This is a genomic window from Desulfovulcanus ferrireducens, from assembly GCF_018704065.1.
In the GTDB taxonomy this organism is placed as follows: Bacteria; Desulfobacterota; Desulfovibrionia; order Desulfovibrionales; family Desulfonatronovibrionaceae; genus Desulfovulcanus; species Desulfovulcanus ferrireducens.
On record NZ_JAGUQP010000004.1, the window covers coordinates 1 to 57671 of the forward strand.

The following is a 57671-nucleotide window of genomic DNA, read 5'->3' on the forward strand; positions in this document are numbered from 1 at the left end:
GACCAAAAGCTGAGTTACGGTGTCTTGATGCACCAGAAAGTTGAACGGTCTGTCACGCCTAAATTCTTATTTCTTTATCTCTTAAATTTGAAAACAGGTGATGTAAACATACGAGAAAGTTGAGAATTATTAAAAAAAAATATTTTAAACTACTATATCTTATCAAGTTGTTTTTACCGGCACAACTTTTTCTAAATTATGAACATAAACTCATGGACAAGCTCAGAAATATTAAAAGAAGGTCTAGTTGGTAATTAATCTCTGGCCGAGCAACAGACTCAAACTCTCCAATTCTGAGACATATTCCAGAATAACTGAGCCTGCCACAGTTATACCAGTCTTTTTAAAGCACTTGCCGGGTATAAAAAACTCAACTGCAATCACCCCTGCCTCGGCCAATTCTTGGAACACTTCAGACAACGGCAAAAAATATGCTTTTTCATGATGGAACCTTATCTAATATTCAGTCTGTTGCTTTAACTTCTTCCGCCAAATTGATTCAAACCACTCATATGACCACGGTGATTTCCAATACACCAAAATCTAGATCTCTAGATATCTGCAAGACTTTAAAATCTTGCCACACTATACAGCACAAACAATACTTACACAAGCCTATGCTCCATTTCTATCCAACCAGGCCTAACCGCGACCCGAGTTATCAGTCCTAAGCCTGAGCGCATGTAGGGCAAAAATTTTGACAACCACCCAGTTGACTGCCGGTCAAATTGTAACTCAGGAGCAACATCACACAGGTGTCACTAAGGTCTGGTAAATTCCCGCTTCTTTTTTAGGAAAACTATACAAACCAACGCTAAACTTTAATTAGACAACCAGCCAAAACAAACGCTGATTTTTTTAAGTCTGTAACCACCACCCATTTAGCTACTAGGTTAGAAATCCTGAGTCTAGAAAGGTTTGCAAACCTTGAGTAAACCAATTTAGAGTTATTTAACTATTACCTAGCATAACTATCGCATTATTTTCCATCCATCGATAATTAATCACAGGAACTTGCTCCATTGAATCTTTCCGCCCACACCATAACAAGAGTCAGCTATCAATTAAATTACATTAAAGTTTCCTTATCCATCTATTATCAACCGGTTCAAGTTTTAAATTTGCCATAGCAACCATCTCACAGGCCGTTTAAGCCATTTAACCGACAGAACAATACCGTTTGCCGAAAAAATACTGAACCTCCTCTCTTTCAACGTAATAATATTTTATTTAATCTTTTAATGTTGATTTTTGAACTCTAAAGATAAGTTAAGTAACCTTCTCTCAAATAATCAAAAAAACTAAATCATCAATATAATATATGAGGAGATTATGCTCGAAACAGATATTCTGATTGTAGGAGCAGGGATCGTTGGATTAAGTCTTGCGCGTGAACTGACTCGAAAATTTTCCAACCTAAAAATAACTATACTCGAAAAAGAGAGTGAAGTAGCTTTTCATGCCAGTGGACGCAACAGCGGAGTTTTGCATGCGGGCTTTTACTATGACGCTAATACCTTAAAAGCAAAGTTTACTGTTAAAGGAAACAAGGCATTAACTGAGTACTGTCTAGAAAATAGTATTCCTATCAATCAATGTGGAAAAGTCGTTGTTGCTGTCGATGAAAAAGAATTAGATGGTATATATGAGTTAAAACGTCGCGGGGATACAAATGGAGTATCGCTTGAAATTATCGATGAAAAAGAGCTAAACGAAATCGAGCCGAACGCCAAGACATTTCAAAAGGCATTGTTTTCTCCCACAACATCGACAGTTAATCCAAAGTTAGTCTGCAATCATATTGCCTCTAACTTTTCTAATAATGTCCGAATTCTATTTAATAGAATTTTTCTAAAAGTAAAGAACAAACAAGTTACTACCAATAAAGAAAAGATTAAATTTAAGTATCTATATAATGCAGCAGGACTCTATGCAGACAAAATTGCCCATTCATTTGGGATTGGCCAGCAATATACTGTTTTACCATTCAAGGGAATCTATTTAGCCTACAATGATGACGACCTCATTAAGAGACATATCTACCCTGTACCTAATTTAAAAAACCCATTTCTCGGAGTTCACTTTACTAAAACAGTGAACAATCATGTCAAGATAGGCCCCACAGCCATCCCAGCATTTTGGCGAGAAAATTACACCATAAAAGAAAGATTCAATCTTAGCGAGTTTCTTGAAATTATTGCCTGTCAATCCAAGCTGTTCATAACTAACAGCTTCAATTTTAGGTCTCTGGCCCTTAGTGAAATTAAGAAATATGATCGCAACTTTTTTATAAATGAAGCCAAAAAACTTGTTAAGCAGCTAGATGTGGATAATTTCGGTGATTATCTACAGCCCGGAATCAGGGCTCAACTCTTAAATAAACAAACTAATCAACTTGTCATGGATTTTGTAGTGGAACACGCAGAAAATTCAACCCATGTTCTAAACTCCGTATCGCCAGCTTTTACAACAGCCTTTGCCTTTGCTGAATTTGTTATTAAAGAATCCGAACATAATTTTAATTAGTTTTCAGATATTTAATTCAAAAACAAGTTTAAAAGATGTTACTGCAAAAACCAAAAAACTGATTTTTTTACAAAATTCTTAGCGCATAACTGTTGGAAAACATTGAACATTGAACAAAGTCTGCAAAAATTTAGTTTTTGCAGGCGCATCTTAAAAGTCGGTTGGGGGTTAGTCGAAATAAAATTTAGAACAAACATCAACTAAAAGGAGGCAGAAGTGGTGAAAAAAATTCTGTTTGCATTTATTGCACTAACTCTGGTGCTAGGTATTAATGTAAAATCTTCACAAGCTGGTCGACAAAGTCTGATCATTGCTACAGCTAGTACAGGCGGTACTTACTATCCGGTTGGAGTAGCTATCGGAACACTCGTTAGCATCAAGCTAGCTAAAAAATATAAAATTACTGCTACTGCCATCAACTCGGCTGGTTCAGGTGAAAACGTCCAGATGCTAAAAAATAACGAGGCCCAGCTTGCAATTCTGCAGGCCCTTTTTGGTTCCATGGCCTATAACGGCGAAGGCTTATATAAAGGAAATCCTATTAAAGACTTTCGCTCAATTACTATGTTGTGGGAAAATGTAGAGCACTTTGTTCTTTTAAAAAAATACGTCAAATCTGGTAATTTATATGACCTAAAAGGCCTTGGTCAAAAATTCTCCATCGGCAAAAGAGGTAGCGGTACAGAGGGCTCAGGAAGAACTATATTCAAAGCATTGGGAATCGAAATAGGAAAAGATCTTATCCCTGAATATTTAGGCTACAATCCTTCTGCACAAGCCATGATGGATGGAAGAATCGCAGGCGCCAATATTCCTGCTGGACCTCCTGTCTCAGCCGTTACTCAACTATACGCACAATTAGGCGAAAAAAAGATAAAAGTTCTTGAGTTTACTGACGAACAATTGGAAAAAGTGCGCAAAGTTTATCCAATCTGGAACAGATATGTAATCAAAAAAGGAACCTACCCAAGTCAATCAGAAGACATTCATACTATAGCTCAACCTAACTTTTTGGCAGTTAGACCTGACGTTCCTGAAGAGACAGTCTATTTAATCACCAAAACTATATATGAAAACCTTCCCTTTCTCCACAACATTCACAAAGCCACAAAGGCTATGAGTCTTGAAAAGGCCATAAGAGGTCTGCCAGTGCCATTACATCCTGGAGCCGCAAGATATTATAAAGAAAAAGGGATAAAAATTCCTGATTACTTATTAAAAGCCGAATAATAGTGGTGAGGGCGGGCAATCCCCGCCCTTAATATCTTAAATTAGTTTTAATATTTAAGCTTTTAGCTCTTATCTGTCGTAATGATTTCTTTTGTCTACCATCACAAGCATGTAGGGTCAGTATATGATTAAGAAAAAAAACAAAACAAGTACAGCTCAAGATATAAGTGGAGAAGTAATCACTACCAAAAGGACTCTGGGCTCAACCACTTCAGCTCTTGTTTACTGGTTTTCCGTGCTCACCTCTCTATTTCATCTCTGGATAAATACCATTGGCATCATGCCGGAAATTCAGAGAAATGCTGTGCATTACGGTCTCATCCTTTTCCTGGGATTCATCATTTATCCCATGTTCCCTAAAAAAGCTCACAAGACATTTAAGTTTGATTTTCTGCTTGCTATTATGTCTCTTGCCGTTGCCATATATCTTGTCCTCTTTGAAGACGCCCTGCACGCAAGAAATGAAGTACCAACAATAATTGATCTTATCTCTGCCGGAATAGCAATTATTTTGATGCTGGAAATAACAAGGAGAACTTCAGGTTGGTTAATACCTTCACTCTCTATCTTTTTTCTAATGTATGCCCTTTTCCTTGGTAAATATTTTGAAGGACTGTGGAATTTCCCCGGTATTACCTGGGAAAGATTCTTATATAGAATGTATTTTGCCCCTGATGGTATTTTTGGCACTATCGCTACTATCTCTTCAACATTTGTATTTCTCTTTGTTTTATTTGGAGCCTTTCTCATTAAATCAGGTGCGGGAGATTTTATCATCAAGCTTGCTGTCTCATTGATGGGACGAACCATTGGCGGACCTGCCAAAATGGCAGTTTTTGCAAGTGGACTAATGGGAAGTGTTTCAGGAAGTGCAGTGGCCAATACAGTTGGAACCGGCTCCATTACTATACCCATGATGAAAAAAGTAGGATTCCCTGCTAAATTTGCAGCAGCTGTTGAAGCCGCAGCCTCCACTGGCGGCCAACTTATGCCTCCCATTATGGGCGCTGGGGCTTTTATCATGAGCCAATGGACACAAATCTCTTACCTAAAAATCGTATCCGTCGCTTTTATTCCAGCAATCATGTACTTTCTAACCATCGCCTTTTTTATCCATTTAAGGGCCAAAAAAATTGGCCTAAAACCTTTAACCAAAGAGGAAATTCCCAAAGTCACTGAAGTACTTAGACAAGGATGGAACTTCTTTATTCCGATCTTGGTCTTGATGGGATTCTTAATGTATGGGTTTACCCCAACCTTTGCTGCCTGTGCTGGTATAGCAGCGATAGTTGTTTCTAGCTGGCTGAACAAATATACTAGGATGGGCTTAAAAGATATAGTCGACGCCCTTGCCTTGGGCGCTCAAAATATGGTTACTACCGGGGTCATTCTGTTATGCTCTGGAATCGTCATCGGTATAGTTCTTCTCGTAGGCATGGGAATCAAATTCTCTATGCTTATATCTTCACTTGCCGGCGGAAGCCTTTTCTTAACCATTATCTTAATTGCGCTGGCCTCGTTAGTCTTGGGGATGGGTCTGCCGGTAACAGCATCATATATCGTACTCGCCGTATTAGCTGCGCCAGCAATGACCATGCTGGGCTCAAGTTTATTAGCAGCCCACATGTTAATCTTTTGGTATTCTCAGGACGCCAATGTAACTCCTCCGGTCTGTTTGGCGGCCTATTCAGCAGCGGGAATATCAGGCAGCAAGCCCCTGGAAACTGGTTTTGAAGCATGGAAGCTAGCTAAGGGGCTCTATATAATTCCATTACTCTTTGTTTATACTCCCATACTCTTTGAAGGATCTATCGTAATGGTTATTGAAACCGTAATTACATCCCTTTTAGGTTTATTTTGCTTTGCGTTATTTTTTGAAGGATATTTCGCTAAAAAACTAAACATTCTTGAAAGAATTCTGAGTATAATAGCATCTTTCTTGTTGCTTTATCCAAATATTAAATTCCATGCGGGAGGATTAATATTATTTGCCTTAATTTTTGCCTTTCAAAAATTGGCTCAACAAAAAGTCCCTGAGCTTGATTCGCTTCAATAGCGACCACTGGTTTATTAAAGAGGTAATTCGCAACTAAAAATAGGATAGACATACTACGTCCATGATTAACAATAAAAAAGCCGTGGACTTAACCACGGCTTTTTTATTGTTAATCTACTGCCCACCTGTCGCAGACATATGGCAGAATAAAATGTATTTTATTTATAAATTGTAAGAGAAATTACTTCAAGACGTTTTTAAAATTTCGTGAGCCCACAGAGAGGCTTTGGTAAAACAAATGGCTGTCTCAGAAGGGTCAAGCCCCAAGACCTCGATTAGTTCAGCCACTTTTGGCCAATCACCTTTCTCCTGAGCCCGAGCCAAGTCCAACCATCTGTGACATGGATGTTCTTCATCAATCAGGCCTTTCTTAATATCTTCATCTAAAGGCAACTCCTGCACTAGCTCAGTCATCGGCTGTTTCAAAAGTACATCTAAAAGAGATAAAAAACCCAACAAAAACATGGCCTCCGGCTCCAATTTACTCTGCCCTTTCAAGGCCAAAAGTTGCAAAAAACGCCCCCTTTGAGCAGAAAGAAGGACCACCTCTCTACCGCTTGGGCCGATACTCATCTCAGACAAAATGACTACTCTCAACCACTTTAGTAATCTTTTTTTTCCCAGCAAAGTCATGGCCCTGGTTATGGATTTGATTTTATTGCTCAAGCCAAAGGCAGCAGAGTTTATGTACTTTAGAAGACGATAGGTCAGAGAAACATCTCTTTGCACAATCTCAGCCATTTTGGAAAATTCAAAGTCATCCCTGCTCAACTCCTTCAATAATCGTAGCTTGGTCAGTTCCTCAACTGACAATTTCTTCCCGGCAAGAACCTCTGGTCGGCTGAAAAAGAAACCTTGAAAGAGATCAAAGTTCAAACGCTTTGCCAGCTTGAACATACGTCCATCTTCCACTTTTTCTGCTAACATCTGACAGGAATACTTCTTTAAGCGAGCAGCCAGCTCCTCAAACTGAGCTCTGGTTAACTGCATCACATCCACCTTGACCACATCAGCTAACGTTAGCAAAGGTTCATAGCCTGGCTGGCCAACAAAATCATCCAGAGCCAGTAAATACCCAGCTTGTTTTAACCTTTTACATGCTGCGATTATTTCTGGTTCAGGCTTAACAGTCTCCAAGATTTCAATGACACTTGTCTCAGGGGGAAGGGCAAAAGCGAAGTCTTCGATAAGAAGGTTCTTGGGAAAATTGATCAGGCATTTTACATTTTCCGGCAGTCCAAATTTTGCCAAAGCAAACCCATCAGCAATAACCTTTTGTGTAGCTAACTCGCCGTCGACAACATTGGCCGTGTTCATTTCCTGACTGTGTCTAAAGAGCAGTTCATAACCCCAAATATCTTGCTCTCGGTCAAATATGGGCTGCCTAGCCACAAAAATAGGTTCCCAAAAATCTTCTTTATTCATTTATGGTACCAACGCGGACTGATTTAAACCAGTTTGCGCATCAAATCCATACATTAAGTTGGCATTGGCAATGGCTTGGCCTGATGCTCCTCGACACAAATTATCTATGGCTGATACAATAATAAGTCTCTCTGTACGCTCATCTTTCACTAGCCCTAGGTCACAAAACATGGTTCCTCTGACATGGCGAGTCTCGGGCAAAATATTACGGGGAAGGATGCGTATCCAATTTTTATCTTTATAAAATCGCTTATAAATATTAATTATCTCATCAATGGAACTTTTTTTCTTTAAAGGAGCATAAACCGTTGTTAAAATCCCTCTATTTATCGGCAGTAAATGCGTACTAAAAGAAACCAAAATTTCTTTTCCGCAGGCAAAAGTTAGCTCCTGTTCAATCTCAGGTGTATGTCTATGTTTACCCAAATTATAGGCTCGGAAATTATCATATACTTCACAAAAAATAGTCCCTATTTTTGCCGACCGTCCTGCCCCAGAAGCACCGGACTTACTATCAATAATAATTTGCTCACTATCAATAAGTTCAAATTTAAGGGCAGGATATAAGGCTAAAATTGCCGATGTAGGGTAACATCCGGGGTTGGCTATAAGTCTGGCCTGCGCAATATCTGCCTCATATATTTCTGGAAGACCATAAACAGCCTCTTGCAAAAACTCTTCTTGGGTATGTTCCACATTATACCATGTAGCATAGACCTCTTTATCTTTTAGCCGGAAATCCGCACTTAAATCAACAACTTTAACCCCAAGCTTTAAAAATTCAGCTGCTATATTCATAGCCGTTCCATGCGGCACAGCCAGAAAAACCAAGTCGCAATCTCTGGCCATAAGTTCCGGATCCGGTATAGTAATAGGCAAAAGGCCCAAGCTTGTGCCCTCCAGGAAAGGATAAATCTCCTGCAGGGCCCTGCCCGCCTCCTGCCGCGAAGTAACCTGAACCAGTTCAAAATAAGGATGATACTGTAACAGGCGAACCAGTTCCATGCCTGTATAACCAGTTACCCCAACTATCCCTACAGCTATTTTTCCCATCTTTTCTATCCCGGTTAAAGTTTAAAAAAATAAAAAAACTAAAGGCATAAGACGCAAAAAAATCTCTCCAGCAATTTAGCTTATGTCCTGCGCCTTACGCCTTTGCTGAAACAGCTAATTTACTTTGCCTTTTGCACAAACTTCATTCGTACTTCAAAGAGAACATCCTTAAGCAGTCGATCTTCTTGAGGTGTTAAATTGCCCCTAGTCTTTTCCTCAAGCATGGCCAAAACATCAATAGTATGCTTGGCCATGGCCATGTTGACATTTACCTGTCCGGATTCCGGCTCAGGTACCTCTCCTAAATGCATAAGGGCTGACGAACTTAAAGAAAGAACAAAAGTGGTAAAATTAACCTTAGGCAAGTTCGTAGTCTCTTGCTTTGCTGCCTGTTCATAATCTTTGGCCATTTTCTTTCGCTCTATTTTTTTAGCTTCACTTTCAGGAGGTACCTCCTGACTCTCATCATCAAACCTGATTCTGCGATCATTGACCTTTATCTTTTCACTTTCCTGACTCATCTAACGGCCCTCCTTGGATTGTAATTGTAATTCGACGTGCATATTTTTAGTTGTTTTCAGGTTCGCTTATTACCTTTTCATAAACACTCATGGCCTGCTCCAGATAGTCTCTGGAGCCTGAATGTCCCCCGCAAGCCACAAAAGCCTGACGTAAGGCATAAAGCCCTGCCAGAATATCCGACCAATCCACATAGCCCATATGCCCAATACGCACGATTTTACCCTTTAACTGGTCCTGCCCACCAGCCATGACCACTCCATACTCCTGCGCAGCCACTTTTAAAACCTTCACACCATCAATACCGGGAGGAAGGAGAACAGATGTTAGTCCTAATGTATAATCATCCTTGACCAGCGGTTCAAGACCTATGGCTGTAACACCTGCTCGTGTCATCTCTGTCAAGGCCTTTTGTTTTTTATAGATATTCTTGAGCCCCTTGAGCTTAAAATATTCCAGACATTCTTTTAGACCCACGATTAGATTGATAGCCGGGGTAAAATTGGTCTGGTTCTGCAAACTTCTTGCTTTTTCTTTAAGCAGATTAAAATAAAAACTTTTCGGACCAATAGCCTTAACGCGCTCCCAAGCCTTTGGGCTTAAGGCAATAAAAGCAAGACCAGGGGGAAGCATAAGGCCCTTTTGCGAACCGGTTAAAAGACAGTCTATGCCCCACTTATCCATTGGACAAGGAGAAATTCCCACGGCTGAAATACCGTCCACTACCAAAAGCTTATCCTTTGCCTGGCAAAGCTCTGCCAGGTCTTTGATGGGATGGAGCACTCCAGTTGAAGTCTCCGAGGCCTGGACCAGAACACCCTGAATATCCGGCCAGCGGGAGAGGGCATTTTCTACTTCTTCCTTCGTTATTGCCTGGCCCCATTCTACAGGCAGAGCTACCACCTCCAAGCCATGTGACTGGGCAATATCTGACCAGCGCTGACCAAACTTACCCCCCTCTACCACGAGCACCTTCTCGCCCGGGGCAAACAAGTTAGTCACAGCCGCAACCATGGCTCCGGTGCCAGAAGAGCTCAAGGTCAATACAGGCTCACGTGTCCCAAAAAGATAACGCAGGCCTGCCTGGTTCTCTGCCATTATTTTTTTAAATTCATCCTTGCGATGATGAAGCATGTCTCTGGATAGGGCCAGACGAACATTTTCAGGTAGTGGCGTTGGCCCTGGAGTTAACATTCTTAATTTATTCACAACTCACTCCTGTTTGAATTTTAAGTTTCAAGGGGCTACTAATCTTTCTAAGCAACCTCTTAACTTCACTTCATTAACTTCTACTAATGTGCCTCTCCCCAATTTTTACCAACTCCCCAATCCACTACCAGAGGAACCTTCAGTGTATAGACCCCGCTCATTATTTCAGAAAGCCTCTGGCCGGCATCCCGTGCATAATCCTTTTCAACTTCCAGGATAAGCTCATCATGGACCTGTAAAATAAGGTAGGCCTTAAACTTTTGTAAAACTTCATCCTTATCTACCAATATCATGGCTTTTTTGATTATATCTGCTGCAGATCCCTGGACCACGGTGTTAATGGCCATACGACGAGCCTGCCCGGCGACATTGGCATTTCTGGAATTTATTTCCGGAAGCAGCCTTCTTCGACCGGCAATGGTTGTTACATAACCTCTTTTTTCGGCCTCTTTCTGGATATGATCGTAAAATTCCTGGACCTTTTTTAATTTACTAAAATAAATTTGAATAAATTCCTTGGCCTCGTTTAAGGATATACCCAGTTCGCGGCTCAATTTTTGTGGCCCCATGCCATAGAGAAGACCAAAATTAATGGTCTTTGCCTTTCTACGTTCTCCAGGGGTTACTTCCTCGACAGGTTTATCAAAAAGCAGGGCAGCAGTCCGGGAATGGATGTCCTGGCCCAGCTCAAAGGCTTCCAAGAGGGTCTCATCTTCTGACATATGGGCCAGAATGCGCAATTCAATTTGAGAATAGTCAGCAGCTACCAGAAGTTTACCCGGAGCAGCCACAAAACATGACCTCATTCTGGGTCCAAACTCACCGCGAATAGGAATATTTTGTAGATTGGGTTCGCTACTGGACAATCTGCCAGTAGCCGTAGCAAGCTGGTTAAAATGGGTGTGCAGTCTCTGCCTCTCATCTACCTTTTGGGGCAAGGGTTCCAAATAGGTAGAGCGAAGCTTTTCCAGAGTTCGATATTTCAGAATCAACTCTATGATCGGATGTTCCCCGACTAAAGACTGTAAAGCAGCAATAGAAGTTGAGGGGGCCCCTTTAGGCGTCTTCCGCCTGGACTTAAGACCTAAATCATGAAACAAAACTTCAGCCAATTGCTGGCTGGAGCGAATATTAAATTTCTTTCCGGCCTGGGCATAAATTTGCTCGGTTAACTTGGCTAACTCTTCCTTAACCTCGGCTAAAAACTCTTTAAAAGCATGGAGGTCTATACGAATTCCCTTTTGCTCCATTTTCACCAAAACAGGAACCAGCGGAGTCTCCAATTCCTGCATGAGTTGATCTAGACTTGCCTGTGCTATTCTCGTCCTCAAAACCTGTCCCATCTTTAGCGTAGCCAGCCCCTTGCTCTCCTCACTCACCTCGATTTCTCCGGCAAAAGCCTGGTAAAGCCTTTTCCAGCTATAATTCCTCTCTTCGGGGTTTAAAAGATAAGCACTTAAAGATAGATCAAAAAAAGAACTGGTCGGCAAATCAAACCAAATTTTATCCTTTAGCAAAAGATCTTTTAAACTAGGGACAAAAATCTGGGCCCCTTGCAGGCTCGCCACTAATTGGCTTAGTGAACCAGCGCTTTCGCTAAATTCCAACTCCTTGGAATCCACGCCCAAAAACCATCTGTTTTGCTCAAAAAAAAGCCCTACCTCCTGATTACGAAAAGTAGTTGAGGGGTTAAGTTGTTGAGGAGTTGAGGAGTTAATAGGAAGCTTTATTGTATTCTCTCGAACCCGGACTCTCGAATCCAGAAACTCGGACCTCGCCGCCCCTGGTACTTCCTTAAGCAGGGACTTAAACTCGTATTCTTTTAGATAAGAAATCAAGGCATCGGTATCTATTTGCCCACACTTGAGGTCCTCAAGTTCTATCTCCTGACAGCAATCGGTTTTCAGACGTGTCAATTGACGATAACTTAGAAGATCATCTAAATGAGGCCTTAATTTCTCGGCCATCTTTGGCTTTAACCGATCATGACCTGCCCGCAACTCTTCCAAAGAAGGGAAGTCTTTAAGCAAGGCTAAAGCTGTCTTGGGCCCAACACCGGGTACGCCAGGAATGTTGTCCACTTTATCCCCGACCAAGGCCTGGAAATCCGGCCATTGCTCGGGCTTAAGTCCCTGCTGAGCGACAAATGTTTCCAGAGTGATCAACTTTTCTTTTTTCTGCCCGGGGTCCCAAACGAATACATTTTTATCCAGAAGCTGCCATAAATCTTTGTCCGAGCCGACTATAACTATTGGATAATCTTGCTTAAATCTATGTGTCAGACTAGCAATACAATCATCTGCCTCTACCCCTTCCAAGACTTTGGTCATCAGCCCCAGGCTTCTTACTCCCTGCAAAAGAGGCTCGATCTGCAGAGCCAGGTTCTCTGGCATCTTCAACCGATTGGCCTTATAGGGCTCAAAAAGTTCATGCCGGAAAGTAGGACCCTTGCCATCCAGAAAGAAACCCAAAAACTTTGGGCTTTCCTCTTTAATAATCTTAAAAAGCATGCGTAAGACAATATAGATGGCATTGGTGGGGAAACCATCAGCGCGCTTTAAATCCGGATAAGCATAAAAGGCTCGATATAAAAAAGAACTCCCATCGACCAGAAATATAGGCTCTCTCGTCAACTTTAACCTGGTTCTGATGCTTTCTACAGTTTTTGGCTTTTGCCTTCTTTTCATTTTTGCTTATTGAATGGTTTATTATTAGTCTATTGGTGGTAGGAAGAAAGGTTAAGGCGGTTTGTAACCTTTGTAGGTTGGTAATTTATCTAATCCCCTCTCAACCTCTCATCATCTCAGCTTCTCACCCTCTTGCCTTTTTTGTCCTTTTGCCTTTTTGTTTTCTATAGTCTCCCAATCTTTGCCAGATAAATTGCTGGGGGTGGGTTCGCTCCAATTTACTCAAAGGGATCTCTGCCCTAGCCATGGACCTATGGCCACCGGCCGGCCCGCAATCACCAAACATCTGTTCGGCCATTTTACCCATATCTCGGCGCAAGCCATCCCCTCGAAAAATTACTACGAGTTTGTCCTCGTGTAATCCACTGACCAAGTCCCAGGAAACATTGTGAATCCTTAAGAAAAAATCAGCCAAAATAACTAGAATATCAGCAGAGTCCACTGTGCCCATGAACACACTTAAACCCTGGCCCAAAATCTTTACCTTTTTAAAAGCCTGGGAAAAGTACTTGAGCCATTCCTTGCGAAACTCCGAACGGACAATCTTCTGCAGGAGAAGGGGATTGTAGAATTTAGTCAAATACCTAAAAGCACGAATATCCACATCACTAAACGGACGCTCAAAACTCTGGGTATCAGTCTTGATGCCATAAACCAAGGCCGTGGCCAAAAGCTTACCTGGCCTGATTTTTAAATTATACAAATATTCGGTCATTAAAGAGCTATTCGCTCCATACTCCGGCCTGATCTCGTGAAATTCAGCCTGAAGCGACTCATCTTTTAACGGATGATGATCTAAAACAATTGAAAAATCTATATTCGCAAAATCCGGATGATGATGGGGCTGAGAATCCACCATGGCAAATTTATCATATTGGGCCTTAAGAAGGGGGGTCAACTTCTGTGTGGGAATGCGTAGTAGTTTGATCATGGTTAAGTTGTCCGGCCTGGACACTTCATTGACATGTGCAATACCCACTCCCCGTACTCGTCTGGCCATAATGCGTTTCAAAGCCATAGCTGAAGCCAATGCATCGGGGTCAGCATTGATAACAATAAGCCAACGCTGATCTTTTTCAAATAACCCCAATAATTCTTTGATTTTTTGATCTAAGTTGCGAAAGTATGCCATTATTTAAGTAGAGGTATAAGGTTTAAGGATAACTCAACAAACGCTATTTTATCCGCACAGGAATCCCAGCCAGGACCAAATAGACCTGCGCGCACAACCTAGCCAGATTTTGATTAACATCTCCCAAAGCGCGCACAAATCGACGCATCTCTCCGGAAACTGGTATAGGACCAAGACCTATTTCCGAACTAACGAAGATTATCTCCTGTCCCTGCCAGTTTTTTAAAAGAGAGAAGAAATCTTTAATCCCTTCTTCCAATTTTCCCTGTTCAAAAAGGGAAAAAAGCCAAAAATCCAGACTATCCACCAAAATGGTGGCCCAATCCTTCTCCCTGGCCTTTAAACAAACACTTAAATCAGTTCCAATCTCGTGGACAAAAAGCCTAGGATCTCTTTTTAATCTATGATCTTTTATCTGTTTTTTGAACTCAAAATCAAAGCCTTTGCCGGTTACTATAAGTAAATGAGGGCTTTTCCCCTTAAGCAGTAACTCCAGGCCAAAATCGCTTTTCCCGGACTTATTTCCGCCAAGGACCAAGCTAAACAAGCTCTATCCCCCAGGAATGCAGCCAGTCAGTTAACATCTGCTTAGAGTGGACAAACTCGGCAAGGCTGAAAACTTCCAGAAGCAGAGTTGTCCCTGCCCTAACCTGCTCTAGAATGCAGCGCAACAATTCTTTTCCTTCCTCATTTAATTTCTCTAATCCATAGTGTTTTTTATCTATCTCCAGCCCATAAACATGTAACAGCCTAACCCTCTCCCATAACGTGGGCAAGTCTAAAAGAGACCACTGATCATATGCCAGAATATGCCCTAAATCCAGACATACTCCAAGATTTTTAGCACACACCACATCCCAACACCCAGTCAAGCTATTCTCGGCTATATTTTCCACCAACAAATCCTGCCATCTTAATTCCCATTTGCTCCCTGTCCCCGCTTCCCCTTTTCCCCGCTTCTCAAGTCTACCCCCCCACAAAGAGGCAAATGCATCCAAGTCTCTTTCATTTTCCGGGGGATGAAGAACAAATTTATCCGGACCTAAAAAGTGCACCTTTTGTAGTAACTTTGTGGTCAAATTAAAAACTTCTTCTGCCCCGAGAGTCCAATCATAGTTCAGGGGCAAATGGACATGAAACTTAAGATTTAAAGCTGCAACTTCGGACGGTATGTCCTGACTTGTGTAGTTTAAACAAGCCTCTGTCTCAAATAAAGTCAGGCCTACTTCCCGAACCTTATCTTTTAAAACCAGACAATTTTCACCGACCGTCCCGGGAATGACATATGACGGTGCTGCCAATTGAAAAAATTTCCTGCTCATTTCAGAGAAAATCTCACATCACTAGCTTGATTTCTCTCTTAGAGAGATATAAGTGCCCTTTCTAATTTATATTGTTTATAGGGTATATATTTTGCAAAAAATCATCTAGCTTTCCGGCTCCAAGTACCAAACTCTATCCCGCAACGATACGGTGCCTGCTAAAACCAGGCAAACAAACATTATGAACAAAATTAGAAAATTCTTTCAACATAATTTTAACCCGCTGCATATTTATTGCCGCTTACGCGATGTAGGTCTTGAGCCGGCACTGGCCCTACGGGTGAGTCTGGCTTATGAACGTTATATATATAAATTTATCTTAAAATAAACTCCGTCTTTTTTCTCTTTTCTGCTTATGGGCCTTAGCTACGGTTCTGGTCACCATTTCTTTTGGCAATTCGTTTAAAAAACGCGAGGCCTTGAGTCGCAAGCCTTTGCCGAAGACTTGTCTGGACCTAGCCAAACTTAGAAACAAAAAACTCCGGGCCCGGGTACAGGCGACATAAAGGAGCCTGCGCTCTTCCTGCTCCTCAGTCTTCTCCTCATAACCGCTGTGATCACCAAGCAATAAATCCAAACCAATAAAGGGCATAATCCCATCTTCTAGGCAAGGCAAAAAAACAGCCTCAAACTCTAGGCCCTTGGCTGCATGCATGGTCATCACTCTTACTTTTTGTGCCCTTGTGCGTACTGCATCCAATTCACTTTCCAAGCGAATATAATTTAACAGCCCTGCCCAGCCATTATGCTCTGCATAGGCCTTTTCCAACTCTTTGAATGCCCGACTCTGCCAGAATATGCGGTCAAAAGGTGGAATATCCTTGAGATAAGCGGCCATTCCTTTAGGCCCCTGGGCCAAAACCTTTTCCGGGCAATCAAAGACATCTTTATCATCAATAACCCCTAAGACCCGACTCACAGCCCTTAGGATCAACTCCACTCGAGGCTCCTTGTAAAATATTTCCTGTTCGGGCACACAATAGGGTATACCCAGTCTCTTCAAGCTAGCCGTAAGGGACGGGATCAAAGCCTTGAAGCGGACCAAAATGGCTATATCCCCTGGAGAAAGTGCCTGCTGTGTCTGCCTCATATCCTGTTCCCAGTGTGCAGTCCCACCAATGAGACACTTAATCCTGTCACCTATCCAATTTGCTTCCTGAGTGGCTGTAGGGGCCTGAAAAACAAAGAGCTGGCCGGTACCTTTCTGATGCGCCTTCAAGGCTGGAGTATCAGGGAATAAAGCCGTGGAAAAATCTAATATTTCTTGGGTTGATCTGTAATTTTGAGATAAATTAATGACCTTAAGCTCGGGCCAGATGTTCTTTAGGTTCTCCTGGATATCGGTCACTGCACCGCGGAAACCATAAATGGATTGTTTTGGATCGCCAATACCAAAAAAACCTTCCCCTGCCGGACCAGCCAGCCTTGTAATTATTGACAATTGCAGAGAAGACAAATCCTGGATTTCATCTACCAATACCTGAGTAAAGGGACGGGCATAATTACCTCCCTCTATTTCTTCCAGCCAAAACTCCAGCAAGTCCGCATAATCTACCAGGTTTAGATCCTGTTTCAAACGCATATAGGCCTGACCATAAGCACTATTATATGACTCCCTCTTTTCCCGAGCCAGGTTATATTCCTGCCAGGCTTTTTTTAATTCTACCCCCTTAAGTTCCGGGTTGGCCTGAGAAAATACTTTTTTGGCCTCTTTTTCCTCCAGGATCAGGGGCTCGGTCTGGTGAATCTGCTGCCAATATTCAAAGGCCATGGCATGGAGAGTCTCAGCCCTTGGCAGGGTTTCTTTTTCTCCGCGAAGTTTAGCCAGCCTCTCCTGAAGTTCTCTGGCTGCTTTACGAGTAAAGGTTAAAATCAATATATGTCTTGGGTTTACTCCCTCGCCCAGCAACCTGTTCACTCTACCCATCAAAGTCTGGGTTTTTCCTGTTCCAGGTCCAGCTAGGACAAGAACCGGACCTGGCCCCGCAACTATAGCCTGTTTTTGTTCCGCATTATAGGCCAATTCCAGAACTGTTTCATCGTGTTTGTCATCTTGTAGAGAATAAATTATTTGCTTTTGCTGTTTGTTCTCTCTTTCTGGTCGAGGGAGATCAACAAAAAAACGTCCGCTTTTAAATTCCTGTTTCTCCTTGGCCGAAAAGACAGAAATCTTCCCATACTGACCATCAAAGCCAGGTTCACGAAAAACCTCATTATTGCGCATCCTGGAGATGCCCAAGGCCAGTGGGGGAGAGAAACGCTTTAACTCGTCCACGGGAACTTTTTGCAAGATAGCCAGCTCTGAGCCAAACTTGTGAATCAACTTATAATAAAAGGAACGCACTTTTTTGGTCTTTGGGCCTACGCCCATAAACTCAGCAATAATTTCTGGCAAGGGGATAATAGAGCTAAACCCCGGCTGTCCAGGTGGCTGCACGGGATTTTCCCTGTCGGCAAGACTTAAGACCCGGTTCAAGACCCCCACAGTCAAAGGCTGTCCACACTTAGGACAAATGCCCCCTTTGGCTCTGGTCTGTCTTGGCTCCATAACCACCCCGCACTTCCTGTGTCCATCCAGGTGGTATTTACCTTCTTCAGGAAAAAACTCCAATGTGCCCAAAAAACGATGGCTTAAGCCCTCCCGACGTAAGGCGTGATAAATCCCAGCATAACTAATCTCTCCCTGAAAAATATTTGCCTCCCTGGCTAGGTTCTCCCCGGAATGGGCATCAGAATTGGATATCAAAGTGAAGGAATCCAGCTTACTCCACAGCCAATTCATTTCAGGATCAGATGACAAACCTGTCTCCAGGGCAAAAATATAACTGGACAAATCGCCGAAACACTCTTCTATACTGTCAAAACCAGACTTGGAACCAAAAATGGAAAACCAGGGAGTCCAGATATGGGCAGGGACAACAAAGGCCATGGAATCAATTTCCAGGACTATTTCCAGCAGATCACGAGAATCAAGTCCTAAAATAGGCCGACCATCGGATTTTAAATTACCTACCTGAGAAAGCCTTTTATTTAATTCTTCTGCTTTATCAAAACTTGGCACAAAGACCAGGTTATGAACTTTGCGAACCTTGCCTCCACGCTTATAGATAGAGCTAATCTCTGCAGTAAGAATAAACCTGGTCGTGGATTTAAGCTGATTATCAAAACCGGGTATTTCACCTCCCAAATCAGGGTCTTCTTTCAAGTAGAGCAGACCATCCTCACCTTGCTCTAAATGCTCTTTGAGCATGGCCATCCACCCCGGATGAGTAAAGTCTCCGGTACCAATAACATCTATCCCTTTGACTTTCGCCCATGCTGCCAGATTCAAAGGAGTCAACTTCTTGCTCGTAGCTCTGGAAAAACAAGAATGAACGTGAAAATCGACTAGAAATACTTTCATAGATATAAAAAAACTAAAGTTATAAAGTTAAAAATCCTCCCACCAAAAGTGGAATTCTCCTTAAATTAACGACATTGACTAAGTGCTTAGTGATTTATCAAAGATGACCTAAAATTTCTGACTAAACAGGCCTTAGTCCCTCCGGATTCGCCTGCCTCCAGCTCAATAAACGATCCGTTAAGACCAGCCAACCGTTGAGCAATAGCCAACCCCAATCCCGTACCCTCTTTTTTTGTGGTAAAAAAAGGATCAAAAACCTTTTGTTTAAGTTCATGGTTAATTCCAGGCCCATTATCCTTTATTACTAAACGCTCTTCATTACCTTTCCGTTCCCAAAAAATCATCACCTTTGGCGCATCCTTATCTTGTACAGCTTGCAAGGCATTTAAAAGTAGATTTAAAATCACCTGATGTAATTGATTTCTATCCCACTCCCACGTGGCTTGGTCAAGATTTTCGTTTACTTCAATACTCACATGCGGATATTGATTCTGGAGCACCTGGATGCATTCTTCTACCACATCTCCCAGCTTTACTTTTTCTTGATGTCCTTGCCTTGGCCTGGCAAAGACAAGAAAATCCTTGAGTAGATTGTCCAATCGGTCAATATCTCGCAAAATCACTTGTGTCAGGCGATCTGCATATTCTTTCTCCAGATTTTTTTGTACCAAAAGCTGCAAGCTGGTCTTTATCCCAGCCAAAGGATTTTTCATCTCATGGACCAGGCCCGCGGCTAACTCGCCCACACTGGCCAATTTTTCCATTTGCTGTACCCGTCTTTCCAACTGGCGATACTCAGTAATATCTCTAAAAATAACCAGATAAAGGTTCTCATCTGGCACAGATGTTACGCGAATGCCCAAAATCCGACCGTCTTTTAACTGGATCTCTCTCAACTTAGGTCTTCTGTCTCGGTTTTCATGCCAGTAAAGAAAAAGCTCCGGGCTTAACTCTTTCAGAGGCCTTTTCAATGCCAACTTTACATCTTTGACGCCTAAAAATTCCTGTGCTTTTTTGTTAAGGGCAGAAATGTGCCCCCTTTCATTCAAGACCAATAACCCTGAAAGCATCCAGTCAAAGACCTGCTTCTTCAGACTCTCAGCGTGACCAAGAGCGACCTCTTGCTGTAAAAGCTTGAGGATCAGGTCTTCTTCCTGGTCTTTACCCAGCCTGACAAGAACATTAACCAGAATAATAGCCAGGAAGTGCAGGAAAAGATTGTAGGTCAACTCACTTGGCTCATAGATATCCTGCCCCCAAAACTTGGGATAAATATATTGGGTTAATGTCATACAAGTAAAAAAAAGACCGATTAACAGGCTGGCATATAAAGCTACTTTTTGGCCTAATGTCCGGCCATATAAAAAAATGATCACCAAAAACAAAAAACCAAAACCGCTCTTTATTCCACCTGTAAGCAGAAGCAAAAATGAAGCCAAGAAAATATCAGAAGCAAGTTGAAGCAAAAAGAAAAAACGTAAGGAAGTGAAATATTTCCAGGTCACCAGGAACAGAACATTCAGTCCAAAACCAAAAACCAGAAAGGTGGTCAGCAATTCCTGCCTGGAGTGGACAAAATAATTCACCGGTTGAATGAGCTCGAGCCAGGCCAGTGAAACTGGGACCAAAATAAGCACCAATAAGGCCAACCTGAGCACACAGACTTTAACTACTATCCTTTCCAGGATGGGGCTCACGGAAAAATTTTTAGTTTCGTCCACAGTCGGTTTTATCACCTTGTAATTTTCTTAAAGTATGCTCCAGGGCCGGCAATATAGTGCCCAAGTTTTCTTGAACAGCCTTGGGACTGCCAGGCAAGTTGACAATCAGACTTTCATGAAGCGTACCCACCACCGCCCTGGAAATCATCCCATGCACTGTTTTGGTCAGGGCCGTACTGATCATGGCCTGTTCAAAACCCGTCAGCCTCTTCTCAATTACTGCAAGAGTCGCCTCAGGAGTGATATCCCTGGGACCGACTCCCGTACCTCCTGTTGTCATAATAAGATCAATACCCCAAAAAAGGGCCAAATGCGTAAGCAGGGCCTTTAACTCGTAGCTCTCATCCGGCAGGACAAACCCATGGACCATGGAAATGTTAATTTTCTGGGCAACAAGCTTAGCAATAAGGGGACCGCTTTTATCCTCGCGCAAGCCCTGGCTCCCCTTATCACTTAAAGTAATCCAAGCCAGAGAATAACCATGCTTATATACGCAGAGCTCCATTGAACCGTTAATAGATATGTCTTTGATCACTCTGGCGGCAAAAAGGAGATAATTTTTACCGTCAGGACCTGGGACCCATCTTTTGTCTATAATCTGAAAGAAGTTCTCTGCCTCTCCCAAATAGAGACCAACCTTTAACTCCTTAGCCTCACCGAAACAAGTTAGAAGCGGGGTAGAGTGTAAGAGTAGGGGAAAACTTATGGGTTCCTGTGGGTAAACCGCAGTCCCTAAACCTTGAGACTCAAGCTTTGGGCCAACCACCTGGAAATAAACAGTTTCCCCATGTCTTAGGTGAATCTCCTTATCCACACACAAAGTAAGTCTTGCTATCATCGCTCAGTCTCCATCACGCTAGTAACACGGCAATAATTCCGGACAGAAAAATACCATCAAAAGTCCCGGCCCCGCCAATTGACAAAAGAGGGGCCTGGATTGTGTCCATCGTTTTTCTATCTAACAAGTGCATAATATCAGCGCCAATAAGAGTCCCTAAACTCCCTGCGATGTATGCCACTTGAGGCTCAAGCCCTTTAGGGGCAAAAATCCATACGCAGAGGACAGTTATCAGAGGAGGAAGCAAAAAAGGAATGCCAATACCCAGTCCAGGGATTGGCTTAGCTAATTTATAAGTAGATAAACAGACTATAATCAAGCTTATGCCTAAGCCTAATGATACTCCTGTTTGGGTTATAAAATAAATGGACAACAAACAGGGGATCAAGCATCCACCTACATTAACGGCAATAATCTGCTTGATCGTGGTCAATTCAAAACCATACACCGGGATACGGTAATGACGCCACATTCCTTTCAAATCAATTGGCTCAGAAGGTTTACGAACAATGGTCCTGGAATAAATAGGAATGTTAATGAGACTCCCTACAAGGGTAGCTAGTAGGATAAAAAAAACCTGGCCTCCCGAAAGACCCAACTTTGAAAAGGCCACAGTTATAGCTCCGATCTGTATAAGAACAAAAAGAAAAATTATAACCAGAAAAAAGATTATAAAGACAACTAGTAAGAAAGGAAGAAAGAAAAGTGGATTGCGAAACATAACATAAACCTACGTTTATAAAAGTTTGGAGTTTAAAAAAATAAATTCTAAACCTATTTCAACATGTTATAAATAACAAAACTTACTTTTTTAAAAAATCCCTCTCTATTAGGACCAATCTAGCTCTACAACTCTAAATATCAGTCTAAATAAATCTACCAAGAAACCTCTGGCAGGTCAAAAATACTTTTAAGAGTCTGTGGGCAAACCCTTACTTAAGAGGACAATTTTTCATATTTTTTTCAATACTGATTTCTTTCAAGCTGGTGCAAATGCCTGGAGCCATCTATAGCTTGCTTGCGGGCAGAGCATAATGGGATATTTTGGGTAAACAAAATAGTCTTTTAATTATACCTACGTTTTGCGATTTTCACCCGATGGGTGAGATTGCCACGGACAGCTTCGCTGCCCTCGCAATGACGAACTCGCTCCTGTCATTGCGAGGAGCGAGCGTGAGCGAGGCGACGAAGCAATCTCAAAGTTTGAACTGCAAAAAAATCGTTCAATTTAAACTATAGATAGTTATTATGGCAAATAGCCCCGGAATATTTAGCCTTGTCACCCCGATGCTCTGCTTATCCGCAAGCTTCGCCAAGATGGGTTTCCCAGCCCTTTACAAAGCTTTCAAGAAACCAGTATTTTTAACCTGGTAGTCAAAATGGGTTTGGCCACAGACTCTTAAAACAAAAAAGCACCCGAAGAAAATTCTTCAGGTGCTTTTTTGTCTCTTTGATGTTCTATTTTTAACCGCCTAAATAGGCCTTTCTAACCTCTGGATTTTCTAGTAGATTCTTAGCGCTGTCCTCCAGAACAATCTTACCTACTTCCATAACATAACCACGGTGTGCAAGTTTTAGTGCCGCCCTGGCATTTTGCTCTACCAAAAGAACTGTCACTCCACTCTCATTGATCTCTTTAATGGTTTCAAAAATTGATTTCACCAAAATAGGCGCCAAGCCCAGACTCGGCTCATCTAGCAGAAGAATTTTTGGATCGGCCATCAAGCCCCTGGCTATGGCCAACATTTGCTGTTCTCCGCCACTCAAGGTCCCGGCCAATTGTTCTTTTCTTTCTTTAAGACGTGGAAAAAGGTCAAATATCCAATCTAAAGTTCTCTGTATCTTTTTTTCATCAGTAACTGTGAAAGCGCCCAGATTTAAATTCTCCTGTACGGTAAGCGTGCTGAATACCCGCCTCCCCTCTGGTACCTGAGCAATACCCAGCCTCACGATTTCGTGAGCACGTAGTTTATGTAATTCCTGTCCTTCAAAAATTATCCTGCCCTGACTTGGTTTTAGTAGTCCACTAATGCTCATCAATGTAGTTGACTTTCCTGCTCCATTGGCTCCAAGAATGGCCACGATCTCGCCTTGACGCACTCTCAAATTTATACCGTGCAAGGCCTCAACATTTCCGTAATGCACTCTCAAATTTTCCACATTAAGCAGCATAGACTAATCCTCATCCGCCCCCAGGTATGCCTCGATAACCCTGGGATTTTTCTTAATTTCTTCAGGAGTTCCTTCGGCAATCATTGCACCGTGCTCCAAAACAACAATATGTTCACAAATACGCATAACCAAATTCATATCATGCTCAATTAAAAGCACAGTGATACCACGCTGCTGAATCTGACGAATCAGTTCAACCAACTCCTGTGTTTCCTGATCATTCATTCCACCAGCTGGTTCGTCTAGAATGAGTAGTCTAGGCGTAGTTGCCAGGGCCCTGGCAATTTCCAAAAGCCTTTGGTTCCCATAAGATAAATTTTTGGCCTTTTCCTCCATCTTTTCCTTTAAACCAACAAATTCCAGCTCTTTTAATGCCGCAATCAAGGCTCTTTGCTCCTCCTCTCGCTGGCTCGGAGGTCTGAACATTCCTGCCAATATTCCTGACTTCATGCGACAATGTCGACCTGCCAACACATTTTCCAGTGCTGTAAGGTTTTGAAAGAGTCTAATGGTCTGAAAAGTCCTGGCAATTCCAAGCGAAACTATCTTATGCGTCGGCATTTTTACCAGATTCTGGCCATCGAAAATAATCTCGCCCTGGTCTGGTACATAATTGCCAGTGATCAAGTTAAATACAGTTGTTTTACCAGCTCCATTAGGCCCAATCAATCCCACTATCGCTCCCTCTTTAACGTCAAAGCTGACATCATTAACCGCCAACAAGCCACCAAAAGTTTTTGTCAGGTTTCTTAAACTCAAAAGGCTCATAGGGTTTTATCTCCGTAGTTTATTTTATCCAGAGCGTATTTTCTGGGCAAAGGAGGTAGTATCCCCTGAGGTCTAAAAATCATCATCACGACCATTGCCGCACCAAAAACAAGCATACGTGCACTGGCAAACTGTCTAAACAACTCTGGCAGGCCTATAATTAGGAATGCTCCTAAAATCACTCCTCGAATACTTCCAGCTCCTCCCAAAATTACAATAGTAAACAAAATAACGGACTCCCAAAAGGAAAACGATTCCGGAGATATAATTGTCATTTTAGCCGCATAGATATTGCCAACCATTCCGGCCCAAAATGCACCAAGTACAAAGGCTATCAATTTGTAATATGCTGTATCAATACCACTACCTTCGGCAGCAACTTCATCTTCCTTGATAAAGTTCAGTGCGCGTCCAAACCTGGAGTTTTCAAGACGATGAAACAGAAATACACTTATACCTAGAAAAATCCATATATAGTAATAAAACTCTTGTGGTCTGCGAATAATAAAGCCAAAAAGATTAGGCCTGGAAATACCAAAAATACCGTTAGAGCCACCTGTAATACCAAAAATATTATTTATTAAGGCAATACGTACAATCTCTACAATTCCAATTGTCACTATAAGAAGATAGTCTCCGCGCAAATGAATAATTGGTTTAGCCACCACGAGAGCAAACAGAGCAGCCAAAATCCCACTTAGAGGCATAAGAAAAATAATGGGAACATGGTACATTGTGTTTAATATAGCGGTGGTATAGGCTCCTATAGCATAAAAAGCTGCATGTCCCATATGAAATAAGCCTGTATGTCCCAAGATAAAATTGAGGCTCAATGCCAGAATGGCATAAAGGCCTATGTTATTAATTACATCAACCCAGTATGTGTTTAAAAATAGGGGACACAATGCCAGAAGAACAATAACAATTGAGTTTATTATTATTTGTTTATTCATCATACTTTATCTGCCACCCTTTCTCCCAATATTCCGGTTGGTCTGACAATTAAAATTACAATTAAAACAAAAAAAGCAATTGCGTCTTTCCAAGCTATGGATATATAGGCTGCACCTAAAGCTTCGATGACTCCAAGAAGAAGTCCTCCAAGCATCGCTCCGGGAATATTACCTATTCCCCCGAGAACAGCGGCAATAAAGGCCTTTAAGCCGTATACCCAGCCCATAGTAAAATTTATTTGTCCATAATACATACCAACCATTACACCAGCTGCTCCACCAAGAGCCGGTCCGATAAAAAAAACAATGGAAATAATCTTGTTGACATCGATACCCATGAGTTTGGCAGCTCCCTGATCAATGGCTGCAGCGCGGATAGCTGTCCCGGTTTTGGTCTTTTGAACAAAAAAGTAAAGGGCTGCCATTAAAACCAACGAGGCTACCAGCATCAAGATCCTGATCAGGGGTATATCCAAGCCCATAATATTTACCGAGACCTTAGGTAGTATATTGTGTGGATAGACCCTGAACCTCGCTCCATAGATAAGCATAAGGGCATTGGCAAAAAATATAGATGCGCCAAGAGCGGAAACAACAGCAGACAGTCGATCAGCTTGCCTAAGCGGTCTATAAGCAACCCTTTCTAATAATACGCCAACTATTCCCACAAGGACCATAATCATCACAACCAACACCAGAACCCCTGTGACTGGTCCCAAGTAATTACTTAGGCCAAGTGAAGTAAGCAGAGTCAAGCCCAGATAAGCCCCAATAGTAAACAGATCTCCATGAGCAAAGTTGATCAGCTTCATTACTCCATAAACCATGGTATAACCTAAGGCGATCAAAGCATATATCCCGCCAATGGCCAGTCCATTTGTCAGCTGCTGAAAAAATAGCTCCATTTTCTCACCTATTTTAAATTTACGGAATAAATTAAACACAAAAAAAGGGCGCTAACCCAACCTTATTTAGCGCCCTTTTACAGTTGATTACGGTTGAAGTACAAACTTCCCATCTGCATCTACACGGTAGAGACGATACAAATCTCCTACCCGGTCTCCCTTGGAATTAAAAGAAATTTTTCCGGTCAAACCGGGCATATCCTTGAGTTCATTGTGCAAATAATCAGCCAGTCGATCAGGATCGGTTGATTTAGTACCTTTAATAGCCTCGGCAATGGCCAGGAATGCGTCGCCAGACAGTACTGCCCAGACTGAGCCTGGTGCACTTCCATACTTCTTGACGTAAGCAGCTAAGAACTCTTTGGCTTCTTTGGAATCCAAGTCTTGTGGAACTGGAGGGCTTAAGAAATAAAAACCCTCGGCCGCATCTTTCCCGGCAATCTTGACCAGATCGGGATTATTAGTTGCATCACCACCAATAAAAGGTACATTCCAGTTCATTTCTTTTTTCTGCCTCAGAAGCAATCCGGCCTCAGGATAATAGCCTGTGAAAAAAACTACTTCCGGATTTGCAGCTTTTAGCTTGGTTAAAATAGCGGTATAGTCTCTTTCTCCTGGGGTAAGGGCATCATAAAAAACTACTTCTAATCCTTTTTCCTCAAGCAGACTTTTCGCTTCATCAGCTAGTCCCTTGGAATATGTTGTATTGTCATGCAAGATAGCAATACGTTTATAGCCCATCTTCTCAAGATTTTTTACTGCCACACGGCCCTGTTCATCATCCCTGGGACATGTACGAAAGAAATATTTCAGTCCCTTTTCGGTTAACCGGATTGCAGTTGATCCATTGGCAATCTGGATAATCTTAAATTCATCAAAAATATTTTGAGATGCCTCTGTAACCGATGAGCCATATGTCCCAATGACACCCACGATATCCTGAGTTGCTAGCCTTTGTGCCGCCAAGGCAGCAGTTCTAGGATCACCGCCATCATCCTCTACCACAATTTCCACGTCAGCCCCCAAAAGGCCTCCTTGTGCATTAATATCTTCCGCGAGTAGTTCGACAATTTTTTTCATATCCTGGCCTTCACTAGCCCATGACCCTGTTAAAGGACACATAAGACCAATCTTTATACTTTTCGCCCATGCACCATTAAGACCAAGGATTAACGTGAAAACTACACTCAGTCCTATCCAAAACAAACGCCTCTTCATCCAAACCTCCTTAGATTTGTTGATGGTTACACTTCTGATTGACCAAAAACTAAATTATATTAAAATGTTACTGTTATCTTCCTAAAAAAATTGGCCTGAAAAAATCGATTATTTTTTACATATATAAAAAAATAACTTTTTTCAATATTAAATTGCTTATCTTGTACTATTTTTTGAATTTTGTTTTCTTTATTTTCTTTTTATTGATGAAAATTCATTAAAGACCCTTTTAAACATTATTTTTTTATTTAAAACTTCAACTTTCTGACACGATTAACATCCTCAAATTACTACACAATTGAAGAGTGCATTTTCTGAAATGCATTACAAACGGGTTGGGTAAAACATCTTGGCGAAGATTGCGGAAGTGCTGTGCATAGGGAGGTTATTCCATCGAACTTTCGAAACCCATCATAACAACAGAAAAGGCATTAAGTAACATTCTATTGACTAACCCCATTATGCACAGCCCGCAAGCAAGCCTTAGATGTGTCCAAGTCTTTGTCAGCATTGAAGAAAATGCGCTCGCAAATTAACTCAGAAAGTTGAGTTAAAACAAAAAAAGCCCCGCATAAGCGGGGCTTTTTTTTACCAAATAGCTCAATTCTTTTTTATTCGCCCAAACCTTTTCTACCAACCTGACGGGCATACGCAAGAGCGACTGTCCTATAGACCAAGTGAGCAAGTTTAGACCATGGCAAATATGCAATCATCATAAATACAGAGATAAGGTGGAGGTAATAGACAGGGTAAGCCAAACCAGGCACATTAGCCAAACGTAATATCTCACTTAAAATACCTGTAATTGCAATAGCCCAGATAACACCAATCAAATACCAATCATAATAAGACGTCACAGATTTTGAAGGATCAGCATTGAGACGCATACGTGTAATTGAAATAAGTCCAACGATCAAAGCTATGGCACCAATGTTGGCTAAAATCTTAACAGGATTCAACAATGAAAGCGGCGTGTGCAATTGGTGTCCAATAAGCAGCCCTCCCCAGTGTCCTACAGCCACAACAGAGGTAACAATAAACAAAGCCACAAAACCGTAGAATATGTATAGGTGTCCTTTGTACCGCTCTTTATTTGAAGCGCATTCCTGAAACTTTTTATGGGTAACAATTTCTTCTTTAACAACATCAATCAAGGCCTTCCAAAAACTGGGAGCATCTTCCCCTGGAGTTAAACCCGACTCTTTAAAAGACTTAAACAAATTGCCAACGGCCGAAGCAAAAGTAAAAAAGACAAAAAGAGCTGCCAGACCAAAAATAGGATCAATAGTATAGTCTCCGGGGAAGACCTTAGCATATTCAATAGTACCTTCGGGAATACTAAGACCAGTTGTGAAGCCCCAGATTATAAAGTAAATTAAAGCTGGGATGGCAAAAAGTATGGGCAAATACTTGGAGGAACTCATCCATTTTCCTATTATAGCTGGTTTGGCCAGAGATCTGTATGCCATATTTCTCAAGGCCGCCAGTACATCTCCCGGGCTGGCCCCTCTGGGGCAAAGGTCAGAGCATTCCCCACAATTATGACACAGCCAAATATCAATATCGTTAACCAGCTTATCCTTAAGTCCCCATTGGGCCCAAATCATTTCCTTACGCGGGAAAGGGCCTTCTTCTGGTGACAAAGGGCAGACCACGCTACATGTTGCACATTGATAGCATTTTTTGAGGGATTCTCCCCCTGCGGCCTGCAAATCCTTAATAAATTGAACGTCCGGGTCAATTTGTAATCTTGCCATTTATATCCTCCTAGAAGCCCTTGAATGGGTTTGGTCCATAACTTTCGACTTCTTCCACAAACTCATCTATAATTTGAGGTATCTTGTCATACTCATCTATGGCCACCTGTACCTGTTTCACACGCTCTGGCTCTACCTGCAATTTCTCAAGTGTTTCTGCTATGTTCTCCATTCTTCTGTTACATAGCTCACTACCTTTAACAAAGTGACACTGATAATCATCTCCAAACTTACAACCCATAAGCAGAACACCATCTAGACCCTTGGACATTGCCTCAGCAACCCACTGAGTGTTTACGGAACCAAGACAGCGCACAGGAATAAAACGCACGTAAGCAGACCATTTCTTCCCGCGCATGGCAGCCATATCAAGGGCAGGATAGGCATCGTTTTCGCATACAAGTACCAAAATCCTGTAGCCGCCTTCTTCCTCGTCATCAGGGACTTCAATTGATTGAATCATATCGTTGACAATAGTTACGCTGTAATTATCGAAGGATATAACTCTTTCCGGACAGGCGCCCATACAGGTTCCGCAGCGGCGACAACGAGTAGGATTTGGCTTGGGAGTTCCTTTTTCATCATCATCCAATGCGCCAAAAGGACATTCTTCAGTACATCTCTTACACTGAGTACAACGAACAAAGTTAAACTTGGGATAAGACATATCCCCTGAGCGAGGATGGACAGCGACTCCTCTGTTGGCAGACTCAATACACTGGATAGCTTTTAAGGCTGCTCCCGTAGCATCCTCTTTGGCAGCATTTAAATTCATCGGCTGCCTTACACATCCAGCTGCATAAATGCCCGTTCTCCTCGTTTCATAAGGAAAGCAAATATAGTTGGAATCAGCAAAGCCGTCAAAAAGCATTAATTCAGGAAATGTTGGGCCCTGCCTGTACTGAAGTTTCAGACAAGAGGTCTCTACCAGTTTGCCAAAGAGAGGATCGTCTCCTTCTTCCTGACCTTCTTCTTTCTTTTCATCTTCGGATCCACTCTGGCTCTTCTTTTCCAGGTACTCAAGCTCTAATTTTGCCTCCTCAGCAGTAGTTGGAACCATACCTGTAGCCAAAACAAGCAAATCCACTTTTACTTCCAGGCTTTCACCAAGAAGAGTATCTTTAACTCTTATCACGATCTTGCCATCACTGTCTTCAACAATCTCTTCAATCTCAGATTTGGTCAAGAATATACCTGGATCATCCTGCGCTGCTTTGTAATAGTTCTCGTATACGCCAGGAGTACGCATATCTTTATAAAAAATAAAGGCCTTGGCATTGTCATCCTTTTCGCGCACATACTTGGCCTGTTTCAGAGATACCATACAGCAAACAGATGAGCAGTAGGGCAGATGTTCTGGATCTCTCTGACCGGCGCATTGAATAAAGGCCACACTCTCCACTTTCTGACCATCAGAAGGCTTGGTCAGTTTGCCCTCTTTGGCCATCTTTTCAAATTCAACATTAGTAACTACATTTTTAAATTTTCCATAGCCCAGGGGCTCAAGTTTGCTGGCATCATAAGGCTTCCACCCTGTAGCCAAGACCACGGCTCCAATTTTAAGCTCCTGCTCATCATCGCCAGTTTTGACTTTTGCTTCATAAAGGCCTGGTGCGCCTGAAATAGACTCAATATTTGCACTGGTTAAAACTTTTATTTTATCGTGATTTTCTACCTGAGCAATAAGCTCATCTATGGTTGGCTCTTCAGCATCCGTATAAGGATAGTTAGAAGGTAATTGTTTATACAACTGTGCGGCAAAACCACCCAGCTTATCTTCTTTTTCCACCAGCACTACATCATAACCAGTATTGGCTGCATTTAAAGCTGCATTAAGACCAGTAAAACCACCTCCAACGACCAAAATAGTCTTGTTAATTTCAGGTATCTCCGGCTCAGGCTTTTCTATCTTTTCCAGCCTGGACACTGCCATTCTGATGTAGTCCTGAGCCATCATTGTCAGTGGATCAGCATCCAGCTCGGTCTCTTCCAGAGGCGGCAAATCAGGTTCTTTATAAGACCACACGGCCAGCTCGCGAATATTGGCCCGTTCTACAAAAACATCCGGACCAAAATCAAAGACATCCCACATTATTCTGGGTGAGCAGGCAGCTACACAAACTGCATTTATGCCCTCTTCCTGAATATCTTTTTGAATTTCTGCCACGCCTTCCTTGCCGCACAAAAAAGGCAAGGTTTTTATCAAAGCAGGACAAGCTTCATCATCTATATATTCAGTAAGCTGCTCTAGGTTGAGATTCTTACCGATTTCACACCCAGTGCAGATATAAACTCCTATCTTTTTATCTGCCATTAGTCTTACCTCCTCACCAAAGTTTGAATAGCTTTTAAGGCCGCACCAGTGGCAGTTTCAGCGGATGTCACAACATCCAATGGCATTTTAGCGCAACCAGCGGCAAAAATACCATTTTCATCCCCGCCAATGATGAACCCTTGATCATCTTTAGTCACGTCTATGGACAGCCCCTCAACTGCAATGGAGGGTTGCATTCCCGTTGCCAATACTACCATATCGTATTTCTCTTCTTGTTTCAGCCCTGCCAAAATATCTTCAGCCGTAACGATAACATCTCCGCTTGCATCTTCTTCTAATTTCGCCACCTTACCTTTAACCATTTTAATTTTATCGTCTTCTTGTATCTTCTTTAAAAACTTTTCATAGCGGCCTGGAGCTCTGAGGTCGATATAATAGATAACAATTTCTGCATCTGGGTATTGTTCTCGAATGTATGTACATTGTTTTAAGGAGGCCATGCAACAAATATATGAACAATAATTGAGGTGGTTCTGATCCCTTGATCCTGCACATTGTACAAAGGCTATCCTCTGAGGTTCCTTTCCATCAGATGGCCTTAAAATCTTTCCCTGTGTAGGGCCGTTAGGGGCGGCCAGTCGCTCCATCTGCATATTGGTAATGGCATTTTTAATTTGGCCGGCACCCAAATTATCAAGCTTGGTCACATCGTATGGTACCCAGCCAGTGGCGCAGATAATTGACCCTACATTTAGGGTAATTTCTTTTTCCTTCTCTTCAAGATCAATGGCATTATACTCACAAGCACTGACACATTTGGCACAAGAGCTTCCGGTGCAAACTTTATCGTCAATTACATAACGCATGGGCATGGACATCATGTGCGGCCTATAAATAGCCTTGCTCTTGCCAAGACCAAGATCAAAGTCACAATCTCTTTCAACAGGACAGGCTTCCACGCATTTATCGCAAGCTGTGCAATTATTGTTCACATACCTGGGTTTGAGCTTAATGGTAACTTCAAAGTCTCCGGGCTGACCTTTGATTGAAGTCACCTCAGCTAAAGTAAAAAATTTGACCTTGGGATTTTTCTTGATCCTTTGAAAGTTAATCTCGAGCCCACAAGTGGGAGGACACAATTTTGGAAAATAGTGCTTTAATTGTGCAACTCTTCCCCCAAGATACGGTTGTTTTTCAACAATAAATACCTCGTAACCTACTTCTGCAGCCTCAAGCGCGGCTGTAATCCCACTAAAGCCGCCACCTATAACAAGTATACTGCTACTATTAGACATGTTAATCCTCCCTATTTATTGCCTAAATATTAGGTACAAAATGGCCTTAGCCCAAACTCCTTTGTTTAGCAGTAATTTTTCATACCTTACCCACTAAAAAAAATAAAGCTCAGGCTTAGACCATTTATAATAAAAATGGCTGCGGGCCTATGGCCCGCAGCCTGTAATGTAACCTTACGGATGCATTGGATCAGGAATAATCTGAATATATGGTTTCTTAAAGAACTTGGTCTCGCCTGTCTCAGGATTGAATTGTGAGTTAGTGAAACATTTCCATTCTTCATCATTGAGTTCGAGGTAGTCAGTGCGATAGTAGAAGCCAGGATACCTTGTTTCCTTACGGAACTTAATATGCAGTACGTGCAAGCGAACAGTCCATAAGCGATGGTAGTTTTCCCAAGCCCTGAGCAGTTCGTGCAAGTCACGAGCGCAGAGTTTGGCAGAATCTTCCTCAAGCATATCTAATAATTTTTCACAATGCTCAAGCAAGGTCTGAGAAGTGTTATAGTAAGTTGCAACACCACCACCGTACTCGTCAGTGGCCTTGATGAGACGCATCATGAAGTTACGTGGAGTAATATATTTGGGGTTAATATCAGGAGCAGTGGTGATGTCCTTGTTCTCTTGATAGGTGTACCAAGGTTTGTAAACCATCTTGGCCAACTCTTCAGGGGATTCCTTCAAGGTTGGCTTGAAGTCCTTATGGTCAACAACCCAGCGAACCATTTGCTTACCAACTATACGACCTTCAGCATGAGAACCAGAAGAGAACTTATGCCCGGAAGCACCAACACCGTCAGCACAGGTGAACAGACCGTTAACTGTTGTCATGCGGTTGTAAACCTTGCCGTTATCAGCTTTGATCTTGTACTCTTCAGGTACCCAGTCTTCGTCTGGACCAGAAACCCAGATACCGCAGCAACCGGAATGTGAACCCAGGAGATAAGGCTCTGTAGGCATGATTTCGGAACCAACCTTTTCAGGCTCGATGTTCATACATGCCCACAAGTTGGCTTGACCAACACACATGTCAAGGAAGTCTTCCCAAGCTTCAGCTTCAAGATGCTTCTGCTCTTTCTTGCTGAGTTCTTTGAAGGTAGTCTGCAGAGCAGTGGCAGTATCCATGAAGATAGGTCCGCGACCTTCTTTCATTTCCTTGAGCATCATGTGGTTACGCAAACAGGTAGGAATAATCTGACCTTTAGCATAACCTTTTTCTTCATAGGACTTGAGCATGTCGCGGTTGGTTACGCAGTAGTCTTCGCCCTTGGCATTGGTAGCTTTAGCTTTGAAGAGCAAGAACCATGCACCAACAGGACCGTAACCATCTTTAAAACGAGCAGGTACGAACCTGTTTTCCATCATTGTCATTTCGGCGCCAACCTGAGCACACATGGTATATGTAGAACCAGCGTTCCAAACAGGATACCATGCACGACCCATACCTTCACCGGTTGACCTTGGGCGGTAAACATTAACTGCACCACCGCAGGCACACAGCAAGGCATTGCAACGGAAGACATAAACTTTATTTTCGCGAGTAGAGAAACCAACAGCACCTGCGATACGATTAGGCTCGTTGGCGTCCAGGAGAAGTTTAACAACAAAAATACGCTCCATGTAGTTTTCTTCACCAAGAGCGTTCTTAGCAGCTTCAGCAACGATGCACTTGTAAGACTCACCATTGATCATGATCTGCCAGCGTCCAGAGCGTACTGGCTTAGCCCCATTGCGAACCTGGAGACCTTTTTTCTTGGCCTGAGCACCATCCAAACGTTTGCCGTCCTCGGTTTGTACCCACAATGGCAGACCCCATTCCTCGAAAAGATGAACAGAATCATCAACGTGACGGCCAAGATCGAAAATCAAGTCTTCACGAACCAGGCCCATCAGGTCTGTACGGACCATGCGTACATAATCATCAGGATCATTTTCACCAAGATAAGTATTAATAGCAGAAAGCCCTTGAGCAACAGCACCAGAACGCTCCAAGGAAGCCTTATCGACCAAGAGAATCTTAACACCATACTTGTCTGCCCATCTCTTGGCCTCAAAGGCAGCACCACAGGCGCCCATACCACCACCGACAATCAAGATATCGGTATCCATTTCTACTATTTCGGGTTCAGCCAAAGGCAACCCTAAAGGCTCAGCCTTAGCAGGAATACGGGGCATAATATCCTCCTTAAATTTTGTTTTTACAGTTAATGCTTAGAACTACCTATTTTATTGTTTGGTAGGATCAACCCAGGTTTCTACAAGGTCAGGATTTTTCACTTCAAACTTTTTACCCAATACTTCCTTAGGTGTCTTTAATTCAGTCTCAGTGAACAGCAGTTCATTCTCCAGGTCACCTGGTTCTGGCTTGCCTTCATAAGGCTTGATTGAACCTTCATCAGTAGTCCTGATGGGGAATTTGAAGCGTTTGATGTTGCCATTGCGGAACTGAATGGTCCACATAATATCTGAAGCACTACGCATAGGAATACTGGTTCCGCCCATAGGTGCGAAGTCAGCATAAGGACGAGCCTCAATAGCGCCCTGAGGACAAATCTTTACACAAGAATAACATTCCCAGCATGCATCTGGCTCCTGGTTGTAAGCCTTCATTTCCTCAGGATCGAGGATCATCAGGTCGTTAGGGCAGATGTACATACATGCAGTCTTTTCTCCACCCTTACAGCCGTCACACTTGGCTGGATTAACAAAGGTTGGCATAATGTTCCTCCTAAATTAATAAGGTTTTTAGATTAACTAAACCACAAACCAAGCCACTTAAATACTAAAAACGGCAAAGGGGACTCCCTTGCTCATCAAAATAGCTTGCTTGTGAAAACATTAACAAGATGCTCTTTCGCTTGTCAAGGAGAAAGTGAATTTTATCTCAAAACAAACTCGGGCCAAAAGAGTAAGCTCTTGGCCGCCAAAAAAAACTACATTGCGTCGCCAGAGGCTGCTTTCTGCATTTTAATCTCAACCTTCTCTGTCAGATTTTCATAGTATTCACGCAAGATAGCCAGAACTTCTTCACGACCAAAGTGATCAGGAATAGGCTGACCTTCTGAAAGTGCCTTCCGTAACTTGGTACCACTCAGGATAACACGGTCTTCCTTGCTGTGTGGACAGGTTCTAAGAGAAGCCATGCCATCACACTTGTAACAGTAGAAGGTCCAGTCAATTTTTAAGGGCTGACAAATTAGGGCCTTGCCAGGCTCAGGACAGGATTCATCAGCGTATGGGATGCGATCAAAAATTTCTTGAGCTTCAAACAAACCGTAAAAATCGCCAACACCAGCATGGTCTCGACCAATGATCATGTGAGAAACACCGTAATTCTGGCGGAATGTAGCATGCAACAGTGCTTCCCGAGGACCAGCATAACGCATATCCAGAGGATAACCGCCCTGGACGACATTTTCTTTTACAAAGTAGTGCTCAATCAATGTGTCAATACATTTAACACGGACTTCAGCAGGAATATCACCAGGCTTTAAGCTACCAATCAAGGAATGGATAAATACACCGTCAAGAACCTCAATAGCGATCTTGGCCAAAAATTCATGAGATCTGTGCATTGGGTTCCTGAGTTGCAATGCACCGACGGTTTTCCATCCGCGTTTTTCAAATTCAGCTCTGGCCTCGGCAGGCCGCATGTAAATGCCTTTATACTTGGTTGGGAACTCGCCCTCGCTGAGTACCTTCACAGGGCCGGCAAGGCAGACTTCCTTCTCGGCCATAACCATTTTCACACCAGGATGATCTTCTAAAGCTACTTTCCAGAATTTATCATCTGCACTATCTTCACCTTGTCCCTTGTAAACTAGCTCACATTCCCACTTTTTGTCTTCTTCTGTCTTTTCCCACTTTTCGGTAACCTTCATTGTGGCCATGATTTCATCGCCTTTTGGATCGTACAGGGCAATTTCATCACCTTCCTTAATCTCCGCAGCATCTTCTTTGGTCACGGACATAGTTACAGGGACAGGCCAAAATGTACCATCGGCTAAAAGAAAATTTTCGCAAACTCCTTTCCAGTCGGCCCTGGTCATAAAACCATCCAGAGGACTAAAGCCACCAGTACCAATCATAATTAAGTCGCCTCTTTCACGACTGGTGATAGGAACCTGCTTTAAACCCTGAGCCTTTTTCAATTCTTCTTCTCTCTCGGCTCCTTCAAGCAAACGAATTACCAAGCCTTTTCCACCATGAGGGGGAACGAGTTTTGACATAACAAAACCTCCTTAATTTTTAATTTCTAAGCTTTAACACCTTTACGGCTTGTGAATTTGTGAACTTGATACAGTCATTGCTCAAAACTTTCAAGCCCCCAAGACCAACTTTTGTGATTTTTTTATCAAAAATTTTACACCAAACACGATGCCACCCCCTCTCCTCAAAAGACGAAATGAAACTGGATGCTTTAACATTTTGATTTTACAATAATTTTTCTAAAAAAATCCTCCTCCCAAAAAATGAGTAGCTTTTATTTGATGCAAGTTAGTCCAAGGGAATTCTATTTTTAATGTAGCAGAGACTTTATTCACTTTAGTGTCAACTTTTTTATAAAAATCTCCAACCAATCCCCCTACACAAATGTGAAATTTGGCACATTTACCCTAACACACACCACTGTGAGTTCAACTTTAATTGTGACTAATTTAACAATACACTTATACCATTATTCTCAGTCTAAGGCAACACGATCGAAACAAATTAACAAACACCCTGATTCAACCATTAATTTCATACTTCATAAAAAAAAATTTCCCTACAAAATAAACACCTCTTAGTATTTAACAATTTTGTTTATATGGTGTTATAAGATTCTATTTTAAATACACTATAACCCATATACAACTTTAGTGTCAATATTTTTATAAAATTTAAACGAGATTCTTTTTATACAAGGGATTTGTAGTACATTTATCTAATTGGTTTTACTTTTGGAATAACTCTTTTTGATAAAAGACAATGAAGTGAAGAAAAAATATAGATATCTTGTACAATCAATATAAACATTTGCTTTCTTCTTATCTTAAAATTTATTGGATTAGTTTTGAAGGAAGAAAATATTAAGGTAAGTCTTTGAGCTTCTCGTCAAAGAGTAGATATGGCTAGATATTACTAGCCAGGAACAAAAAGGGCTGGAAGACTATCATATGCAGGAGTGATAAATCACCGGAGAAAAGACTCTATATTTCTTAGACGAAACAAAATCTTTTCTTCAGCAAATAGGGAAAAGACTAGGGCTGTTCCTGGCAGTTTTAAGATAAAATCTTTATGAATACAGGGACTTAATTTAATAATAGGGCTAATGTACTCTAAACCCCGCTCGTCCTAATTTCTAAATATTTCTTTTGGATATAACCTTCTTTGAAATGTTTAAGTACCAAATCAAATAAACGCTTCTGCCCCACAATTTCTATCTGTCTCAAATGGGCCGAAAAGTAGTCCGGTCGGTGGAAATATTGTTCTAACGGTCTAATTTATTAAACAAATCCTTATAAATCAGGCACATAATAGCTCTTGTTAATTGGAGGTTTTTAAAATTTTTTGATAACATTGCGTTTTAGGGGCAAAATTTATTCTAATGAAAATAAATTAGACACTAGTTGTAAGTTTACGAAGATTTTGATTTATAACTCGTTAAGGACCTTAATTCAGTTACCAACCTTTTTCCATAAGTATTTCTTTCAGTTTCTCTGTATTCTTTTTTTCAATCAAAAGCATTTTTTTGGACTTGGCTTCCTTGATTTTCTCCATCAACTCTTTAATATCTGCAGGTTTTTCGATAAAGTCTAAAGCCCCCAGCTTCATGGCCTCAATCCCGCTTTTCACAGTGGCATGCCCGGTTAAAAGGATAATTTGCAGTTCAGGATTAGTAGCTTTGATGCTTTTCAATGTTTCCAAGCCGTCCATATCTGGCATAAGCATATCCAGAATTACGGCATCATAGCTCTCCTGCCCGATCTTCTCCAATGCCTCTTTACCTGAAGTAGCCGTGGCTACCTCTAGCCCCCTATTTTTCATCCTCTCTGATAAAGCTGATAAAAATTCCTGTTCGTCATCAACTAATAAAACTTTTTCATGGCTCATAACTAAATCTCCTAGCTAATTTTATTAATTGAAATTTTAGTTTGTTGCTCAACTGAAATATGCGCTTCTATGGTCGAGGCCAAGACTTTTAAAAACTCATTTACTTCCACAGGCTCAGAAATAATTACTGTTGGCTGTTTTTTTTGTTTAACACAACTTAAAGAGATTTGTAACCCCTTTCCCCTGCCTTCCATAATTTGATCAATACAAGAGAATATAAGGTCCATAAGTATAAAAGGCTGGGTCGAAACATTAACCGGCTCTAAGTTTGAAGCTATAAGCTGAAAGCCTTTAACCGCGGCCATACGCTGAGCCAAATCAACAACCAAAGTAACTATTTCTCTCAAATCAACCTGGACCCAGGTTTCATCTACAGAATGAGCAAATTTGTTCAATCGCCGGGCAATGGTATTTGCCCGCTCAACCTGACGGGCAATTGAAGCTACAATACCTTTTATCCTCTCTATATCTAAATGCTGCCCTTGCTGTGCAAGATAAAGAAAATCCTCAAGCAATCCATTTTGCTCATTTATGATAGCCAAACAGTTTTTTATCTCATGGGAGATACTAGCGCCGACCCGACCAAAAAACTTTAGTCCCTGCCCCTCTAGAATTGACCAATTAATTTCATCCATAACAACCTCAGATTCAAAAAATTCTATTCTTCGACAATTTCTTTCAATTTAGAAATAAACTCATCAAGCTGCACCGGCTTAACTAAGTAAAAACAGGCTCCCTTGGAACAACCTTTTTTAAACGCATCTTCCGAACCATGACCGGTCAAAAAACTGAATTTCATCTCTGGCTTAATCTTTTTAATCATTTCCATAAGATCAAATCCGCCTACCTTGGGCATTTTTACATCTAGCACTGCCAGATCGTAATCATTCTCCCGAACTAGCTTGAGAGCATCCTGTGCATTTGTAGCCCAATCTGCTTCTATCCCCCTAAAAGATAGTCTTTCGGCCAGGGTTGAAACTAGATCCTTTTCATCATCTACTAGTAAAATACGCAAAACTTTAACCACCCCCTAAGCATTAAAATCCTAAGCTCGACCAACAGGCAGGATTATGGTGAATTTACTCCCTTTGCCCACCTGACTTTGTACCTCAATTTCTCCGCCAAGCTTTTTGACTAACCCATAAGTTATAGACAGGCCAAGGCCTGTCCCTCCTTTCTTTTTCTTGGTGGAAAAAAATGGTTCGAAGATCCTCTTTAAATTTTCCGGCGGAATACCACAACCATCATCAGCTATCGAAATACGCACCCTGTTTTCATCCAATTTCTTCATTTCAATCTGAATGTGTCCACCATCGTCCACAGCTGCGAAGGCATTGTTAATGATATTCAAAAAAATCTGTTGAAGTTGGCCCCGATCACTTATTATGGTTGGAAAATCTTCATCTACCTGGACATCAATCTGAATATCCCGATACTCTGCCTCTTTTTCCAAAAAACCCAATACCTCATGAACAAGCTTAGGTAAATCTATTTCTTCTTTCTGAACATCAATATGCCTGGCAAAACCTAGTAAGCGATGGGTAATAGTTCTGCATCTATCTACCTGAGCGATAATAGAATCGACTAATTTTAATAACCTTTCATCTTGGGCATATTTATCAGTATATGTAAATAAATCTTTAATAAGACCTGCCCGTTCATTTATAATGGCCAGTGGATTATTTATCTCATGGGCCACACCTGCGGCCAAACGCCCAATGGACGCCATCTTATTGGCATGTTCAGCATTGTGCAAGGTAGCCAGCCTGTTCATGTCGGCTATATAAATACGACTGATAAGCATTGTTGCCGCTCCCAAAATAACCACAAGAATAATAACAATGCTTGATATCAAAAGAGCCAACATCTCTCTTTTTAACTTCCACCAGCTTTGCAAGAGGACAATAGGCTTTTGAACAAGCACTAAAATGAAAGGTGAGTGGGCAATATATGCACATCCCACGATGAATTTCTGACCGCTATTATCCTGAACTTCACAAATTTCAGTTCGCTCGGGACAATCAGGTAGAGGCAGCTCTATTTTTGAAAGCACATCACCATAATATCTCGAACTGGTTTGTAATATCCCTTGATGATTGATAATGAAAGCATCACTCTCAGGACGCAAATCTATAGAAGAAACTAGTTTGGCAAACCGTTCTGTGTCAATGGTAGCCCTCAAGACAAAAAAGTCACCATCAGGCAAAAGATGTTTTACCGCTATGACAAAGTGGGGAATATGTCGAAATCCTTTGAATACGTCGCTGATATAAATACCACGAACAATAACTTCTTTAAACCAATCCTGCTCTTTATAATTGCGCCCTTTAAGCTCATAAGGCCCAACATATGACTTCTGAGTTCCGTTTGAATCTATTATACCCAGGTCCACAAAGCCACCAAACGTTTCTTTTAAGTCCAAAAAAATTCTGGCCAGTCGATCCTGATTTTTTAATTCACTAAAGTCATTGTTCCGAACAATAAAAGTTAAGGCAGACGTTCTTTCTTCCAAAAAATAAGTCAGGCTTCGTCGTGTATTGGAAACAAGTCGCACCAGGGGGTAGGTTACCTCGGCCCTCATTCCTTTTTCATAAAGGTTTAAATTCATGAAGGTCATTATCAAGAGGGGCAGAATAGACACCCCGGCGATACTCACCACCACTATCAGCCACATGCGGCGATAGTTAAACAGTGTCTTACCTACCCCATCCTGGTCGGTAGCATCCCAAAAGACTGGCCTAAATAAGTCCCAGAACATTTACTTGTCACCACGAAAACTAGCCGGCTGCATACCAACTACGCCCTATGCCTTGCGCTCCTTAATCTTTGCATACGCTTTCTTCATTGTTTCGGTTAAAAGTTCTATATCCACTGGCTTTTGTAAATATGCAAAAGCACCCAGTTCCATACAAGTCTGGCGATCCTTTTCTGAACCGTGCCCAGTAAGAATAATAACTTCAATATTGGGATGAGTCTTTTTAATCCGCCTTAAGACCTCTATACCATTTATGCCGGGCATCTTCAAATCAAGAACAATAACCTCTGGTTCTTCAGATTGTACAAATTTCAAAGCCTGTTCACCGTCATAAACAACAGCGGACCCCATATCACGCATAAGCAAACGCTCAGACAATGTCTGGACAAATTCACGCTCATCATCAACCAAAAGAACCTTGGATGGCCTCTCAAAATCAAATTTCCTGTAAATATCTGTCTGGTAAAAATTTGGCCCTATCTTGGTCTTGACATCTTTAACCCCGGGAAGCTTTGAAACAATATCCTTGAGTTCCTGCTCCAGCTTGGAAAGCATGATCACATTTTTTTCTATGGTCAGGATCACCACGCCATCTTCAGCATCCACAGTAACATTATGTCCCTCAGAGGCCAAAGCCACCTCTACCTGGGCTGCCAGTCTGAAATCTTGAATTGCTTTTATAGATTTATCTGTAGGCTTAAGAATATCTTTCTGCACATACTCGGTAACTATCTGCACAGCTTCATCAATTGTTTTTTTATCTGTGGGCAAGACTATATCATATAGAGAAGAATGCCATGGGTCTTTATCAAATAGATGCTCGGACCAATTAATACACCCTTCATCAAAATCATTGATCTCCTTTATAGCTTCCTTTTCAGACAACCCATTATTCATGGCCTGCTGAATACGATATTTCTTATCAGCAATAAGACAGACCTTGAGCACATGAGTAACTTTACTCGGAACAAGAAGACCGGCCCAACCAAAATATAACCTATTATCAACCTCTAAGTATTCAGCCAGAATAGATTTCAAAAAGGCAACGCATCTTTCCTTTTCATGGGTAAATTTGTTAAATACCGATGGCTTGCAAAAAACCGCTCGACGGATCTTGTCAACGGGCATATCAAACTTCTTGCTTGCAGCCTGAAACAGTGCGTTATCGTCTATTATTTCATATTCTAACTTTTGGGCAATTTTATCTGCTATAGTTTCCGCATGCACAAAGTTGCCGTAGGTTATGCTTATAGATGACATGCTGAACTCCTTTTTAGAGTTTATTGAGTTAAAGCTAGGTGTGGATGCAAAGACTATAATCGTGCCTCATTACGGCGCATCTGCATCCACACCATTCTACTCCAATTAGTCAGATCTCTTATTTAGGCACATAAGATAAAAGCGGGCATTCGTAAATACTTGCACCAGTTCTATCTGTATGTGTTTTATAGTAAATATCTTCAATAGCGTCTTCCAGATGACCATAGATATTTTCTTCACCGATCTTTTCCCATAAATGCGTACGCTTCATGACCGCAATAACATTTTCTTTCAACTCAGCAAAGGAAATACCGCATCCTGCACTACGCACTCTATCTACCAGCAGGGATAGAGCTTCCTCGCCAGAGGCATCCATGTCATTGATCCCATCGGCTACAATTAGAATATGCTTTAGCTCAGGCCTTGTTTGCATAAGTTCCGTAACCTTGTCTTCCAGATAGCTGGCATTGGCAAAGAATAACGGCCCGTCAAAACGAATTGCAGCCACATGTCCGCATTCTTTTAAATTATAAGCCTCGGCATTTTTTAAAGCCAGGTCTTCATGCATGGCCAGTCTGGCCACTGTAGGACGCATGCTCTTATACAAGAATACAATCAGCGAGAGGACAACTCCGACCATGATTCCTTTATCCAGATGCGGAGCAAATGCCAACGTGCAGATAAAGGAAATAATGGAGATTGCGCCATCATACCATTGAGCCTTCCAGGCATGGATAAATCCGGACACGTTAATCAAGCCGATAACAGCCATCATAATTACCGCGGCAAGTACTGCCTGGGGCAAATGATAGAGGAGAGGTGTGAAAAAGAGCAGACAGATAATAACTGCCAAACTGGTAAATACGCTGGAAAGCCCGGTTACTGCTCCAGCCTGCAAGTTTACAGCCGAGCGGGAAAAAGAGCCTGAAATCGGATAACTTTTACCAATAGAACCTACAATATTGGCTAAACCCTGACCAATCAATTCCTGATTCGGGTCAAGCCTTTGTCCTGTTTTTGCGGCCATTGCCTTGGCAATGGAAATGGCTTCCATAAAACCCAGGAGAGAAATGATGGCAGCATAAGGTAACAATTTTAAAATAATAGACAAATTGAAGTCGGGCATGCTTAAAGTTGGCAGGCCAGCTGGAATCTTGCCTACTACAGCACCACCGCCCATCATAAGCAACTTATCTGTCTGCAGGACCTTATTTTTAACCTTGAGCCGCCATACACGACCATCGGTTTCCACGCCAGACGGCACATTATCTTTGGGCCAGAAGGACATGCCAGACTCAGTTTCTACACCGGCAAACTTCATAGCCCTTAGTCTACTCCGGTAATTATGTGCCAACTCTTTGAGACGATTCATTCTCACTTCAATTACTTGCAAATCATGCTTGATATCTATAGCCGCGATGGAATTTTTACCATACTCTTTAATTACTTTATCCAACTCATTACTCAAGTTTGCCCTTTTTTCACCAAGGTCAGCAATGGCCATTATGGTCTGATTAAACTTGGCGATATTTTCCTTAGCTTCTTGACTGTGAATCTCATTAAGATTGGCAACATAGTTATGTTCAAATCCGGTCAACCAGGAAATCAAAGTAGTAACCACCACAGCTACCAATACATTGGGAATACGCGGATTAATTTTTTTAAGGCCATACATAATGGCAAAAGCAAGTGCCCCCATAAAAAGCGTAGGCCAATGTGTATAATCAAAAGCAGCCAGAATCACGCGCCAAATAGTCTCATAATGATGGGCAGCCTTATCCACATACACGCCAAACAATTTGGACAGTTGCGAAGAGGCAATAATAATGGCAGCTGCATTGGTAAAACCATTAACCACAGGGTGAGACAAAAAGTTAACCACCAGGCCCAAACGCAGCACGCCCAGCATAAACTGGAAAATACCCACGGTAAAAGCAAGGATAATAGCATAAGCAATAAATGCCTCGCTTCCGGCCGTAGCCAACGGCTCAAGTGAGGCCGCAGTCATCAAAGAAACAACGGCCACTGGCCCAGTCGCCAACTGCCGGCTGGAACCAAACAATGCTGCAACCATAGGTGGCAAAAAAGAGGCATAAAGCCCATAATAAGCAGGTAAACCAGCAAGTTGTGCATATGCCATTGATTGCGGAATCAAAACCAGCGCCACAGTCAACCCGGCCACAGCATCAAGCCTGAACTTGGCCAGATTGTAATCTTTAAACCAGGCAAGAAATGGAAAAATTTTCGCTAACATATACCCCCCGTTTACTATTTATTGTCCCGCCAATGCAGGACTTGATTCTTCACCGACGTTATAATTCTTTAAAATTCTTCGACACGTTTTTAAGACATCATTATAAAGTGAATCCACCGGAAAAATATGAGCAAGATCGAAACGAATAAGGCCATTTAGCATGGCCAGAATGATCAAAGCTGTCTTGGTTGGCAAAATATCCTTTGAGATAGAACCATCTTTCTGCCCCAGAACAATCCCCTCAACCAAAGCGGTCAGAAAACAATTGTAAATACTCTCTAAACTCTTACGACAGGCTGAATTTTCAACAGCCAGCTCATAAGAATGACTGCGGTAAAGCAAAGCCAACTCACTCCGCAATCCTTCTGTCATATAAAAATAAACCTTGACCACCTCCTCCACCATCTCCAGCCCTGAAGAAAACTCTCGACCATGAACATTTTCGTCAACATTATGAATGATTCTTCCCTGAGCTCTTTTCAGGACCTCCAAAAACAAACCTTCCTTGCTTTTAAAATGATGAAAAATAGTCCCTTCGGCAGCCCCTGCGGCTTTGGCAATTTCTGATATTGCCGTATAACGAAAGCCCTTTTGGGCAAATAAACGAGTAGCCGCGTCCATAATCTTTGTTTTTAAGGAAACAGCTTGTCCTTGCATACTTTCACTTTCTCCCTGACAAAAACTGAGTGAGCGCTCAGTCGGGAAAAACTAAGTGAAAAGTTTCACTTTGTCAATAAAGAACCACTGGAAAGTTTTTACAGAAAAGATTAGGAGAGCAGTAAAAGTTACGTGTAGGTCAAAAAAGCAGTGAAAAAAATTTATTTAAAAAAAGACGAAGATCGAAGAATAAAGGCAGGCCACCTCTGGGTCTTTAGTAATGAGATTAACACTCAGAAAGTATCCTTAAAAAAATTCCAGCCCGGCGAAGAAGTCCATGTTCTCACTCACACCGGTAATTTTCTTGCCTCAGGCTATATCAATCCGCACAGCCTGATTAGTGTACGCATCCTATCCAGAAATCCTAAATATGCTATTCCCGAACTTATAGCCTCAAGAATTGTTGAGGCCAGGGCTTTGCGTCAGGATATATTCTCTGCCCCGTATTTTCGCCTGGTCTTTGCTGAAAGCGACTTCCTGCCGGGGCTTATTGTCGACCAGTTTCAAGACATCTTAAGCGTTCAATTAACCACCGCGGGCATGGATACAAGAAAAGACTTGGTAGAGAAAATATTGATTAACCAGACCCAGGCCAAAAACATTGTCTGGAAAAATGACCTTTCAGCCCGGACCTTAGAGGGTCTGGATAGGCATGTTAAAATTACTGGCCAGGTTCCCGAACAAGGTTTTGTCATTGAAAACGATCATAAATTTATTTTTCCTCTCATGAAAGGCCAAAAAACCGGCTGGTTTTATGACCAGAGAGATAACAGGCAGAAATTCGCCAGGTTTTGTACAGATAAAAATGTCTTGGACGTGTTTTCGTATGTAGGCGCAATGTCCATTTATGCAGCCAAGGCCGGAGCAAGACAAGTGCTGGCCATTGACAGCTCAAAATTAGCCTTGGATTTTGCTCTCGAAAACAGTTTGTTAAACGGCGTGAACTACAAACTAAAAACTATTTGTTCGGATGCAGTGAGCATAATGGAGGAAATGGTCATAGCCAAAGAAAAGTTTCAGGCCATAAGTATTGACCCCCCTGCTTTCATCAAGAGAAAAAAAGACAAAAAAAATGGACTCAAAGCTTACCTAAAAGTCAACGATTTGGGGATCAAGCTACTAGCTAAAGGCGGGTACCTAATGACCTGCTCATGCTCTCAACATCTAAGTTTAAACGAGCTAATCAATGTCATCCGGCAGGCAGCACAAAAAAATGGCCGTTTTTTGCGTATCATCCAGTTTTGTCATCAGGGACCAGACCACCCTGTGCATCCGGCCATGCATGAAACTAACTATTTAAAAGGATTAATCTGCCAGGTTATGTAATCAAACTTTGGTAGAGTATGATAAAGCCATTAAGGCCCGCGACAAGGGACTATACATCCTCCAAATGATGCGATAAGTCTATAAACTCAAAGTTATCCCCTCAATAAAAGAAACGCCTGTAGCGGCTCCCTTGACAGAAATAAGGCAAAAATATAAACAAATATGTCTTCGCCCCCGTAGCTCAGCAGGATAGAGCACGGGATTCCTAATCCCGGTTAGCCCAGGTTCGAGTCCTGGCGGGGGCACCAGCAATCAAAGTAAAATTCACCTCTTTTAATAGTCCCGCAAAAAAGTCAACAGTCCACCTCAACTCCCCTTTTTTCAACCTGTTTAAATTAGTCTTTGGCCGCACAATTTTGATGTTTGAGTTAGTTATTGAGCCCACTAAACTGCTCAACAAGCTACTCAACCAAAAGAAGGTTCAAAAAATTTTCAAAAGCGAAATAATAAATGCATGTTTTGAAAACTATAAATTAATATAATTATATTTCTTATATGTTACGAAAAAAGTATATTCTGTTTATATGTACAGTCTAATCTATCGGTTCTTTATCAATTACCATCAAGGGAGCCAGCACCATCTGAAAAAGAGAGTGTTTACTTTTTCTAAATTCATCCTTTTTCATAAATGTACATTCATATTAAGTTACTCACTCTGAAATGAACATTATTTATTGACGACCATTTACTTTCAAAACATACTGATGTCATAATAAAACAATCAGACGGTAGCACCTATCTTGAAAAATAGTTCTCGCTTTGATATGTCATGATGATTTGCGTTTTTTTCTAACGCTATAAATCTTGACTGTTTTTCAGCAAAAAAAATACGAAGCAGAATAAAAAACGTGTCCATTTCTACATTTTTGTTTAGGAAGTAAGGACTTAACCCATGTTCTCCATCACTGAGAAAATCCGTAACGCTCTATTCGGTCATCAAACTAATAAAAAATGAAAAGCGTGGAGAATAAAAAACTAGCCTTAACTATCTATTTCTTTGATTTTATTCAGGATATACAAAACGAAAATTACTTCATCACTTTAAACTTCAGTGCACCATAAGGCTACCCATCATGCGTATTTATCTTGTAGGCGGGGCTGTCCGGGATGAACTACTTGGCAGACCAGTTAAAGACAGAGATTATGTCGTCTTTGAAGCCGATGAAGAAAGCTTTAAAAAGAGATTCCCCCAAGCAAAAAAAGTGGGAAATAAGATCCCTGTTTTTATCCTTCGGGACGCTCAGTATACTCTGTCCAGGTTTAAAAATATTGAAGAGGACTTAGAATATAGGGATCTGACCATAAACAGTCTGGCCAGAGACGAAACAGGGAAACTGATAGCCCATCCCTTAGCCCTGGCGGATCTTAAGCAAAAAATTCTGCGTCCCATTTCCCGAGAAAACTTCTATGCGGACCCGTTGCGTGTCTTTAGAGTAGGCCGCTTTGCAGCCATTTTTAAGGACTTCACCCTTCATCCCAGCCTGAAACCAATCCTCAAGGAATTAGGACAAAGGCCCGATCTCTTGCAAAAAATTTCCCCGGAAAGAGTTGGACAAGAATTTTTAAAAGCCTTAGCCGGAGAAAAGCCAAGTCGATTCTTGCAGGTACTGGATGAATGCGCCTGCTTTGTTCCCTGGTTTGAAGAACTTGCCTGCGCCTCCAAAATTCCGGCCGGCCCCAAACCTCATCATAATGAATCTCTGCTTGAACATCTTGGTCAGGTGATGGATAAATTGTCGGGAGATGCGCTGCTGGTCTGGATGGGGCTTGCTCATGATCTGGGCAAAACCATAACTCCTAGAAGCAACTGGCCCAGACATTTAAACCACGATAAATTAGGAGAAACCCTGGCCAAAAATTTAGCCACAAGACTTAAGCTACCCAAAAAATTTGTTTTTGCTGGACAAATTGCTGCCCGTTGGCATATGGTCGGAGGGTTGTATGATCAACTACGTCCGGGGACCAAAGTCGATCTGTTAAATAAATTGGGTTCAAGTGATATGATCAAATATTTTTTCACCCTGGTTAGAGCTGATAATGAGCTTGATTTTTTGCCCCGGGCTCAAAAGGACTGGCAAAAAATAAAATCTGTACATCTGCCCCCAAACTTTCACTATAACGGACCAAAAGCCGGAGAAATGCTTCGTATGCTTCAAGCCCAAAGACTGGTTCCAAGGACATAAGAGAGTTCTTAAATGAAAAGAGTACTCGTTGTTGAACACAGTAACTTTTTTGCTATGGTCATAAAAAATAAGCTTCAGACAGAGGCTCATTTTTATGTCACCTGGGCCAAAAACCTGTCTGAAGCTGTCAAGGAGCTAAACAAAAACACAGATTTTTTAGCTGCGGTCCTTGACTTCAGTTTGCCAGATGCGCCGGAAGGAGAAATTATTGATGAGGTCATCAATAAAGGTATTCCCTCTATTGTTTTTACCAGTAATATCAGTAAAAAAATTCATAAGTTCGTCAACTCCAAAAAAATTGTGGACTATATCTTAAAAGATGACCCCAACAGTATAGATTATCTCATTTCCTTACTCAAACGCCTAGAAAGTAATCCGGACACTAAGATCCTCGTTGTTGACGATTCCCCTCTATTTCGTAAAACCATCACAGATCTACTTAAAAACCACCGATATAGTGTCTTTAACGCATGCAATGGCAAGGAAGCCCTTAAAGTTCTTGATGAGCACCCGGATATCAAGTTAGTCATCACGGATTTTAACATGCCGGAAATGGATGGTTATATCCTTACCCAAAAAATCAGGGAAAAGTACAGCAAGGATGAGCTGGCCATTATCGGCATCTCTTCTGAAGGTAACGGTTACATGGCTGCGCGTTTTTTAAAATATGGTGCCAATGATTTTATTGTCAAACAAACCTTCATAACTGAAGAATTTTATTGTCGCGTCATCCTCCACTTAGATACTCTAAAACGTCTGCAAGCAATAAAAAATGCAGCCATAAAAGACTTTCTCACAGGACTCTATAACCGCAGATACTTTTTTGAGTTTGGCCAAAAACTTTTTGAAAGCGCAAAACGCGATAACCTATCCCTTGGCTGCGCCATGATTGATGTGGATCACTTTAAAAAAATAAACGATACTTATGGACACAAGGCTGGTGACCTTGTGCTCCAGCAAGTATCATCGATTCTCAAAAACAGGATGCGTGGCACGGACATCATTGCCAGAATTGGAGGTGAAGAATTTTGTGTCCTGACCGTTAACTTAAAAGAAAAAGATGCAAAAAAAGTGTTTGAAACTTTACGTCAAACAGTAGAAGATTCACCCGTAGAGATTGATGATGGGGAAAAAATCAAAGTGACCATAAGTATTGGTGTGGTTACTGAACTTGCTGATAGCCTTGAAGATATGCTCAAGAAGGCTGACTCTTTGCTCTATGAAGCCAAAAAAACCGGACGAAACAAAGTGATCGTGAACAAACCATAAGTCACGACAAAATAAAAAAGGCAGCTTTAAAAAGCTGCCTTTTTCTCTTCTTGTGGTGCCGAAGGGGGGACTCGAACCCCCACGGGCGTAGCCCACTACCCCCTCAAGATAGCGTGTCTACCAGTTCCACCACTTCGGCACAATATCAATAAACTCCTGCAAAACGAGTGAGCAGGGTTTATATACCCTACTGAGCGGATTGTCCAGTATTTTTACCCGAGTTTTGCTCGTTTTCCACTGGGACTTTGTTTGTCTCTGCAGGCACTGCAGGCTCTTCTGTTATTGGGGCATCAAGCACAATTGATGCCTTGCGAGCAGTATGCTTTTTGGCGCTCATATAAGTAAAAGTAAGAGATGTACAGAAAAAGACTACCGCTGCCCCTGCAGTTAATTTAGACAAAAGCCCACCTGCACCACTACTGCCAAAAAGGCTACCACCGCCACCACCAAAAATAACACCCATGCCTTCTTTGCCTGACTGTAGCAGGACCAGAATAACCAGGGCAATACAAGCAATAATATGGATAGTGATTATTAGAGTCTGCAACGAGAATTCCTCCTCTTGGAGATTATAGTTTGAAGTTTGAAGCCTGAAATCTTAAAGTGACCAAGCTAACTATGGCACAAAAATTTGCCCGACTGAAGCAATAATAAAGACTTTATTCTGCTAAAACGATTTGACTAAAGCTTTCAGCCTTCAAACTTGCCCCACCTACCAGCACTCCATCCACATTGTCAAGACCAAGAATCTGACTGGCATTGTCAGGCTTTACACTACCCCCATATAATATTCTGATATCCTTATAGAACTGAAAATATTCAGCCAATTCATTACGAATAAATGTGTGCGCATGCACAATTTCCTTGGGCCCGGCCACTTCTCCGGTTCCAATAGCCCAAACCGGCTCATAGGCAATAGACAATCGCTGCGGCTCTATATCCTTTTCTACTCCGGCAAGACCTTTGGCGAGCTGGCGATGCAGAACTTCTTCTACCTGTCCTTTTTTGCGCTCTTCAATCTTTTCACCAATACATAAAATAATATTCAGCCCTTTTTCCAAGCCAAACCGAACCTTCTGACCAACGAACTCATCTGTTTCACCCAAAACATGCCTTCGCTCTGAGTGACCGGCCAAGGCAAATGAGCAACCCAAATCTTTAAGCTGCACAGGGCTTATCTCCCCAGTATATGCCCCTTGCTCTTCGGGATAAAAATTTTGGGCCCCCAGGTAATAGTTTTCTACTCCCGAAAAGACTTCGCCAACTCCTTTTAACAGTGTAAAGGAGGGAATTAAAAGCACTTCTCTATCCGCAGGCAAATCTTGCCTGGTAGCCACTAACAACTCACGGGCCGTCTGCATCCCTTCGGACCAAGTCTTGAACATTTTCCAATTGGCCGCAATTAACTTCTTCATTGTTTGCACTCCTCTAAAGCCTTAAAAGCTGGTAGTTCCCTACCTTCTAAAAACTGTAAAAAAGACCCTCCACCTGTAGAAATAAAACTGAATTTCTCGGTTAGCCCAGCCTTGTGGATCAAAGCATCAGTGTCACCTCCACCTACAATGGTCAAGGCATCCAAGTGAGCGATACTCTCTGCCAGGTTCAAAGATCCCTGGGCAAAGGTAGAGTTCTCAAAAGCTCCCATGGGGCCATTCCAGACCACTGTACGGGCATCTCTGAGCACCTCGGCAAACAGGGTATGTGTTGCCGGTCCTATATCCAAAGCCATTTCTTCCTGAGGAATATCCTGATATGGACAGACTCCAGAGGCCAACTCACCATCTGGACTTGTACCAGTAATAAAGTCAACAGGTAAATACAGGCTAACTCCTTTTTCTCTGGCTGTAACCAAAATCTTTTGGGCCTCTGAAATAAGGTCTTTCTCTACCAGAGACCTGCCCATGGCCACACCCTGGGCCTGTAAAAAAGTATTGGCCATGGCCCCGCCTATAATCAGCCTGTCCACTTTATCCAACAAGCTGTTTAAGATTCCAAGCTTAGAAGAAACCTTTGCTCCGCCAGACACGGCCACAAAGGGACGCTCAGGATTTTTCAGGGCCTTCCGCAAATACTTCCACTCTCTTTCCAGCAAAAGACCTGCGCAACATTTTGGCACGTATTTAGTCACCTCTACTACAGATGCATGTTCCCGATGGGCAACTCCAAAGGCATCATTGACATAGATCTCTCCCATCCTGGCTAATTCACGGGCAAATTCAGGATCATTTTTCTGCTCACCAGGGTGAAAACGGAGATTCTCCAAAAGCATAATTTGCCCTGGCTTTAAGTTTTGAGCCAGGTTCAAGACTTCTTCCCCAATACAATCCGGGGCCATAATCACATCTCTATTCAGCAACTCTTTAAGCCTTTCAGCAACGGGCTTAAGGGATAACTCAGGCCTCTTCTTCCCCTTAGGCTTGCCTAGGTGGGAACAAAGAACAACGCTAGCTCCTTTTTCCAGAAGATAGTTGATCGTAGGCAGACTAGCTCTGATTCGATTGTCATCAGTAATAGCCCCATCTTTTAAGGGCACGTTATAATCTACGCGCATGATGATTCTTTTGCCCTGGATATCAACCTGATCCAAAAACAGCATACGCCCTCTCCTTGTCCTGGAGTTCAGAGTTTCAAGTTAAAGGTTCAAAATTATGCCAAATTCAACCCAAAAAAATCAAAATTCTAGCCAGCTTTAATTTAATACCAGTAAAAATTCAATGTAAATTTCATCGGCTCTGTCAAATTTGGCCGAGTAGCGCTAGAACCACTTTATAAATTTATGATTGAATTTTTTTATTTAAATATTATATAAACTAGTAATAACTTTTTTCAGCGAGATTAATCACTGTTCTTGCCTCTCCCAACTTTGTCAACTAACCTCTTGAAAAAAGTAACAGGTCTGCACGTACTTATATTTCACATCCCACCAAAAAAGGGGAACATCTATGCAACCAGTATATATCAAAACCTATAAATCCGGTGAACTCCGAAAAAAGATAACTCAATTCAAACAGATCTTAAATGATTGCACCCTTTGCCCCCGCAAGTGTCATGTCCGGCGTACAGACAACGAACTAGGGCTTTGCAAGACTGGTCGACTGGCCCAGGTTGCCAGCTTTGACCTCCATTTTGGTGAAGAATCACCCCTGGTTGGCAAGGGAGGGTCTGGGGCCATCTTTTTTGCCCATTGCAATCTTGGGTGTGTATTTTGTCAAAACTATTCTATCAGCCTAAGCGATACCAAGTTTCAAGAAGTTTATCCCAACCAACTGGCCTTTATCATGCTTGAATTACAAAAAAAGGGAGCTGAAAACATCAACTTTGTCACCCCATCTCATGTAGTAGCGCAAGTTGTAGAGGCTTTACCCGAAGCCATTGAACAAGGTCTGAATTTGCCCTTGGTCTACAATACCAGTTCCTATGATAGTCTGAACACCCTCAAGTTACTAGACGGAGTCATAGATATTTATCTGGCCGACGTAAAATTTTTCTCACCCAAACACTCCAAAAAATACACCCGTGCCACTGATTACCCAGAGGTAGCTATGCAAGCTATCCAGGAAATGTATGCCCAGGTAGGTGGTATAGTTCTGGATGCCCGGGGCTTGGCCCAAAAAGGACTAATGGTCAGGCACCTGCTGATGCCAGGTGAGATTGCTGACACGGACAAATGGCTCGAATTTCTTCACGAGCATAAAATGCATGATGTTTATTTAAATATCATGGACCAGTATCATCCTGCTGGCCGTGCGGACGAATTTCCAGAACTAATGGATAAAATCACTTACACACAATGGGAAAAAGCCGTGACCAAGGCTCAAAAAATGGGCTTTAAATATATTGATCCTGGCAGTTCTAGAATTTTTAACCTATTATTTTAACTGGATATCTATGGAGAATCTAAAAAAATGAAACCATATTGGGACCATTTCTATCATCAGGCTGACATTGGCATTATTGGTGCCGGCCCGACTGTTTCTTCCGCCTTTGCGCAGGCTGGCTTGGCTTTAACTGCCGTGATCACAGAACTAGATAAAGTGCGCCCTGTTCAGGAAAAAGAAATTTCTATTGAAGCTCCTGAACTGGATATTCTTTTCTTTGATTACATAAATGAAATAATCTTTCTTATCTCCACACAAGGGATGCTTTTTTCCGAATACACGGTCAAAATTGAAAACCTTAGCCTTGAGGCAACAATAAAGGGTGAACCCATAGATGTCCAAAAGCATGCTCCTGCTGTCGAAGTCAAAGGAGCCACTTTTAGTGGGCTAAAGGTCTTTAAAAACAACCAAGGTTTCTGGGTTGCAAAGTGCATAGTCGATGTCTAATTTTAGTTTAAAAATTTAAGCGGGCCTCTAAAAGGAGTAATTATGGATTTGTCCTATTTTAAAAAAATCAGTCACTGGACCTGGCAACTTATGCCGGAAGACCGCATGCGCGTTCCGGCTATAATTTTTGCAAGCGAATCACTTTTAGCAGAGATGGACGACAAGGTACTGGAACAATTATCTAATGTTGCCACCTTGCCAGGTATCGTTGCCGCGAGCATGGCCATGCCTGATGCCCATTGGGGATATGGTTTTCCCATAGGCGGAGTGGCCGCCTTTGACCCTGACCTGGGCGGGGTTGTTTCTGCCGGCGGGGTTGGGTTTGATATTGCCTGTGGTGTCCGCACTCTTCTGACGGGATTACACTTTGAAGAAATTTTGCCTCGAAAAAAAAACCTGGCTGACCTTCTCTTCCAGACCATTCCTGCCGGTCTTGGCTCAAAAGGAAATCTCAAAGTCAAAAACAAGGATATGGACCAACTTCTTCTCAAGGGGGCTAAATGGGCTGTTGAACAAGGCTATGGAGATAAGGCGGATCTGGACAAAATAGAGGAAAGAGGAACAGCTAAAGGAGCTCGGCCAGAATTTGTCTCAGCAAAGGCCAAACAAAGACAGGAAAGGGAAATGGGTACCCTAGGCTCAGGCAACCACTACCTTGAAGTCCAGGTCATTGAGGAAATCTATGATCAAAAAGTGGCTCAAGTCTTTGGTCTGCGCCAAAATGATTGTGTGGTGAGTATCCATTGCGGTTCAAGGGGTTTGGGGCATCAAATTGCTACGGAATTTATGCGCGAAATGATCATGGAAGCCAAAAGGCAAAAAATTTATCTTCCGGACCGGGATCTGGCCTGTGCCCCTATTAACTCTAAAACCGGACAAGAATATCTTGGAGCCATGCGCGCAGCTATTAACTGTGCTCTGGCCAACAGACAAATTTTAACCCATCTGGTCAGACAGACCTTTGATGTTGTTTTCCCGGGCATTAACATGCCTTTACTTTATGATGTTGCCCACAATACCTGCCGGGAAGAATATCATGAAGTTTCCGGCCAAAAAAGAAAGCTCTTTGTACACAGAAAAGGCGCTACCAGGGCTTTTGGGCCTGGTCATCCTGACCTGCCTTTAGAGTATCGAGATGTTGGCCAGCCTGTTTTAATCGGTGGCAGTATGGGCACTTCTTCTTATATCCTGGTTGGAACTGAAAAAGGCATGCAACTAAGTTTTGGTTCAGCCTGCCATGGTGCTGGCCGGACCATGAGCAGAAGACAAGCTAAAAAAATGTACACTGGGCCAAAAATTGTTCAAGACTTGGATCAGCAAGGCATTGAGATTCGCGGCCATTCCTATCGGGGCCTGGCCGAAGAGGCTCCTGACGCGTATAAAGATGTTTCAGAGGTAGTAGAAGTTGCCCATAAGACGCATCTGGCGTATAAAGTGGCCCGACTTAGACCGATTATTTGTATAAAAGGATGAGCGAAAACAAATTTTCTCTTTAAGATGCAACTACAACAATTAAAATTTTACAGTTTTGACAAACATCTTCATCTTGTAACCTGTTTAAATAATTCAACATTCATCATTCAAATTTCAACATTGCCTGCAAAAAGTCCCTTTTTGCAGGCGCATCCTTTAACTAAATTGAGCGATTTTTTGTAGTTCAAACTTTGAGATTGCTTCGCTCCACTTTGCTTAAGCTCGCAATGATATAGCGCAAATTCTGTCATTGCGAGGGTAGCGAAGCTGGCCGTGGCAATCTCACCCATTGTGAGAAAATTGCTGGCTCAAATCTACTTTTATTCCAATGTTTTTAATGTAAAACTAAAATAATAATCGCCTACCTTAGGTTTTGATAAAGATATTTAATAAGTATTACTTGCGTCATACGCGTTAATAGAGTTGCTTATGGATATATTTATTAAAATTGCTGAAGAAAAAATTAAAGAGGCTCAATCTAAAGGAGAATTTGACAATCTTCCAGGAAAAGGTAAACCTCTAAATCTTGACGAAGACAATCATGTTCCACAGGAGTTAAGAATTGCTTACAAAATCCTCAAAAACAGCGGATATATACCACCGGAAATACAAGCACAAAAGGAAATAAAATCTACTTTAGATCTTCTTAAACATTGTACTGATGAGCGAGAAAAGTATAAGAAAATCCAAAAGTTAAACCTTCTGATCACAAAAATGAATATCACCCGAAAAGTGCCTGTAAATCTGGAGCAAGATCAACTCTATTATGAAAAAATTGTGGACAAGGTCAAAATTAAAAATAAGAAATGAGTTTAGAGTTTAAGTCATAGATATCGAATCGACAAACACAGACGCTCAAAATGGTAAATCAGAGAGCAAATGTGTTTGGAGAAGGGAAACATGGCAATCAAATGCCTAATGTTCTCTGACCGAAGATACTCTAAACCTGAAACTCTAAACACTAAACTTAAATCAAAGGAGATTTTATGGCTAAGATTCAAGACGGAACAGTGGTTAAAGTCCACTACACCGGCAAGTTGGACGATGGAACAGTTTTTGACACTTCTGACGGCAGAGAACCACTAGAGTTCACCATTGGCCAAGGTCAGGTTATTCCTGGTTTTGAAAATGCTGTCAAAGAAATGGAACTGGGAGAGAAGAAAACAATAACCATTCCAAGTGACGAAGCCTATGGCCCCCATAATGAAGACATGGTTATTCAAGTACCTAAAGAACATCTTCCCCCTGACATTCCTCAAGATGTAGGGCAACAACTACTCCTGCGCCATCCAAGCGGCCAGGAATTTCCAGCAACCATTATCGATGTCAGCGAGGACCAAATAACTCTGGATGCCAATCATCCATTGGCAGGCCAAAACCTTACTTTTGAAATTGAATTGGTTTCAGCCTAGGCAATAGTTCTACACAATTCGCGGTTAGAAAGGCGGCTAAAAAGCCGCCTTTCTTTTATTCACCGTCATCCGGGTAACTTCCAAGACAGGATCCAATTTGCGCATGCTTTCGATAGCCTTGTACAGGTGTGTGCTGTTGTTAACCAGAACAGTAAAAACAATTTCAGACCGACCATCAACATTAGATTTAAATGTCC

Annotated in this window: 48 protein-coding genes and 2 tRNA genes (1 of these 50 running past the window's edge); 13 read left to right on the forward strand and 37 right to left on the reverse strand. The window is 41.9% G+C overall.

Translation table 11 applies throughout. The features are described 5' to 3' along the window. Positions 1 to 243: 243 nt before the first annotated feature. On the reverse strand, positions 244 to 426 hold the full coding sequence (locus tag KFV02_RS02210; protein ID WP_252379905.1) for a hypothetical protein: 183 nt from the start codon (positions 424 to 426) through the stop codon (positions 244 to 246). 906 nt (positions 427 to 1332) lie between these two features. On the opposite strand from KFV02_RS02210, the gene lhgO reads away from it, so the two are divergent. The 3 genes from lhgO (at position 1333) to KFV02_RS02225 (ending at position 5812) form a co-directional block, all read left to right on the forward strand. After that, a complete protein-coding gene (gene lhgO / locus KFV02_RS02215) occupies positions 1333 to 2526 on the forward strand; it encodes an L-2-hydroxyglutarate oxidase (protein ID WP_252379906.1) in 1194 nt (397 codons plus the stop codon). A gap of 219 nt (positions 2527 to 2745) precedes the next feature. Then, entirely contained in the window at positions 2746 to 3756 is a 1011-nt protein-coding gene (locus KFV02_RS02220; protein WP_252379907.1) for a TAXI family TRAP transporter solute-binding subunit, read from the forward strand. A gap of 124 nt (positions 3757 to 3880) precedes the next feature. Next, on the forward strand, positions 3881 to 5812 hold the full coding sequence (locus KFV02_RS02225; RefSeq protein WP_252379908.1) for a TRAP transporter permease: 1932 nt from the start codon (positions 3881 to 3883) through the stop codon (positions 5810 to 5812). Between the two features lie 186 nt (positions 5813 to 5998). On the opposite strand, the gene KFV02_RS02230 is transcribed toward KFV02_RS02225, so the two are convergent. From KFV02_RS02230 to cbiR, 8 genes are all read right to left on the reverse strand, one after another. After that, a complete protein-coding gene (locus KFV02_RS02230; RefSeq protein ID WP_252379909.1) occupies positions 5999 to 7237 on the reverse strand; it encodes an EAL and HDOD domain-containing protein in 1239 nt (412 codons plus the stop codon). Then, positions 7238 to 8290 (reverse strand): N-acetyl-gamma-glutamyl-phosphate reductase, encoded by a 1053-nt coding sequence (argC, locus tag KFV02_RS02235; protein WP_252379910.1) that lies wholly within the window; start codon positions 8288 to 8290, stop codon positions 7238 to 7240. A gap of 119 nt (positions 8291 to 8409) precedes the next feature. After that, on the reverse strand, positions 8410 to 8811 hold the full coding sequence (locus KFV02_RS02240) for a DUF1844 domain-containing protein (RefSeq protein WP_353617280.1): 402 nt from the start codon (positions 8809 to 8811) through the stop codon (positions 8410 to 8412). A 46-nt stretch (positions 8812 to 8857) separates the two neighbouring features. Beyond that, positions 8858 to 10003: a pyridoxal-phosphate-dependent aminotransferase family protein gene (locus tag KFV02_RS02245; protein WP_252379992.1), complete on the reverse strand. Its 1146-nt coding sequence runs from the start codon at positions 10001 to 10003 to the stop codon at positions 8858 to 8860. Between the two features lie 98 nt (positions 10004 to 10101). Further along, positions 10102 to 12705 carry a DNA polymerase I gene (gene polA / locus KFV02_RS02250; RefSeq protein WP_252379911.1) on the reverse strand — a complete coding sequence of 868 codons (2604 nt, stop codon included), beginning with the start codon at positions 12703 to 12705 and terminating at the stop codon, positions 10102 to 10104. Positions 12706 to 12829: 124 nt separating this feature from the next. Continuing rightward, positions 12830 to 13837: a DHH family phosphoesterase gene (locus KFV02_RS02255; protein ID WP_252379912.1), complete on the reverse strand. Its 1008-nt coding sequence runs from the start codon at positions 13835 to 13837 to the stop codon at positions 12830 to 12832. 43 nt (positions 13838 to 13880) lie between these two features. Further along, the gene (locus KFV02_RS02260; protein WP_252379913.1) at positions 13881 to 14384 is read right to left on the reverse strand and encodes a bifunctional adenosylcobinamide kinase/adenosylcobinamide-phosphate guanylyltransferase; all 504 of its coding nucleotides are present in this window, start codon (positions 14382 to 14384) and stop codon (positions 13881 to 13883) included. Then, positions 14377 to 15159: a cobamide remodeling phosphodiesterase CbiR gene (cbiR, locus tag KFV02_RS02265; protein WP_252379914.1), complete on the reverse strand. Its 783-nt coding sequence runs from the start codon at positions 15157 to 15159 to the stop codon at positions 14377 to 14379. Before cbiR ends, KFV02_RS02260 begins: the two co-directional genes overlap by 8 nt. Positions 15160 to 15340: 181 nt before the next feature. Between cbiR and KFV02_RS02270 the strand changes: the two genes are divergently transcribed. After that, a complete protein-coding gene (locus KFV02_RS02270; protein WP_252379915.1) occupies positions 15341 to 15487 on the forward strand; it encodes a hypothetical protein in 147 nt (48 codons plus the stop codon). Here the strand turns inward: KFV02_RS02270 and KFV02_RS02275 are convergent. The 22 genes from KFV02_RS02275 to KFV02_RS11415 all read right to left on the reverse strand — a co-directional run bounded on the left by KFV02_RS02275 (position 15479) and on the right by KFV02_RS11415 (position 45486). Further along, the gene (locus KFV02_RS02275; RefSeq protein ID WP_353617281.1) at positions 15479 to 18499 is read right to left on the reverse strand and encodes a UvrD-helicase domain-containing protein; all 3021 of its coding nucleotides are present in this window, start codon (positions 18497 to 18499) and stop codon (positions 15479 to 15481) included. The two genes, KFV02_RS02270 and KFV02_RS02275, sit on opposite strands and share 9 nt — an antisense overlap. Before the next feature lie 149 nt (positions 18500 to 18648). Next, the gene (locus tag KFV02_RS11480; protein ID WP_252379917.1) at positions 18649 to 20283 is read right to left on the reverse strand and encodes a two-component system sensor histidine kinase NtrB; all 1635 of its coding nucleotides are present in this window, start codon (positions 20281 to 20283) and stop codon (positions 18649 to 18651) included. After that, on the reverse strand, positions 20270 to 21121 hold the full coding sequence (locus KFV02_RS02285) for a MogA/MoaB family molybdenum cofactor biosynthesis protein (protein ID WP_252379918.1): 852 nt from the start codon (positions 21119 to 21121) through the stop codon (positions 20270 to 20272). Before KFV02_RS02285 ends, KFV02_RS11480 begins: the two co-directional genes overlap by 14 nt. A gap of 13 nt (positions 21122 to 21134) precedes the next feature. Next, entirely contained in the window at positions 21135 to 21734 is a 600-nt protein-coding gene (locus tag KFV02_RS02290) for a DUF1614 domain-containing protein (RefSeq protein ID WP_252379919.1), read from the reverse strand. 851 nt (positions 21735 to 22585) lie between these two features. After that, positions 22586 to 23293, reverse strand: coding sequence for an ABC transporter ATP-binding protein (locus tag KFV02_RS02295; RefSeq protein ID WP_252379920.1), 708 nt, complete (start codon positions 23291 to 23293; stop codon positions 22586 to 22588). Positions 23294 to 23296: 3 nt separating this feature from the next. Continuing rightward, a complete protein-coding gene (locus KFV02_RS02300; protein WP_252379921.1) occupies positions 23297 to 24061 on the reverse strand; it encodes an ABC transporter ATP-binding protein in 765 nt (254 codons plus the stop codon). Beyond that, the gene (locus KFV02_RS02305; RefSeq protein ID WP_434800278.1) at positions 24058 to 25014 is read right to left on the reverse strand and encodes a branched-chain amino acid ABC transporter permease; all 957 of its coding nucleotides are present in this window, start codon (positions 25012 to 25014) and stop codon (positions 24058 to 24060) included. The genes KFV02_RS02300 and KFV02_RS02305 overlap by 4 nt, the downstream gene beginning before the upstream one ends. Next, on the reverse strand, positions 25014 to 25919 hold the full coding sequence (locus KFV02_RS02310) for a branched-chain amino acid ABC transporter permease (protein WP_252379923.1): 906 nt from the start codon (positions 25917 to 25919) through the stop codon (positions 25014 to 25016). Before KFV02_RS02310 ends, KFV02_RS02305 begins: the two co-directional genes overlap by 1 nt. A gap of 87 nt (positions 25920 to 26006) precedes the next feature. Next, the gene (locus KFV02_RS02315; RefSeq protein ID WP_252379924.1) at positions 26007 to 27137 is read right to left on the reverse strand and encodes a branched-chain amino acid ABC transporter substrate-binding protein; all 1131 of its coding nucleotides are present in this window, start codon (positions 27135 to 27137) and stop codon (positions 26007 to 26009) included. A gap of 611 nt (positions 27138 to 27748) precedes the next feature. After that, positions 27749 to 28894, reverse strand: a complete 1146-nt coding sequence (gene qmoC / locus KFV02_RS02320) for a quinone-interacting membrane-bound oxidoreductase complex subunit QmoC (protein ID WP_252379925.1) — start codon at positions 28892 to 28894, stop codon at positions 27749 to 27751. A gap of 10 nt (positions 28895 to 28904) precedes the next feature. Then, complete coding sequence (locus KFV02_RS02325; RefSeq protein ID WP_252379926.1) at positions 28905 to 31208, reverse strand: FAD-dependent oxidoreductase; 2304 nt, start codon at positions 31206 to 31208, stop codon at positions 28905 to 28907. 5 nt (positions 31209 to 31213) lie between these two features. Continuing rightward, complete coding sequence (locus KFV02_RS02330; RefSeq protein WP_252379927.1) at positions 31214 to 32464, reverse strand: CoB--CoM heterodisulfide reductase iron-sulfur subunit A family protein; 1251 nt, start codon at positions 32462 to 32464, stop codon at positions 31214 to 31216. Between the two features lie 174 nt (positions 32465 to 32638). Continuing rightward, positions 32639 to 34639 carry an adenylyl-sulfate reductase subunit alpha gene (gene aprA, locus KFV02_RS02335; RefSeq protein WP_252379928.1) on the reverse strand — a complete coding sequence of 667 codons (2001 nt, stop codon included), beginning with the start codon at positions 34637 to 34639 and terminating at the stop codon, positions 32639 to 32641. Positions 34640 to 34690: 51 nt separating this feature from the next. After that, positions 34691 to 35182, reverse strand: a complete 492-nt coding sequence (aprB, locus tag KFV02_RS02340; protein WP_252379929.1) for an adenylyl-sulfate reductase subunit beta — start codon at positions 35180 to 35182, stop codon at positions 34691 to 34693. A 215-nt stretch (positions 35183 to 35397) separates the two neighbouring features. Beyond that, complete coding sequence (gene sat / locus KFV02_RS02345) at positions 35398 to 36693, reverse strand: sulfate adenylyltransferase (RefSeq protein ID WP_252379930.1); 1296 nt, start codon at positions 36691 to 36693, stop codon at positions 35398 to 35400. A gap of 1435 nt (positions 36694 to 38128) precedes the next feature. After that, positions 38129 to 38560, reverse strand: a complete 432-nt coding sequence (locus tag KFV02_RS02350; protein WP_252379931.1) for a response regulator — start codon at positions 38558 to 38560, stop codon at positions 38129 to 38131. 11 nt (positions 38561 to 38571) lie between these two features. After that, positions 38572 to 39195 (reverse strand): sensor histidine kinase, encoded by a 624-nt coding sequence (locus KFV02_RS02355; RefSeq protein WP_252379932.1) that lies wholly within the window; start codon positions 39193 to 39195, stop codon positions 38572 to 38574. 23 nt (positions 39196 to 39218) lie between these two features. Next, positions 39219 to 39575, reverse strand: coding sequence for a response regulator (locus tag KFV02_RS02360; protein WP_252379933.1), 357 nt, complete (start codon positions 39573 to 39575; stop codon positions 39219 to 39221). Positions 39576 to 39605: 30 nt separating this feature from the next. Then, positions 39606 to 41318: a sensor histidine kinase gene (locus tag KFV02_RS02365; protein ID WP_252379934.1), complete on the reverse strand. Its 1713-nt coding sequence runs from the start codon at positions 41316 to 41318 to the stop codon at positions 39606 to 39608. 45 nt (positions 41319 to 41363) lie between these two features. Then, on the reverse strand, positions 41364 to 42575 hold the full coding sequence (locus tag KFV02_RS02370) for a response regulator (protein ID WP_252379935.1): 1212 nt from the start codon (positions 42573 to 42575) through the stop codon (positions 41364 to 41366). Between the two features lie 118 nt (positions 42576 to 42693). Further along, entirely contained in the window at positions 42694 to 44829 is a 2136-nt protein-coding gene (locus KFV02_RS02375) for a SulP family inorganic anion transporter (RefSeq protein WP_252379936.1), read from the reverse strand. An 18-nt stretch (positions 44830 to 44847) separates the two neighbouring features. Next, positions 44848 to 45486: a TetR/AcrR family transcriptional regulator gene (locus tag KFV02_RS11415; RefSeq protein ID WP_289510047.1), complete on the reverse strand. Its 639-nt coding sequence runs from the start codon at positions 45484 to 45486 to the stop codon at positions 44848 to 44850. A 150-nt stretch (positions 45487 to 45636) separates the two neighbouring features. Here KFV02_RS11415 and KFV02_RS02385 point away from each other — a divergent pair, with 150 nt between their 5' ends. The 4 genes from KFV02_RS02385 to KFV02_RS02400 all read left to right on the forward strand — a co-directional run bounded on the left by KFV02_RS02385 (position 45637) and on the right by KFV02_RS02400 (position 50264). After that, positions 45637 to 46812, forward strand: coding sequence for a class I SAM-dependent rRNA methyltransferase (locus tag KFV02_RS02385; protein WP_252379937.1), 1176 nt, complete (start codon positions 45637 to 45639; stop codon positions 46810 to 46812). Between the two features lie 170 nt (positions 46813 to 46982). Next, a tRNA-Arg gene (locus tag KFV02_RS02390) sits at positions 46983 to 47060 on the forward strand. Positions 47061 to 47885: 825 nt separating this feature from the next. Then, positions 47886 to 48995, forward strand: coding sequence for a tRNA nucleotidyltransferase/poly(A) polymerase-related protein (locus KFV02_RS02395; protein WP_252379938.1), 1110 nt, complete (start codon positions 47886 to 47888; stop codon positions 48993 to 48995). A gap of 12 nt (positions 48996 to 49007) precedes the next feature. Continuing rightward, positions 49008 to 50264, forward strand: coding sequence for a diguanylate cyclase (locus KFV02_RS02400; RefSeq protein WP_252379939.1), 1257 nt, complete (start codon positions 49008 to 49010; stop codon positions 50262 to 50264). Between the two features lie 53 nt (positions 50265 to 50317). Here KFV02_RS02400 and KFV02_RS02405 read toward each other — a convergent pair. The 4 genes from KFV02_RS02405 to KFV02_RS02420 all read right to left on the reverse strand — a co-directional run bounded on the left by KFV02_RS02405 (position 50318) and on the right by KFV02_RS02420 (position 52860). Continuing rightward, positions 50318 to 50403, reverse strand: a tRNA-Leu gene (locus KFV02_RS02405). A gap of 48 nt (positions 50404 to 50451) precedes the next feature. Then, positions 50452 to 50811, reverse strand: coding sequence for a preprotein translocase subunit SecG (gene secG / locus KFV02_RS02410; protein ID WP_252379940.1), 360 nt, complete (start codon positions 50809 to 50811; stop codon positions 50452 to 50454). A 112-nt stretch (positions 50812 to 50923) separates the two neighbouring features. Then, complete coding sequence (tpiA, locus tag KFV02_RS02415) at positions 50924 to 51679, reverse strand: triose-phosphate isomerase (protein WP_252379941.1); 756 nt, start codon at positions 51677 to 51679, stop codon at positions 50924 to 50926. Further along, positions 51676 to 52860, reverse strand: coding sequence for a phosphoglycerate kinase (locus KFV02_RS02420; protein WP_252379942.1), 1185 nt, complete (start codon positions 52858 to 52860; stop codon positions 51676 to 51678). Before KFV02_RS02420 ends, tpiA begins: the two co-directional genes overlap by 4 nt. A gap of 346 nt (positions 52861 to 53206) precedes the next feature. Here KFV02_RS02420 and KFV02_RS02425 point away from each other — a divergent pair, with 346 nt between their 5' ends. Genes KFV02_RS02425 through KFV02_RS02435 form a run of 3 tightly spaced genes read left to right on the forward strand, consistent with a single transcriptional unit; the run spans position 53207 to position 56062 of the window. Beyond that, positions 53207 to 54142, forward strand: coding sequence for a radical SAM protein (locus KFV02_RS02425; RefSeq protein WP_252379943.1), 936 nt, complete (start codon positions 53207 to 53209; stop codon positions 54140 to 54142). 27 nt (positions 54143 to 54169) lie between these two features. After that, positions 54170 to 54589, forward strand: coding sequence for an archease (locus KFV02_RS02430; RefSeq protein WP_252379944.1), 420 nt, complete (start codon positions 54170 to 54172; stop codon positions 54587 to 54589). 42 nt (positions 54590 to 54631) lie between these two features. Then, positions 54632 to 56062 carry an RtcB family protein gene (locus tag KFV02_RS02435; RefSeq protein WP_252379945.1) on the forward strand — a complete coding sequence of 477 codons (1431 nt, stop codon included), beginning with the start codon at positions 54632 to 54634 and terminating at the stop codon, positions 56060 to 56062. Positions 56063 to 56169: 107 nt separating this feature from the next. Here the strand turns inward: KFV02_RS02435 and KFV02_RS02440 are convergent, their stop codons facing one another. Beyond that, entirely contained in the window at positions 56170 to 56352 is a 183-nt protein-coding gene (locus KFV02_RS02440; protein ID WP_252379946.1) for a hypothetical protein, read from the reverse strand. A 139-nt stretch (positions 56353 to 56491) separates the two neighbouring features. On the opposite strand from KFV02_RS02440, the gene KFV02_RS02445 reads away from it, so the two are divergent. Both KFV02_RS02445 and KFV02_RS02450 read left to right on the forward strand, forming a co-directional pair. Then, on the forward strand, positions 56492 to 56872 hold the full coding sequence (locus KFV02_RS02445) for a DnaJ family domain-containing protein (protein ID WP_252379947.1): 381 nt from the start codon (positions 56492 to 56494) through the stop codon (positions 56870 to 56872). Between the two features lie 176 nt (positions 56873 to 57048). Further along, positions 57049 to 57474: an FKBP-type peptidyl-prolyl cis-trans isomerase gene (locus KFV02_RS02450; RefSeq protein ID WP_252379948.1), complete on the forward strand. Its 426-nt coding sequence runs from the start codon at positions 57049 to 57051 to the stop codon at positions 57472 to 57474. A 36-nt stretch (positions 57475 to 57510) separates the two neighbouring features. Here the strand turns inward: KFV02_RS02450 and KFV02_RS02455 are convergent, their stop codons facing one another. Then, a protein-coding gene (locus tag KFV02_RS02455; RefSeq protein WP_252379949.1) for a RelA/SpoT family protein crosses the window boundary here: on the reverse strand, positions 57511 to 57671 show its end. It continues 2014 nt past the right edge of the window; 161 of the gene's 2175 nt are visible here — the last part of the coding sequence; its start codon lies beyond the right edge, outside the window; the stop codon is at positions 57511 to 57513.

What these genes read in the sequence shown, in the direction of transcription:
- lhgO (WP_252379906.1), top strand. Translation starts at nt 1,333, where the DNA reads ATGCTCGAAACAGATATTCTGATTGTAGGAGCAGGGATCGTTGGATTA.
- KFV02_RS02225 (WP_252379908.1), top strand. Translation starts at nt 3,881, where the DNA reads ATGATTAAGAAAAAAAACAAAACAAGTACAGCTCAAGATATAAGTGGA.
- KFV02_RS02230 (WP_252379909.1), bottom strand. Translation starts at nt 7,237, where the DNA reads ATGAATAAAGAAGATTTTTGGGAACCTATTTTTGTGGCTAGGCAGCCC.
- argC (WP_252379910.1), bottom strand. Translation starts at nt 8,290, where the DNA reads ATGGGAAAAATAGCTGTAGGGATAGTTGGGGTAACTGGTTATACAGGC.
- KFV02_RS02240 (WP_353617280.1), bottom strand. Translation starts at nt 8,811, where the DNA reads ATGAGTCAGGAAAGTGAAAAGATAAAGGTCAATGATCGCAGAATCAGG.
- KFV02_RS02245 (WP_252379992.1), bottom strand. Translation starts at nt 10,003, where the DNA reads ATGTTAACTCCAGGGCCAACGCCACTACCTGAAAATGTTCGTCTGGCC.
- polA (WP_252379911.1), bottom strand. Translation starts at nt 12,705, where the DNA reads ATGAAAAGAAGGCAAAAGCCAAAAACTGTAGAAAGCATCAGAACCAGG.
- KFV02_RS02255 (WP_252379912.1), bottom strand. Translation starts at nt 13,837, where the DNA reads ATGGCATACTTTCGCAACTTAGATCAAAAAATCAAAGAATTATTGGGG.
- cbiR (WP_252379914.1), bottom strand. Translation starts at nt 15,159, where the DNA reads ATGAGCAGGAAATTTTTTCAATTGGCAGCACCGTCATATGTCATTCCC.
- KFV02_RS02270 (WP_252379915.1), top strand. Translation starts at nt 15,341, where the DNA reads ATGAACAAAATTAGAAAATTCTTTCAACATAATTTTAACCCGCTGCAT.
- KFV02_RS02285 (WP_252379918.1), bottom strand. Translation starts at nt 21,121, where the DNA reads ATGATAGCAAGACTTACTTTGTGTGTGGATAAGGAGATTCACCTAAGA.
- KFV02_RS02295 (WP_252379920.1), bottom strand. Translation starts at nt 23,293, where the DNA reads ATGCTGCTTAATGTGGAAAATTTGAGAGTGCATTACGGAAATGTTGAG.
- KFV02_RS02300 (WP_252379921.1), bottom strand. Translation starts at nt 24,061, where the DNA reads ATGAGCCTTTTGAGTTTAAGAAACCTGACAAAAACTTTTGGTGGCTTG.
- KFV02_RS02305 (WP_434800278.1), bottom strand. Translation starts at nt 25,014, where the DNA reads ATGAATAAACAAATAATAATAAACTCAATTGTTATTGTTCTTCTGGCA.
- KFV02_RS02310 (WP_252379923.1), bottom strand. Translation starts at nt 25,919, where the DNA reads ATGGAGCTATTTTTTCAGCAGCTGACAAATGGACTGGCCATTGGCGGG.
- KFV02_RS02315 (WP_252379924.1), bottom strand. Translation starts at nt 27,137, where the DNA reads ATGAAGAGGCGTTTGTTTTGGATAGGACTGAGTGTAGTTTTCACGTTA.
- qmoC (WP_252379925.1), bottom strand. Translation starts at nt 28,894, where the DNA reads ATGGCAAGATTACAAATTGACCCGGACGTTCAATTTATTAAGGATTTG.
- KFV02_RS02325 (WP_252379926.1), bottom strand. Translation starts at nt 31,208, where the DNA reads ATGGCAGATAAAAAGATAGGAGTTTATATCTGCACTGGGTGTGAAATC.
- KFV02_RS02330 (WP_252379927.1), bottom strand. Translation starts at nt 32,464, where the DNA reads ATGTCTAATAGTAGCAGTATACTTGTTATAGGTGGCGGCTTTAGTGGG.
- aprA (WP_252379928.1), bottom strand. Translation starts at nt 34,639, where the DNA reads ATGCCCCGTATTCCTGCTAAGGCTGAGCCTTTAGGGTTGCCTTTGGCT.
- aprB (WP_252379929.1), bottom strand. Translation starts at nt 35,182, where the DNA reads ATGCCAACCTTTGTTAATCCAGCCAAGTGTGACGGCTGTAAGGGTGGA.
- sat (WP_252379930.1), bottom strand. Translation starts at nt 36,693, where the DNA reads ATGTCAAAACTCGTTCCCCCTCATGGTGGAAAAGGCTTGGTAATTCGT.
- KFV02_RS02350 (WP_252379931.1), bottom strand. Translation starts at nt 38,560, where the DNA reads ATGAGCCATGAAAAAGTTTTATTAGTTGATGACGAACAGGAATTTTTA.
- KFV02_RS02355 (WP_252379932.1), bottom strand. Translation starts at nt 39,195, where the DNA reads ATGGATGAAATTAATTGGTCAATTCTAGAGGGGCAGGGACTAAAGTTT.
- KFV02_RS02365 (WP_252379934.1), bottom strand. Translation starts at nt 41,318, where the DNA reads ATGTTCTGGGACTTATTTAGGCCAGTCTTTTGGGATGCTACCGACCAG.
- KFV02_RS02370 (WP_252379935.1), bottom strand. Translation starts at nt 42,575, where the DNA reads ATGTCATCTATAAGCATAACCTACGGCAACTTTGTGCATGCGGAAACT.
- KFV02_RS02375 (WP_252379936.1), bottom strand. Translation starts at nt 44,829, where the DNA reads ATGTTAGCGAAAATTTTTCCATTTCTTGCCTGGTTTAAAGATTACAAT.
- KFV02_RS11415 (WP_289510047.1), bottom strand. Translation starts at nt 45,486, where the DNA reads ATGCAAGGACAAGCTGTTTCCTTAAAAACAAAGATTATGGACGCGGCT.
- KFV02_RS02395 (WP_252379938.1), top strand. Translation starts at nt 47,886, where the DNA reads ATGCGTATTTATCTTGTAGGCGGGGCTGTCCGGGATGAACTACTTGGC.
- KFV02_RS02400 (WP_252379939.1), top strand. Translation starts at nt 49,008, where the DNA reads ATGAAAAGAGTACTCGTTGTTGAACACAGTAACTTTTTTGCTATGGTC.
- tpiA (WP_252379941.1), bottom strand. Translation starts at nt 51,679, where the DNA reads ATGAAGAAGTTAATTGCGGCCAATTGGAAAATGTTCAAGACTTGGTCC.
- KFV02_RS02420 (WP_252379942.1), bottom strand. Translation starts at nt 52,860, where the DNA reads ATGCTGTTTTTGGATCAGGTTGATATCCAGGGCAAAAGAATCATCATG.
- KFV02_RS02425 (WP_252379943.1), top strand. Translation starts at nt 53,207, where the DNA reads ATGCAACCAGTATATATCAAAACCTATAAATCCGGTGAACTCCGAAAA.
- KFV02_RS02430 (WP_252379944.1), top strand. Translation starts at nt 54,170, where the DNA reads ATGAAACCATATTGGGACCATTTCTATCATCAGGCTGACATTGGCATT.
- KFV02_RS02435 (WP_252379945.1), top strand. Translation starts at nt 54,632, where the DNA reads ATGGATTTGTCCTATTTTAAAAAAATCAGTCACTGGACCTGGCAACTT.
- KFV02_RS02440 (WP_252379946.1), bottom strand. Translation starts at nt 56,352, where the DNA reads ATGGGTGAGATTGCCACGGCCAGCTTCGCTACCCTCGCAATGACAGAA.
- KFV02_RS02445 (WP_252379947.1), top strand. Translation starts at nt 56,492, where the DNA reads ATGGATATATTTATTAAAATTGCTGAAGAAAAAATTAAAGAGGCTCAA.
- KFV02_RS02450 (WP_252379948.1), top strand. Translation starts at nt 57,049, where the DNA reads ATGGCTAAGATTCAAGACGGAACAGTGGTTAAAGTCCACTACACCGGC.